At 44.7% G+C, this 49,525-nt stretch carries 47 protein-coding genes, 1 rRNA gene and 4 pseudogenes; 25 read left to right on the top strand and 27 right to left on the bottom strand.

Going from position 1 to position 49,525, the window contains the following annotated elements:
* Positions 1-80: ribosomal RNA gene (locus AACT42_RS00555) — 16S ribosomal RNA — on the bottom strand; the annotation flags it as partial.
* 550 nt (positions 81-630) lie between these two features.
* Between AACT42_RS00555 and AACT42_RS00550 the strand changes: the two genes are divergently transcribed.
* Positions 631-1,179 carry a gamma carbonic anhydrase family protein gene (locus AACT42_RS00550; RefSeq protein ID WP_013855523.1) on the top strand — a complete coding sequence of 183 codons (549 nt, stop codon included), beginning with the start codon at positions 631-633 and terminating at the stop codon, positions 1,177-1,179.
* Here the strand turns inward: AACT42_RS00550 and AACT42_RS00545 are convergent, their stop codons facing one another.
* The 4 genes from AACT42_RS00545 to AACT42_RS00530 form a co-directional block, all read right to left on the bottom strand.
* Positions 1,180-1,446, bottom strand: coding sequence for a DUF1488 family protein (locus tag AACT42_RS00545; protein WP_010319906.1), 267 nt, complete (start codon positions 1,444-1,446; stop codon positions 1,180-1,182).
* A 2-nt stretch (positions 1,447-1,448) separates the two neighbouring features.
* Positions 1,449-2,279 carry a shikimate dehydrogenase gene (gene aroE / locus AACT42_RS00540; protein WP_017046340.1) on the bottom strand — a complete coding sequence of 277 codons (831 nt, stop codon included), beginning with the start codon at positions 2,277-2,279 and terminating at the stop codon, positions 1,449-1,451.
* A gap of 64 nt (positions 2,280-2,343) precedes the next feature.
* The gene (hemF, locus tag AACT42_RS00535; protein ID WP_010319908.1) at positions 2,344-3,258 is read right to left on the bottom strand and encodes an oxygen-dependent coproporphyrinogen oxidase; all 915 of its coding nucleotides are present in this window, start codon (positions 3,256-3,258) and stop codon (positions 2,344-2,346) included.
* A gap of 20 nt (positions 3,259-3,278) precedes the next feature.
* Positions 3,279-3,836: an L-threonylcarbamoyladenylate synthase gene (locus AACT42_RS00530; RefSeq protein ID WP_010319909.1), complete on the bottom strand. Its 558-nt coding sequence runs from the start codon at positions 3,834-3,836 to the stop codon at positions 3,279-3,281.
* Positions 3,837-4,036: 200 nt separating this feature from the next.
* Here AACT42_RS00530 and purE point away from each other — a divergent pair, with 200 nt between their 5' ends.
* Both purE and AACT42_RS00520 read left to right on the top strand, forming a co-directional pair.
* On the top strand, positions 4,037-4,522 hold the full coding sequence (gene purE / locus AACT42_RS00525) for a 5-(carboxyamino)imidazole ribonucleotide mutase (RefSeq protein ID WP_010319910.1): 486 nt from the start codon (positions 4,037-4,039) through the stop codon (positions 4,520-4,522).
* Positions 4,523-4,526: 4 nt separating this feature from the next.
* The gene (locus tag AACT42_RS00520) at positions 4,527-5,666 is read left to right on the top strand and encodes a 5-(carboxyamino)imidazole ribonucleotide synthase (protein WP_094131698.1); all 1,140 of its coding nucleotides are present in this window, start codon (positions 4,527-4,529) and stop codon (positions 5,664-5,666) included.
* 72 nt (positions 5,667-5,738) lie between these two features.
* On the opposite strand, the gene AACT42_RS00515 is transcribed toward AACT42_RS00520, so the two are convergent.
* The 4 genes from AACT42_RS00515 to AACT42_RS00500 are packed head-to-tail and all read right to left on the bottom strand — an operon-like array spanning position 5,739 to position 9,057.
* Positions 5,739-6,311 carry a DNA topoisomerase family protein gene (locus AACT42_RS00515; RefSeq protein ID WP_029189869.1) on the bottom strand — a complete coding sequence of 191 codons (573 nt, stop codon included), beginning with the start codon at positions 6,309-6,311 and terminating at the stop codon, positions 5,739-5,741.
* Between the two features lie 27 nt (positions 6,312-6,338).
* The gene (locus AACT42_RS00510) at positions 6,339-6,815 is read right to left on the bottom strand and encodes a DUF494 family protein (protein ID WP_064624061.1); all 477 of its coding nucleotides are present in this window, start codon (positions 6,813-6,815) and stop codon (positions 6,339-6,341) included.
* Between the two features lie 2 nt (positions 6,816-6,817).
* Positions 6,818-7,927 (bottom strand): DNA-processing protein DprA, encoded by a 1,110-nt coding sequence (gene dprA / locus AACT42_RS00505; RefSeq protein ID WP_088720693.1) that lies wholly within the window; start codon positions 7,925-7,927, stop codon positions 6,818-6,820.
* Complete coding sequence (locus AACT42_RS00500; protein WP_088720692.1) at positions 7,927-9,057, bottom strand: LysM peptidoglycan-binding domain-containing protein; 1,131 nt, start codon at positions 9,055-9,057, stop codon at positions 7,927-7,929. The genes dprA and AACT42_RS00500 overlap by 1 nt, the downstream gene beginning before the upstream one ends.
* 140 nt (positions 9,058-9,197) lie before the next feature.
* Here AACT42_RS00500 and def point away from each other — a divergent pair, with 140 nt between their 5' ends.
* The 6 genes from def (at position 9,198) to AACT42_RS00470 (ending at position 15,467) form a co-directional block, all read left to right on the top strand.
* Positions 9,198-9,707, top strand: coding sequence for a peptide deformylase (def, locus tag AACT42_RS00495; RefSeq protein ID WP_038148727.1), 510 nt, complete (start codon positions 9,198-9,200; stop codon positions 9,705-9,707).
* Between the two features lie 16 nt (positions 9,708-9,723).
* Positions 9,724-10,671 (top strand): methionyl-tRNA formyltransferase, encoded by a 948-nt coding sequence (fmt, locus tag AACT42_RS00490; protein WP_047688085.1) that lies wholly within the window; start codon positions 9,724-9,726, stop codon positions 10,669-10,671.
* A 59-nt stretch (positions 10,672-10,730) separates the two neighbouring features.
* Entirely contained in the window at positions 10,731-12,011 is a 1,281-nt protein-coding gene (gene rsmB / locus AACT42_RS00485; RefSeq protein ID WP_019283078.1) for a 16S rRNA (cytosine(967)-C(5))-methyltransferase RsmB, read from the top strand.
* Between the two features lie 74 nt (positions 12,012-12,085).
* Positions 12,086-13,462, top strand: coding sequence for a Trk system potassium transporter TrkA (gene trkA / locus AACT42_RS00480; protein ID WP_064624051.1), 1,377 nt, complete (start codon positions 12,086-12,088; stop codon positions 13,460-13,462).
* A gap of 12 nt (positions 13,463-13,474) precedes the next feature.
* A complete protein-coding gene (locus tag AACT42_RS00475) occupies positions 13,475-14,920 on the top strand; it encodes a TrkH family potassium uptake protein (RefSeq protein ID WP_017043680.1) in 1,446 nt (481 codons plus the stop codon).
* A gap of 1 nt (position 14,921) precedes the next feature.
* Positions 14,922-15,467 carry a DUF3157 family protein gene (locus AACT42_RS00470; protein WP_094131697.1) on the top strand — a complete coding sequence of 182 codons (546 nt, stop codon included), beginning with the start codon at positions 14,922-14,924 and terminating at the stop codon, positions 15,465-15,467.
* Here the strand turns inward: AACT42_RS00470 and trhA are convergent.
* Positions 15,464-16,123, bottom strand: a complete 660-nt coding sequence (trhA, locus tag AACT42_RS00465; RefSeq protein ID WP_088720688.1) for a PAQR family membrane homeostasis protein TrhA — start codon at positions 16,121-16,123, stop codon at positions 15,464-15,466. The two genes, AACT42_RS00470 and trhA, sit on opposite strands and share 4 nt — an antisense overlap.
* A gap of 433 nt (positions 16,124-16,556) precedes the next feature.
* Here trhA and AACT42_RS00460 point away from each other — a divergent pair, with 433 nt between their 5' ends.
* The 6 genes from AACT42_RS00460 (at position 16,557) to AACT42_RS00435 (ending at position 21,641) form a co-directional block, all read left to right on the top strand.
* Positions 16,557-16,724 carry a hypothetical protein gene (locus AACT42_RS00460; RefSeq protein WP_017043677.1) on the top strand — a complete coding sequence of 56 codons (168 nt, stop codon included), beginning with the start codon at positions 16,557-16,559 and terminating at the stop codon, positions 16,722-16,724.
* A 107-nt stretch (positions 16,725-16,831) separates the two neighbouring features.
* A complete protein-coding gene (locus tag AACT42_RS00455; protein WP_094131696.1) occupies positions 16,832-17,098 on the top strand; it encodes a YihD family protein in 267 nt (88 codons plus the stop codon).
* A 269-nt stretch (positions 17,099-17,367) separates the two neighbouring features.
* Positions 17,368-18,786: a cytochrome c oxidase accessory protein CcoG gene (gene ccoG / locus AACT42_RS00450; RefSeq protein ID WP_094131695.1), complete on the top strand. Its 1,419-nt coding sequence runs from the start codon at positions 17,368-17,370 to the stop codon at positions 18,784-18,786.
* Between the two features lie 46 nt (positions 18,787-18,832).
* A complete protein-coding gene (locus tag AACT42_RS00445; RefSeq protein WP_026028515.1) occupies positions 18,833-19,819 on the top strand; it encodes a serine/threonine protein kinase in 987 nt (328 codons plus the stop codon).
* A 30-nt stretch (positions 19,820-19,849) separates the two neighbouring features.
* Complete coding sequence (locus tag AACT42_RS00440) at positions 19,850-20,449, top strand: thiol:disulfide interchange protein DsbA/DsbL (RefSeq protein WP_026028316.1); 600 nt, start codon at positions 19,850-19,852, stop codon at positions 20,447-20,449.
* Positions 20,450-20,681: 232 nt separating this feature from the next.
* Positions 20,682-21,641, top strand: a complete 960-nt coding sequence (locus AACT42_RS00435; protein ID WP_094131694.1) for a DUF2860 domain-containing protein — start codon at positions 20,682-20,684, stop codon at positions 21,639-21,641.
* 5 nt (positions 21,642-21,646) lie between these two features.
* Here the strand turns inward: AACT42_RS00435 and AACT42_RS00430 are convergent.
* Together AACT42_RS00430 and AACT42_RS00425 are read right to left on the bottom strand one after the other, a co-directional pair.
* A pseudogene (locus tag AACT42_RS00430) lies at positions 21,647-22,285 on the bottom strand (ATP-binding protein); the annotation flags it as partial.
* Positions 22,286-22,582 (bottom strand): annotated as a pseudogene (locus AACT42_RS00425) (ATP-binding protein); the annotation flags it as partial.
* 477 nt (positions 22,583-23,059) lie between these two features.
* On the opposite strand from AACT42_RS00425, the gene AACT42_RS00420 reads away from it, so the two are divergent.
* A complete protein-coding gene (locus tag AACT42_RS00420) occupies positions 23,060-24,193 on the top strand; it encodes an XRE family transcriptional regulator (RefSeq protein ID WP_094132145.1) in 1,134 nt (377 codons plus the stop codon).
* Positions 24,190-24,693, top strand: a complete 504-nt coding sequence (locus tag AACT42_RS00415) for a DUF4411 family protein (protein WP_071919536.1) — start codon at positions 24,190-24,192, stop codon at positions 24,691-24,693. Before AACT42_RS00420 ends, AACT42_RS00415 begins: the two co-directional genes overlap by 4 nt.
* Positions 24,694-24,868: 175 nt before the next feature.
* Here AACT42_RS00415 and AACT42_RS00410 read toward each other — a convergent pair whose 3' ends face one another.
* The 5 genes and pseudogenes from AACT42_RS00410 to AACT42_RS00390 all read right to left on the bottom strand — a co-directional run bounded on the left by AACT42_RS00410 (position 24,869) and on the right by AACT42_RS00390 (position 29,914).
* Complete coding sequence (locus AACT42_RS00410) at positions 24,869-25,096, bottom strand: hypothetical protein (protein WP_094132146.1); 228 nt, start codon at positions 25,094-25,096, stop codon at positions 24,869-24,871.
* 57 nt (positions 25,097-25,153) lie between these two features.
* Positions 25,154-25,306 (bottom strand): hypothetical protein, encoded by a 153-nt coding sequence (locus AACT42_RS00405; protein WP_157726750.1) that lies wholly within the window; start codon positions 25,304-25,306, stop codon positions 25,154-25,156.
* A 94-nt stretch (positions 25,307-25,400) separates the two neighbouring features.
* A complete protein-coding gene (locus AACT42_RS00400) occupies positions 25,401-26,354 on the bottom strand; it encodes a type IV toxin-antitoxin system AbiEi family antitoxin (protein ID WP_094167909.1) in 954 nt (317 codons plus the stop codon).
* Between the two features lie 462 nt (positions 26,355-26,816).
* Positions 26,817-28,145 carry an IS4 family transposase gene (locus AACT42_RS00395; RefSeq protein WP_094132147.1) on the bottom strand — a complete coding sequence of 443 codons (1,329 nt, stop codon included), beginning with the start codon at positions 28,143-28,145 and terminating at the stop codon, positions 26,817-26,819.
* 570 nt (positions 28,146-28,715) lie between these two features.
* A pseudogene (locus AACT42_RS00390) lies at positions 28,716-29,914 on the bottom strand (IS4 family transposase).
* Positions 29,915-30,197: 283 nt separating this feature from the next.
* On the opposite strand from AACT42_RS00390, the gene AACT42_RS00385 reads away from it, so the two are divergent.
* The 3 genes and pseudogenes from AACT42_RS00385 to arsB all read left to right on the top strand — a co-directional run bounded on the left by AACT42_RS00385 (position 30,198) and on the right by arsB (position 32,225).
* Positions 30,198-30,530 carry a YnfA family protein gene (locus AACT42_RS00385; RefSeq protein WP_094132656.1) on the top strand — a complete coding sequence of 111 codons (333 nt, stop codon included), beginning with the start codon at positions 30,198-30,200 and terminating at the stop codon, positions 30,528-30,530.
* Positions 30,531-30,748: 218 nt separating this feature from the next.
* A pseudogene (locus tag AACT42_RS00380) lies at positions 30,749-31,085 on the top strand (metalloregulator ArsR/SmtB family transcription factor).
* Positions 31,086-31,130: 45 nt separating this feature from the next.
* Positions 31,131-32,225, top strand: a complete 1,095-nt coding sequence (arsB, locus tag AACT42_RS00375) for an ACR3 family arsenite efflux transporter (protein ID WP_094132658.1) — start codon at positions 31,131-31,133, stop codon at positions 32,223-32,225.
* A 205-nt stretch (positions 32,226-32,430) separates the two neighbouring features.
* Here the strand turns inward: arsB and phoU are convergent, their stop codons facing one another.
* From phoU to AACT42_RS00350, 5 genes are all read right to left on the bottom strand, one after another.
* A complete protein-coding gene (phoU, locus tag AACT42_RS00370) occupies positions 32,431-33,186 on the bottom strand; it encodes a phosphate signaling complex protein PhoU (RefSeq protein WP_094132660.1) in 756 nt (251 codons plus the stop codon).
* Positions 33,187-33,207: 21 nt separating this feature from the next.
* Complete coding sequence (gene pstB, locus AACT42_RS00365; protein WP_237666846.1) at positions 33,208-33,954, bottom strand: phosphate ABC transporter ATP-binding protein PstB; 747 nt, start codon at positions 33,952-33,954, stop codon at positions 33,208-33,210.
* 98 nt (positions 33,955-34,052) lie between these two features.
* Positions 34,053-35,435, bottom strand: coding sequence for a phosphate ABC transporter permease PstA (gene pstA / locus AACT42_RS00360; protein ID WP_237666845.1), 1,383 nt, complete (start codon positions 35,433-35,435; stop codon positions 34,053-34,055).
* Between the two features lie 4 nt (positions 35,436-35,439).
* The gene (pstC, locus tag AACT42_RS00355; protein ID WP_094132663.1) at positions 35,440-36,822 is read right to left on the bottom strand and encodes a phosphate ABC transporter permease subunit PstC; all 1,383 of its coding nucleotides are present in this window, start codon (positions 36,820-36,822) and stop codon (positions 35,440-35,442) included.
* A 67-nt stretch (positions 36,823-36,889) separates the two neighbouring features.
* Positions 36,890-37,912, bottom strand: a complete 1,023-nt coding sequence (locus tag AACT42_RS00350; RefSeq protein WP_094132665.1) for a substrate-binding domain-containing protein — start codon at positions 37,910-37,912, stop codon at positions 36,890-36,892.
* A 330-nt stretch (positions 37,913-38,242) separates the two neighbouring features.
* Between AACT42_RS00350 and AACT42_RS00345 the strand changes: the two genes are divergently transcribed.
* From AACT42_RS00345 to arsJ, 5 genes are all read left to right on the top strand, one after another.
* Positions 38,243-38,620, top strand: a complete 378-nt coding sequence (locus tag AACT42_RS00345) for a hypothetical protein (protein ID WP_094132666.1) — start codon at positions 38,243-38,245, stop codon at positions 38,618-38,620.
* 82 nt (positions 38,621-38,702) lie between these two features.
* Positions 38,703-39,044 (top strand): metalloregulator ArsR/SmtB family transcription factor, encoded by a 342-nt coding sequence (locus tag AACT42_RS00340; protein ID WP_094129327.1) that lies wholly within the window; start codon positions 38,703-38,705, stop codon positions 39,042-39,044.
* A gap of 21 nt (positions 39,045-39,065) precedes the next feature.
* Positions 39,066-40,067, top strand: a complete 1,002-nt coding sequence (locus AACT42_RS00335; RefSeq protein ID WP_094132668.1) for an ArsJ-associated glyceraldehyde-3-phosphate dehydrogenase — start codon at positions 39,066-39,068, stop codon at positions 40,065-40,067.
* Positions 40,068-40,079: 12 nt separating this feature from the next.
* The gene (locus AACT42_RS00330; protein ID WP_094132670.1) at positions 40,080-40,577 is read left to right on the top strand and encodes a cyclin-dependent kinase inhibitor 3 family protein; all 498 of its coding nucleotides are present in this window, start codon (positions 40,080-40,082) and stop codon (positions 40,575-40,577) included.
* Between the two features lie 49 nt (positions 40,578-40,626).
* Positions 40,627-41,853, top strand: coding sequence for an organoarsenical effux MFS transporter ArsJ (gene arsJ / locus AACT42_RS00325; protein WP_176429049.1), 1,227 nt, complete (start codon positions 40,627-40,629; stop codon positions 41,851-41,853).
* A gap of 134 nt (positions 41,854-41,987) precedes the next feature.
* On the opposite strand, the gene AACT42_RS00320 is transcribed toward arsJ, so the two are convergent.
* The 5 genes from AACT42_RS00320 to AACT42_RS00300 all read right to left on the bottom strand — a co-directional run bounded on the left by AACT42_RS00320 (position 41,988) and on the right by AACT42_RS00300 (position 49,346).
* A complete protein-coding gene (locus AACT42_RS00320) occupies positions 41,988-42,458 on the bottom strand; it encodes an arsenate-mycothiol transferase ArsC (protein WP_094129690.1) in 471 nt (156 codons plus the stop codon).
* Between the two features lie 246 nt (positions 42,459-42,704).
* Entirely contained in the window at positions 42,705-44,066 is a 1,362-nt protein-coding gene (locus AACT42_RS00315; protein ID WP_094132673.1) for a site-specific integrase, read from the bottom strand.
* Positions 44,066-44,596 (bottom strand): hypothetical protein, encoded by a 531-nt coding sequence (locus tag AACT42_RS00310; protein WP_094132675.1) that lies wholly within the window; start codon positions 44,594-44,596, stop codon positions 44,066-44,068. The genes AACT42_RS00315 and AACT42_RS00310 overlap by 1 nt, the downstream gene beginning before the upstream one ends.
* An 11-nt stretch (positions 44,597-44,607) precedes the next feature.
* Positions 44,608-47,013 carry an integrase gene (locus AACT42_RS00305; RefSeq protein WP_094132676.1) on the bottom strand — a complete coding sequence of 802 codons (2,406 nt, stop codon included), beginning with the start codon at positions 47,011-47,013 and terminating at the stop codon, positions 44,608-44,610.
* The gene (locus AACT42_RS00300; RefSeq protein ID WP_094132678.1) at positions 47,007-49,346 is read right to left on the bottom strand and encodes a hypothetical protein; all 2,340 of its coding nucleotides are present in this window, start codon (positions 49,344-49,346) and stop codon (positions 47,007-47,009) included. The genes AACT42_RS00305 and AACT42_RS00300 overlap by 7 nt, the downstream gene beginning before the upstream one ends.
* Positions 49,347-49,525 lie beyond the last annotated feature (179 nt).

Raw genomic sequence — 49,525 nt, 5'->3', positions numbered from 1 at the left:
CCTCTGTGCTGCCGCTCGACTTGCATGTGTTAGGCCTGCCGCCAGCGTTCAATCTGAGCCATGATCAAACTCTTCAATTAAAGTTTTGTTGGTCCTAAGACCGGCTCAATGAATACTGACTTCAAAACTGTTTTTACTCGAAAGTAAAAAGTAATTTTAAAGCTATTGTTGTTCCAACAGAACAACAATGAATTGACTGTGCCAAAATCAAGTAAACTTGATTCTGATTGGTCACTCAGTTCATTGATAAATCTTTTTTGATTATCATCAACGAGTGCCCACACAGATTGATAGGTTTATATTGTTAAAGAGCGTTCTTCTCTGGCTTGCCGAGGCTTCCTTTGAAGAGGCGGCCATTCTAGCGAGATAATGGAAAGTGTCAAACACTTTATTAAATTATTTCGTCTTACCGATTTGACCTACTGATTGGCTGCTCGTTGGGCTTAAACCCTTACTGGCTGTGCCGTGTCAGTGAGGCGGCATTATAGAGATCGCCGTCACGTTGGCAACCCCTTTTTGCTGTTTTTTTTGATTTTCTGTTCGTTGGGATAATTTTTATTCAAAAAGAGTTGTTTTGACGCTATTTCTGTTTAATTTATCTTATGGCGTCAGTTATTAAAGGAGACGAGCATGTCATCAATTCGTAGTTATAAAGGAATATCCCCACAAATCGGACAGCGCGTCTATATAGATAGTAGCTCGGTGTTGGTTGGCGATATTGTTTTAGGCGATGATTCCAGCATATGGCCATTGGTTGCAGCCAGAGGCGATGTAAACCATATTCACATTGGCCAACGTAGCAACATTCAAGATGGCAGCGTACTGCACGTGACTCATAAAAACACCGAAAACCCGGATGGTTTTCCACTTATTATTGGCGATGACGTCACAATTGGCCATAAAGTGATGCTGCATGGTTGCGTAATCCATGATCGAGTCTTAATTGGCATGGGAGCAATTGTGCTCGATGGCGTAGTCGTTGAGTCGGAGGTGATGGTTGGAGCTGGCAGTTTAGTGCCACCAAACAAGGTATTGGTTAGCGGCTATCTTTATGTAGGATCCCCAGTGAAACAGATCCGCCCGCTAACAGATAAAGAGCGAGCTTTTTTGCTTAAATCTTCCGACAACTATGTGCAGAACAAAAATGACTATCTTACGAGTGTCAAAGAAAGCCATTAACTAAGCTTTAATCTCTATTTGTCCATCTAAATTGAACGCTTCATCTTCAATCAAGCTTTCAGCAAGCTCTTCAAGGTCAAATCGCCATTGTTCAAAAACTTGAATAGCTTGCTCACCGTTAGTAATCATTTCACCAGACAGATGGCTCAGTACTGACTTGTGTACCGTACACTCGAGCAAAGCTCCCGCGTGTTGAGCAGGAAAAAGTACGCTTTGGCTTGCCGAGTGCCACGTTTGTCGGTCAGGAAATAAAATCGCTTGATTCATGATTAGCCTTCTAGATTTTTTCTCAGTTCTCTCAATATTTGTCGAGAACCCGGCCTGAGTCCGCGCCATAGCATAAAGCTCTCCGCAGCTTGCCCAACCAACATCCCCAAACCATCATAAGCATGAGCGCAATGATGACTTAATGCCCACTGATTGAATGTTGTTAATCCTTTGCCATACATCATGTCATAGGCAACACTGCTCTTACTGAAGATCGTCGGAGCGATATTTGGCAATTCACCATCTAAACTAGCCGAGGTCGAGTTAATGATGAGGTCAAAATGCTGATTAATCTCTTCCAGCGCGATTGCTTTTACCGCGCCAAAGGGACTAAAAAGCGTGGCGAGCTGCTCGGCTTTTGCAAAGGTGCGGTTGGTAATCACGATACTTGTAGGGTGCTGATCGAGTAAGGGCTTAATCACGCCGCGCGCCGCGCCGCCAGCACCAATCACTAAAATGGAAGCGTCTCGTAGTGGCACTTGGTACTGAAGCAGATCTTGAACCAGCCCTTCACCATCAGTGTTATCACCGATGATTTCGCCATCATCTAATTTTTTCAGTGTATTGACCGCGCCTGCAAGTTGAGCTCGCTCGGTTAATCGATCCGCAAACTGATACGCTTCTTCTTTAAAAGGCACGGTAATATTGCACCCTCGACCACCGGAGGCAAAAAAGGTTTCAGCCGCTTGTTTAAAGCCATCTAGAGCCGCGAGTTGAGCGGTATAGTGCATTTCCTGACTGGTTTGCCGTGCAAAAAGTGTGTGGATCATCGGCGATTTACTGTGTCCGATTGGATTACCAAATACTGCATATTGATCAATGTGATGAGCCATATCCTTGCCTCTCGATAATTAACAGGGCCACCTCGGCACCCCTATCATTGAAAATGTACCGCGGTCACCACTCCCTCGGCAGCAAGAAGGTGTTTAATTTCGCTTCTGCGCTGCCCTCTTCCGCTTGATAACGATATTGCCAACGAGCTAATGGCGGCATCGACATTAAAATCGATTCCGTTCGACCGCCACTTTGCAAACCAAACAATGTGCCGCGATCATACACTAAGTTGAACTCTACATAGCGACCACGGCGATAAAGTTGAAACTGGCGCTCTCTGTCACCGTACTCCATCGCTTGACGACGTTCAACAATCGGCAAATACGCAGCGGTGTATCCTTTACCGACAGCTTGCATATAAGCAAAACAGCGCTCAAATCCCCAAGCGTTTAAATCATCGAAAAATAGGCCACCAATACCGCGCGTTTCATTGCGATGAGGGAGGAAGAAATACTCATCGCACCACGATTTATGTTCGGCATACACTTTTTCACCAAAAGGAACACACAGGGCTTTCGCTGTGGCATGCCATGATTGAGCATCTTCTTCAAACGGATAGAAAGGCGTTAAGTCAAATCCTCCGCCAAACCACCAGATAGGATCTTCGCCTTCTTTTTCAGCGATGAAGAAACGAACATTGGCATGAGAAGTCGGAACATAGGGATTGTTTGGATGCATCACCAAAGAAACCCCCATCGCCTCAAAATGACGCCCAGCTAATTCAGGGCGATGCGCGGTCGCTGAAGCGGGCATTTGCTGCCCTTGCACATGTGAGAAATTCACGCCGCCTTGTTCAAAAACACGGCCTTCTTTCATCACTCGAGTTCGCCCACCGCCTCCCAAACGCTCACTCGGTTCGCGATGCCATGCATCTTCTTCAAACAGTGCTTGGCCATCCGCTTGTTCAAGTTGCTGGCAAATGGAGTCTTGCAGCTCAAGCAAAAATTGTTTGACGGCTTGCTTATCAATGGTTGGCATCGCTTACTTCCTTAGCAGGGTTAACCCTGTCTTAATACTTGTGAGGTTTTCGCGTCACGAATTTCACTGGGCTTATTTCGACCACCGGTTTGACCATCTAAAATCGCAACCAGTTGCTCACCCAGTTGCGATTCAACTTCTTCCGTTGTCAGGCAAGGTGCAAGACCACTTAAATTCGCACTGGTCGAGGTTAATGGTTTTCCAAACGCATTGCATAGCTTTTGCACTAAAGGATGATCTGTCACACGTACGGCTATTGAATCAAATTGCCCACTCACCCAAGTAGAGACTTTATCACTGGTCGGCATTATCCATGTCACAGGGCCAGGCCAGGTGGCATGTACTCGTGCGATCTGCTCTGATGTCAACTGGCTCTCATCAATATAAGGAAGCAATTGTTCGTAAGAGGCCGCAATTAAAATCAACCCCTTTTCCACAGGACGCTGCTTGAGCGCTAAGAGCTTCTGAATGGCTTGCGGGTTATCTGGGTCACACCCAACCCCAAACACGCCTTCCGTTGGGTAGGCAATTACTTCACCGTCACGTAGAGCCTGCAAAGTGTGTTCAAAGTTATTCACAAAAACTGTCCATCGGTTTCTTTAATACAGTGCGGCTAAGTGTACAAACTTCGTTGAAAACTGGCTAAAGCTATTTGTTTATAAAATGTATCAATTGCACAATTAAGCTGACGCAAACGTTTTCCTAAGGAAAAAATACTCGTATAATGCGCGCAAATTATCCCGATCACCCCATTTGTAGAAGTATTAAGGAGTTTGAGATGAAAGTCGGAATTATCATGGGTTCAAAATCCGATTGGCCCACAATGAAGCTAGCTGCTGACATGTTGGATCAATTTGGTGTGGCATACGAAACCAAAGTTGTCTCTGCTCACCGCACACCTCAACTTCTTGCCGATTACGCCACCAGCGCAAGAGAACGCGGCCTTAAAGTCATCATAGCTGGCGCAGGCGGAGCCGCACACCTGCCGGGCATGACGGCAGCGTTTACTAGCTTGCCGGTACTTGGCGTTCCCGTTCAGTCAAAGGCACTCAAAGGGATGGACTCTTTACTCTCGATTGTGCAAATGCCAAAAGGGATTGCGGTGGGCACCTTAGCTATTGGAGAGGCAGGCGCGGCCAATGCTGGGCTGCTTGCCGCGCAAATCATCGGCACCAGTGATGAGGCCGTCATGGCAAAAGTGGAAGCATTTCGTTTAGCACAAACTGAAGCGGTGTTGAGCCACCCTAACCCTGCAGAGGATTGATACTATGCACGTTTTAGTCTTGGGCGCTGGGCAACTGGCACGCATGATGGCGCTGGCTGGCGCTCCTCTGAACATTCAAATCTCCGCTTTTGATGTGGGCAGCGGTAACATCGTCCATCCTTTGACATTACACATCACTGGTCATGGTTTAGACAATGCGATCAAACAAGCGGATGTCATTACCGCTGAATTTGAGCATATTCCCCATGAAATTCTCACTGCTTGTGAGCAAAGTGGTAAGTTTCTTCCTAGCGTCGAAGCCATTAAAGCCGGAGGCGATCGCCGTCTTGAAAAAGCGCTACTCGATGAAGCCAACGCAAAAAATGCCCAATACTTTGTGATTAATACTCGTGAAGATTTAGATACCGCGATAACCAGCGTCGGCCTGCCCATGGTTCTAAAAAGTGCACTGGGTGGCTATGACGGAAAGGGTCAATGGCGTTTAAAAGAAGCTTCACAAGCAGAGCTCATTTGGCCAGAAATGGAAGCCTGTATCCAAGTCACTCCGACTCAAGCGATAGTGGCAGAGCAGTTTGTCCCCTTTGATCGTGAAGTCTCGTTAGTCGGCGCGCGTGCCAAAGATGGCAGCATCGCGGTTTACCCGCTGGCAGAAAATGTGCACATTAACGGTGTACTGAGTTTATCAACAGCGATAGATGACCCAGCCTTGCAAGAGCAAGCACTGTCGATGTTTACCTCGGTTGCCGCTCGTCTCAATTATGTCGGTGTGCTAGCGCTCGAGTTTTTTGATGTGCAGGGAACATTGTTGGTGAATGAAATTGCACCACGAGTCCATAACTCTGGTCACTGGACACAGCAAGGCGCAGAAACCTGTCAATTTGAGAATCACCTTCGCGCAGTATGTGGCTTACCTTTAGGCAGCACGAAGTTACTTCGCCCAACCGCGATGATTAATATTTTGGGTGAGGACAATTTACCAGAAGCCGTGATGGCGATTGAAGGCTGCCACATTCATTGGTATGGCAAAGAGAAACGTGCTGGGCGCAAAATGGGCCATATTAATGTCAGTGCAGATTACAACGCGCAGTTGCAACGAACGCTCTGTCGCTTGGCTGAAGTGCTTGATGCGACAACGTATCCAGCCTTGCACCATTTTGTTCAAGCGATCAAGCCGACGCTCTAAAACAAACCTAATTGACGATAAATACGGATAAAAAATGGCACGTTCAATGTGCCATTTTCATATGCCGTCACTTTACTCTGTGGCGGATTGAATATGACCACATTTTCGATCAGCACATTGCAGCTTGATACCACTGGCGAGTTTTTTCTCTATCAATAATCCAAACCCACATTTTTCGCATTTACCGGCAACAGGTTGTTGATTAACGGCAAACTTGCATTTAGGGTAATTATCGCAAGCATGAAAAGTTTTACCATGGCGCGTTTTTCGCTCCACTAAATGGCCTTTCAAACATTCAGGACAAAGCTGTTTTGACTGAGGAACATTGTCTGCAGGGGAATCTGTATCTTGGATATGGTGGCAATGCGGATAATGGCTACACCCGATAAACATGCCATAACGACCTTGGCGTAACACTAATTCATGGCCACACTCTGGGCATGGCACACCCAACTCCTTAACGATATGACCATCATTTTGCTGCAGCGGTTTAATATAGTCACAATTGGGATAATGGTTACAGCCTAAAAACAGCCCATGCTTACCCTGACGAAGCTGTAATTGGCCACCACATTGCGGACAAGGCTCATGCTGCAGCGCTTGTCCATGCGCAGAAAAAAGGGGGGACTCGGTTTTACGACTCATAATGCTCAACTAAACGAACGGCTGCAATCAATGCAAAATACCTTGATCTTTGGTGTATAGCAGCTCTTCCATAAGCGTGTAAGCATTTTCATTTCCCGGTACATTAAATAGCACCATCAAAATGATCCACTTTAAGTCATCCAATTCAAATTCATTGGTTTCTAAACCCATCACTCGATCAATCACCATTTCACGAATTTCAGGAGTTAATACTTTCACTTGTTCGAGGAACAATAAAAAACCTCGGCTTTCAAGATCCAGCCTGTCCATCTCTGGTGCTGTGTACATCCGCATCGAAGTCGCAGCACTGGTTGCCATCGCTGAATGAGCATCGGTTTGTTGCAATGCCGCAAGCTCTTCTAACCAATTCAGGGCCTTATAGATATCTTTCTGGTGAAAACCGGCTCGAAGCAATTCATCTTCAAGCTCATCTTGATCGACTTGCAAATCTACATCGCTATGGACGTAGGTTTCAAATAGATACATCAATATATCCATCATCATAGCTAACCCTTCCCCTTACGAATATAGCCGCCAGAAACGGCAACAACATGACCTGAAAGCTCAAGTTCTAAAAGCTGCATCATGACTTCATGGACAGGTATATGGGTCCTGCTCGCAAGAATATCAACAGGCGTAGCCTCTACTCCTACGTTAGCTAACAGTTCAGCAAATGGCAATTGCTGATCGCTCTGAGCTGAAAATAAATCCGGTTGAGGCTGCTTTTGGCGCAATGACCAGTCTACTAAGGTGCCGATTTCAGATAATACTTGTTCACTGTTTTGCACCAAGCACGCCCCACAACGAATAAGTTGATTACTACCGTGGCAATTTGGGTTAGCAATGGAGCCCGGAATAACAAACACATCTCGCCCTTGCTCAGCCGCATAGCGAGCCGTGATCAACGAGCCACTTTTCTCCGCCGCTTCCACCACTAAAACACCAACCGCTAACCCGCTGATAATACGATTTCGCCGCGGAAAGTTATCTGGCCTTGGTTTGGCTTTGGGACGAAATTCCGAGACTAATGCTCCGCTTTCCATCACCCGTTGCGCTAATTTTTTATGTCGCGCTGGGTAAATAGATTCAAGGCCCGAACCGAGCACGGCTATCGTCTCACCACCCGCTTGCAACGCACCGTCATGAGCATGTCCATCAATACCTAATGCCAAACCACTGGTGACAAGCAAGCCCTGTTGCACAAATTCTCGCGCAAACTGATGAGCAACTCGTTGGCCATCAGGGCTCGCATTACGACTGCCGACGATCGCCATTTGCGGATCAGAGAGTGCTGTTATTCGTCCTTTGACAAATAAAACCGGAGGTGCGGTAGCAATTTCTTTTAGTAAAGAAGGATAACCATCGCAAAATGGAGTAAGGATATGATGAGACTCATTAGCTTGCTGCCAACTTAGGCATTCTTCAACTTCTTGAGGGGCCGTCTCGCGCAGATAACGGATTTGCTCTTGAACTAGACCCAACGCGGCTAACTCCCGCTCGGAATAGTCAATTAAATGAGCAAGAGAAGCGACGCTAGCAAGACGAGAAAGTCTCTTGCCACCCAATTTTGGCACAAAGCTGAATGCTAGCCACGCCGCTAATTCGTTCTGCTCCATCAGCTTGCAGTATCATCCTTAACCATCGAATCCGTATCGGCTTGTTCATTTAGCTCGATTGTTAGCTCTGGTTTGAGCGGCGAAACCGCGATGACACTTTTACCAATCGGCACGCGGCTATCGGTAATCAAAGCCAAACTAAAATGTTCATAAGGTCGAATGACCATCAAACTGCCCACCAAGCTGCTTGGTAATTGCAGGGTTTCATCAAGGTTCTGTTGGTGCTGTCCTTTCTTTCCAGATACTTTAGAACCGGCTTGAATCAAATCAAACATCGTCCCTTGACGCAGTTGATCTGCAAGGCCTTTATCGATCACAACTACCTGATTCTGCGCCGAATACTCACTACCCTCCAACGATCCGAGGATATGCGTTTCAGCTTGTAGTCGCGATGGCGATGGGAAAAAAGTGGTTGAAAGCGTTAAGGTTTCGACGCCCACTTCAGGCAGGGCAATATCATTGACTCTTATCTCTTGTTGCTGTGCGGTGATGGTTAGCCCGCTAAAAGCCTCATCGGCGGAGACCAATTCACCAGAAGCAATCAAACGCAAAGCAACCATGGTTTTATTTTTCGCGGCAGCATCATGACGAGAAAACTCAGCGATTTCACGATAAATACCCCATTTGGGGTGAGTCTGTTGCCCGCTTATGTAGAGCGTATCTTGCGCCGTCAGGTATTGTTTACCGTCGCTGGCACCGAGCACACGCTGGCTTTCTTGTAATGTTTGCTTATCCAGTAAGCGATCCGTATGCAGATACGGCAACACTAATCCCTCTTGCACCGTCGGAACCGCTTTTTTCTCAAGCACACGCACTTTCGGACTCAACTTGACCATAGGTTTTAAACTCAACACCGGCTGTCCGTTACGCCAGACTAAGGTCAGCTTATCGCCGGGATAAATCAAATGCGGGTTATCGATCTCTGGGTTAATTTGCCATAAACGTGGCCACAACCACGGGTTATCAAGATAGAGCGCAGAAATATCCCACAAGGTATCTCCTTTGACGACCGTGTATGTCTGCGGGGCATTTGCTTTGACGGTGAGCGCCATATCCTCCGCCGCCAACGCATTAACGACCAATGACAACGGTAAAAAAACACACACTAAATAACGAATAAATCGTGACATGACCTCTGTTCCTTGGCCGAAATAAGTAAGGATGAATCAGATTATTAACATTTGGATGCTGTCATTTGGGTCATAAAATGTCTAGAATTGAGCCAACAAGCTTTAAGCTGTTTCGGCACAGTTCAATATTTCGAGTGTATATGTCTGTATTACAAGTATTAACATTCCCAGATGATCGTCTTCGTACCGTTGCAAAACCGGTAGAGAAAGTGACACCTGAGATCCAAAAAATCGTCGATGACATGATTGAGACTATGTACGACGAGGACGGTATCGGCCTTGCCGCAACGCAAGTCGATATTCACCAACGCATCGTTGTGATCGATATTTCAGAGAGTCGCGACCAGCCAATGGTTCTGATTAACCCTGAAATCTTAGAGAAACGCGGTGAAGATGGCATTGAAGAAGGCTGTCTGTCGGTCCCGGGCTCACGCGCCCTTGTTCCTCGCGCAGCAGAAGTCACAGTCAAAGCATTAGATCGTGATGGCAACGAATTCTCATTTGAAGCGGATGACCTTTTAGCCATTTGTGTTCAACACGAGCTTGATCACTTACAAGGCAAACTGTTTGTGGATTACCTTTCGCCATTAAAGCGTAAGCGTATTAGAGATAAGCTAGAGAAAATCAAACGCTATAACGAAAAAAACTAACTTAAGTGAGGTTACCTTGAGCCAATCATTACGCATTGTGTTTGCAGGTACTCCGGACTTCGCCGCCCGTCATTTGGCGGCGTTGTTGTCTTCGGAGCATGAGGTTATCGCGGTGTACACTAAGCCCGACAGCCCGGCAGGGCGCGGTAAAAAACTGACCGCCAGCCCAGTGAAACAGATGGCCGTTGAGCACAATATTGCTGTGTATCAACCAGAGAACTTTAAGAGCGACGAAGCCAAGCAAGCGCTCGCCAATCTCAACGCAGATTTAATGGTAGTGGTCGCCTACGGATTACTGCTACCGAAGGCCGTACTTGATATGCCAAGGCTTGGCTGTATTAACGTACACGGTTCCATTCTGCCACGATGGCGTGGTGCCGCACCGATCCAACGCTCGATCTGGGCGGGAGACAGCGAAACAGGTGTAACCATCATGCAAATGGATGTCGGCCTAGATACGGGCGATATGCTCAAAATTGCTAAGCTGCCGATTGAGGCAACAGACACCAGCGCTTCTATGTATAACAAACTGGCCGAGTTAGGCCCACAAGCGTTGGTAGAATGCATCGCCGATATCGCCAGTGGCAAAGCGATTGCCACTCAACAAGATGATACATTGGCTAACTACGCACAAAAACTTAGCAAAGAAGAAGCCAAAATCGATTGGTCAGCGGATGCCGCTTTTATTGAACGCTGCGTGCGCGCTTTCAATCCATGGCCAATGAGCCATTTTGATGTGGCTGAGAACAGCATTAAAGTATGGCAAAGTCGCGTTGAAGCACAAACCAGCGACCACCCTGCAGGCACGATTGTTCAAGCCGATAAATCGGGTATTTATGTGGCAACCGGCAACGGCTTACTGGTGCTTGAGCAGTTGCAGGTTCCGGGCAAAAAAGCGATGTCAGTGCAAGACATTCTCAATTCGCGCGCAAGCTGGTTTGAAGTCGGCACACAACTTAGCTAAACCTTAACGAGGGCAGAGATGCCCTCATTGATTTTCATTTATTTAAAGTCGGTACTTCTATGAATGTTCGCGCAGCTGCGGCTAACGTGTTGTTTCAAGTGGTTGATAAAGGCCACTCACTTTCTCACGCACTTCCTGCGGCGCAAAAAACCATCCGCCCAAGAGACCACGCTCTGTTGCAAGAGATCTGCTATGGGGCTTTGCGTTATTTGCCTCGTTTGGAATCAATTGCCAATGAGCTAATGGACAACCCACTGAAAGGGAAAAAGCGGGTTTTTCACCATCTTATTTTAGTTGGTATCTACCAATTGAGCTTTATGCGCATTCCCGCTCACGCCGCAGTAGCCGAGACGGTTGAAGGCACCAAAACATTGCGCGGTGAAAATTTAGGTGGGCTAATCAACGCCGTATTGCGCAGCTACTTGCGCGATCAAGAAGCACTGGACGCTATCGCCGTTAGCCACAACGCAGGCAAATATGGCCACCCAAGTTGGCTACTTAAACTGTTACAACAAGCGTACCCAGAACAGTGGGAAACGGTTGTGCAAGCGAACAATCAAAAAGCGCCAATGTGGTTGCGCGTCAACCGTCAGCACCACACTCGTGATGAATATCTTGCACTACTAGCTAGCGAAAATATCGAGTGCAGCGTGCACTCTCACGCCGCCGACGCAATAAAACTCGCTGCACCTTGCGATGTAACGCTTTTACCCGGTTTTGATCGTGGTTGGGTATCGGTGCAAGATGCCGCTGCGCAGCTAGCGATTGACTACCTTCAACCTAAAGCAGACGAGCTTATTTTAGATTGCTGCGCCGCCCCAGGGGGTAAAACCGCGCACATCCTGGAGCACACACACGATACTGAAGTGGTTGCGATTGACAGCGATGCAACCCGCCTTGAACGCGTCTATGACAACTTAGAACGCCTGCAACTTCGCGCTGATGTGATCTGCGGTGATGCTCGTTACCCTGAAGAGTGGTGGCATGGCGAACAGTTTGACCGAATTTTATTAGATGCACCTTGCTCTGCCACTGGGGTTATTCGCCGTCATCCAGACATCAAATGGCTACGTCGTGGTAGCGATATTGAGGCATTGGCTCAATTACAAAGCGAAATACTGGACGCAATGTGGAAGCAATTAAAAGTCGGTGGCACTATGGTTTACGCAACCTGTTCGATCACTCCACAAGAAAACAGCTTGCAGGTCAAAGCCTTCTTAGAACGAACTCATAACGCTCAATTAGTGGGTTCCGATCGTGAGCAGCCGGGGCGTCAGATACTCCCCGGAGAAGAAGATATGGACGGTTTTTACTACGCAGTATTAACCAAACAAGCGTAAATTCGACGCACATTGGCAGCATTACTGCTGCCTTTTCAGTGGCCGATATTCGGCAGGTAGAAAGAGAACAGAGTATGAAAATCATTATTCTTGGTGCAGGTCAGGTCGGTGGCACACTGGCCGAAAACTTGGTCGGCGAGAACAATGACATCACCATTGTCGACAAAAATAGTGACCGCTTGCGCGAGCTGCAAGACAAGTACGATTTGCGGGTGATTCATGGCCACGCCAGCCACCCTGATGTACTGCGTGAAGCGGGCGCACAGGACGCGGACATGCTGGTTGCGGTCACCAATACCGACGAAACCAACATGGCGGCATGCCAGGTGGCGTTCTCTTTGTTTAATACGCCCAACAGAATTGCGCGTATTCGTTCTCCTGAATATCTGCTTGAAAAAGAGACTTTGTTTCAGTCAGGCGCGATCCCGGTGGATCACCTTATCGCCCCTGAAGAGCTAGTGACGAGCTATATTGAACGGTTGATCCAATACCCCGGCGCACTGCAAGTGGTGAGTTTTGCCGAAGAGAAAGTGAGCCTAGTGGCTGTGAAAGCTTACTACGGCGGGCCATTGGTGGGTAATGCTCTTTCAGCGCTACGTGAACACATGCCGCACATTGATACCCGCGTCGCGGCCATTTTCCGCCAAGGTCGGCCGATTCGCCCGCAAGGCACCACCATTATTGAAGCTGACGATGAAGTGTTCTTCGTGGCAGCCAGTAATCATATTCGCTCGGTCATGAGTGAGCTACAGCGGCTGGAAAAAACCTATCGCCGTATCATGATTGTTGGCGGGGGTAACATTGGGGCAAGCTTAGCCAAACGTTTAGAGCACAGCTACAGCGTTAAACTGATTGAGCGTAATTACCCACGTGCAGAGCAGTTATCGGAAGAGTTAGAAAACACCATAGTATTTTGTGGTGATGCGGCGGACCAAGAGCTGCTAACCGAAGAGAACATCGACCAAGTCGATGTATTTATTGCGCTCACCAACGAAGATGAAACCAACATCATGTCCGCCATGCTCGCCAAGCGTATGGGCGCGAAAAAAGTGATGGTACTTATCCAGCGTGGCGCGTATGTCGACCTCGTACAAGGCGGCGTGATTGATGTCGCGATTTCACCCCAACAAGCCACCATTTCCGCACTGCTGACTCACGTACGTCGTGCCGATATCGTTAACGTCTCTTCGCTACGCCGTGGCGCGGCAGAAGCGATTGAGGCAATTGCACATGGCGACCAAAACACCTCTAAAGTGGTGGGACGCGCAGTGGGTGATATTAAACTGCCACCGGGCACAACCATTGGCGCGATTGTGCGTGGTGAAGAAGTGTTAATCGCCCATGACCGCACTATTATCGAGCAAGATGATCACGTGGTGATGTTCTTAGTGGATAAAAAGTACGTGCCCGATGTGGAAGCCTTGTTCCAACCTAGCCCATTTTTCCTATAGGTCATTGGCGTCATGCTGAATTTACGCCCCATTTCATTCGTTATAGGACTCGTGCTGTCTAAGCTCGCCCTATTTATGTATGTGCCAACACTGGTCGCTTTTTTTACCGGTACGGGTGGCTTCCTTGATTTTGCTCAAGCGGTCATCATCACTCATATTGTCGCCTTTATCTGCTTAAGCTTGGGGCGTACCGCGCACTTTAAGCTCAGCGTGCGCGATATGTTTCTCATCACCAGCTTAGTTTGGACGGTTGCTAGCGCTTTCGCGGCGCTCCCTTTCGTCTTTATCAACCACATCAGCTTTACCGACGCCTACTTTGAAACCATGTCAGGGCTAACCACCACAGGTTCAACTGTACTCAGTGGCCTTGATAATATGCCGCCCAGCATCTTGTTGTGGCGTTCTATTCTGCAATGGCTTGGTGGGGTTGGGTTTATCGTAATGGCGGTAGCGGTATTACCAATGCTCAATGTGGGTGGGATGAAACTGTTCCAAACCGAATCGTCTGATTGGTCCGATAAAAGTAGCCCACGCGCCAAAACTGTCGCGAAAAATATTGTGCTGGTCTATTTGGTACTGACCTTACTGTGCTTGATTGGCTACATCCTCACTGGCATGACGCTTTTTGAAGCGATCAACCACTCATTCACCACCTTGTCGACTGGTGGATATTCCACCTCCGACGGTTCGATGAACCACTTCTCAAACGGTGCACACTGGGTAGCAACGCTGTTTATGTTTTTGGGGGGCTTGCCCTTTCTACTGTTTGTTGCTGCGGCACGAAAACAAAATATCAAAGTGATCATAAAAGACGCACAAGTTCGCGGATTTGCTTATCTTTTCCTAATTGCCAGTCTCATCATTGCGTTGTGGCTGAATCTCAAACTAGGCTACTACTGGTTGGACGCCCTGCGAGTGGCGATGTTTAATATCGTTTCAGTGGTCACGACTACTGGTTTTGGTTTGGAAGATTTCACCGCCTGGGGCGCACTGCCAAGCACGCTGTTCATCTTCTTAATGGCAGCAGGAGCTTGTTCCGGCTCAACCTCTGGTGGGATTAAAGTGTTCCGCTTCCAAATTGCGATGACGCTGCTCAATAAACAAATTATGAAGTTGGTCCATCCATCAGGCATCTTCGTACAGCGCTATAATCATCGTCCAGTTAATGATGATATTGTCCGCTCAGTCGTCGCTTTTGGTTTAACCTTTTTCATCACTGTCATTGCTATCGCAGGCGCGCTCAGTGCAATGGGCCTTGACCCTGTCACCAGCATTTCAGGTTCCATCACAGCAGTGGCCAACGTTGGTCCCGGAATGGGCTCGGTGATTGGCCCGACGGGCAACTTCGCACCACTGCCTGACGCAGCAAAGTGGGTTCTGAGCTTAGGGATGTTGATGGGCCGTTTAGAAATTTTGACGATTATCGTTCTGTTTTTCCCTGCATTTTGGCGACGTTAAGATGAAGACAATACCTGTGATAATGATGCTGTTAAGCATGACAGCAAGCGCCGTATCTTGCGCGCAATTTCTGACCTTAGAAGATGGCCGCCAAGTGAAACTCAATGATGATTTCACATGGCAATATGTTGAACCGCTATCAATGTCGCCGGAAACCGTCATTCACGCGGCCCCTATTGCTCAAAAAGCCCGAGCAACCACCTTTGAGATGGGGAGTGAAAAACCGATTTTACAACTGTCAGATTCTGGAGTGGAAGTGGTACTCGGCGCGGCTTACTACCAAGGAGATACACTCGTTATCCCAACAGCCATTACCAATCAAAGCTCGCAATCTGTCATTGCGGTAGTGCTCAGCATCACTCTTTATGACGAGCAAGGTCAACCACTGCTCACTCAGCAGTTACCCATTTGGCAATCCATTAAACGGATGGCTGATAGCTATTTACGCCCACAAACTCAAGCGCAAGGAAAGCCGATTACCCTTCAGGTTGATCGCCAGCAAGGCTATCAAATTTCGGCCAACATTGAGCGGGTCGAAATGCGTTAAGCACTTACTGGGTGAACAAAAAGGTAAACCGCAAAGAAGTGACAAGCACTGCCACCTAGCACGAATAAATGCCAAATCGCATGGTTATAGGGAATGCGTTTCGCTACATAAAAAATCACCCCGAGCGAATAGACCAAACCACCAACAGCAAGTAGCACCAAACCACCGACCTCGATATTGAGCGCCAGTTGGTAGATCACAACCAAGGATAACCACCCCATCGCCAAATAAGTCACTAGTGAGAACTTTTTAAAACGGTAGACAAAGGCAATTTTCATGATGATACCGAGCAGCGCCAGCAGCCAGATCACCACCATAAGACCTATCGCCAAAGGAGTGCGAAGGCTAACCAACAAAAAGGGGGTGTAACTTCCGGCAATCAGTAGATAAATGGCACAGTGGTCGAACGTTTTTAGCCAGCGTTTGGCTTTCGGTGTCGCAACGGAGTGATACAGCGTTGAAGCAAGGAATAACGCTATCATGCTGCCTCCATAGAGACTCATACTGATATAAGTCAATGCATCGGCCTGCGCACTTGTTGCCTTGATCAGCAGCAAGACTAAACCAACAAAACTAAGCAATAGCCCCAAACCATGACTCAGTGCATTCGCCCGTTCTTCACCAGCACCATAGCCGTCATTGTCAACAGCAGACATAAACACCATACCAAAAGCAACAAAATGTGGGCTTAGTATTGCACACCTCAGCTTACAGTTGTAAGCCTAAATACAAATTTCGTAACGAACGGGTATCAAGGAGAGCGATAAATCGCGAGTTTTTTGTAAACGACATAGGTACCTCCTATTTAACAAAACGCGATGTAATGCCGATCAGATGACAAACTCAACCAAGCATCTCACACAATTTTAAGCTTTATTTGCAAGAATATTCATCTCAACAATCGTTCAACTATCGATCAATTCAAAACTTGGTGCTAATCTAACTACGATATGAAAGCATATCGTTATTCCTGAATCATTATTTGGATTGGCGAGAGCCAGAAGAGCCACCCTTCAATTATGAAGCTCAACTCATGGTGATTCAGGCCATTAGATTGGCAATGGATGTGCCTGACCGTTAGGTTAATGAATGCGCCCAACAGCTGTCAGGTTTTCGCACACAAACCGTAGTGCAATGCGTCGTCGTAGTGGTTTTGCTGCTGCTCCGACTACAAAAAAAGTCGCTCCAGCAATGACTTTAGTTGAAAAAAATGCCCTTACTGCATCGAGCACAACTAATGTTGTTCAGGCAGCATAATTAAAAAGCGCAGCTAAACCCTGCGCTTTTTCTTTGCGCTCAATTGGACTTCAATCCGCAATTTGATACCTTTACTCAAAATACTTATAAAAATTGGGGAAAAGAAAATGCAATGTCATCGAATTGAAGAGCTAATTGAACTACTTGCGCCTGAATGGCAAAAAGATCAGCAGCTCAACTTAATGCAATTCATCACCAAACTGGCTCAAGAAGCGGGTTATAAAGGACCTTTAGAAGCACTCACGGATGATGTATTGATCTACCATCTAAAAATGCGCAACAGCGCCAAAGACGAAATGATTCCTGGCCTGAAGAAAGATCAGGAAGATGATTTTAAATCAGCCATTTTACGCGCGCGTGGCATCATAAAATGATGTAACCCCTGTGATAGTGATCAAGATAGCGGCCTTATTAGGTCGCTTTTTTATTATTAGCGATAAGCCTCACGAGTTGAGGCTTTATTGTTAAAGGTTGATAGTGTTAAAGAAATAAAATTGTTATTGGCGTTATACTTGCCGCTTAATAAATAAAGATTGAACAATGATAATTTCTCATCTTGGTATTGTACCCAAAGAGAAAACAGCAATGTCGCAGAGTGTGAACTAAAAGAAATCACACCTTACAGCCCAACAAGGATCATTTCATGAGTCAGGACAAAATCGATATAAAGGATGTGACTCCTAAAATATTCAACCCCAAAACTCACAAAGGCAACGGTGACCGTTTTAACCCTAGCAACCGTATTTATGTGCGCGAAAGTAAAGGTACTTATCAACAACTCCGCCGCTATGGTGGCTGGTTTTTACTGCTGCTTTTTACTTTAGTACCGTGGATCTCTTATGGTGATCGCCAAGCGATTTTGCTCGACATCGGCCACCAGCAATTTAACTTTTTCGGCACCACACTTTACCCACAAGACCTAACTCTACTGGCCCTGTTGTTTATGATTGCGGCATTCGGCCTGTTTTTTATTACCACTTTTCTTGGCCGTGTCTGGTGTGGCTATCTGTGCCCGCAAACTGTGTGGACATTTATCTACATTTGGTTTGAAGAAAAACTCGAAGGCGCCGCCAATAAACGCCGCAAGCAAGACTCAGGAAAACTCACAGCTAATCTTGCTATAAGAAAAGCCATCAAACACATTGCTTGGCTGGCGATTGCACTCGGTACTGGTTTTACTTTTGTCGGCTATTTCGTCCCGGTACGCGAACTCGTGGTGAACTTTTTCACACTCGATGAAAGTTTCTGGCCCGTCTTCTGGGTACTCTTTTTCACCCTTTGTACTTACGGAAATGCAGGCTGGATGCGTTCGATCGTCTGCATCCATATGTGTCCTTATGCTCGCTTTCAGTCTGCGATGTTTGACAAAGATACCTTTATTGTTGGCTATGACAGCAAACGCGGTGAAACTCGCGGGCCACGCGCTCGTAAAGCCGATCACAAAGCACTCGGTTTAGGTGACTGCATTGATTGTGATTTGTGCGTACAAGTGTGTCCGACTGGCATCGATATTCGTGATGGCTTGCAGTACGAATGCATTAACTGCGGCGCTTGTATTGATGCGTGCGATACCACGATGGAACGTATGGGCTATGAAAAAGGGCTCATTAGCTATACCACAGAACATCGCCTCTCCGGCCACCACACCAAAATACTCAGGCCTAAATTGCTCGGTTATGGCACGGTACTGCTGGTGATGTTTGGCTTATTCATCGCTCAAGTAGCCAGTGTTGATCCGGCCGGCTTAAGTGTATTGCGTGATAGAAACCAGCTATTTAAAACCAACAGCAATGGTGAAATTGAGAACACTTACACCTTAAAAGTCATCAACAAAACTCAGCAAACGCAAGAGTATAAGCTTGACGTGAAAGGGCTATCGGACGTCTCTTGGTATGGTAAACAAACTATCCAAGTCAAACCAGGAGAGGTATTGAACCTACCAACCAGCCTTGGCGTCGCTCCTGACAAACTCAGCTCTCCTATAGCGACGATTCAGTTTATACTCACGGACAGTAACCAATTCACGATAGAAGTTGAGAGCCGGTTTATTAATAAACTCTAACTTCGTAACGAATGGAAAAGGGCTCAGTAATGGGCCCTTTTTAATCATGACCAAAGCTTCTTTCCATTTTGATGCACTCACCCCTGATACCATGTGGTATGCCTTAGAAAGCATCGGCATTCGTGCTGAATCAGGATTTCTAGCACTCAACAGTTACGAAAACCGCGTTTATCAATTCATCGATGAAGAACGCCAACGCTATGTGGTGAAATTCTATCGACCTCAGCGCTGGAGTGTTGAGCAAATTCAAGAGGAGCACGATTTCACACGCGAGCTGTACGCGGCGGAAATTCCGATTGCTGAGCCATTGCTCATCAACGGTGCAACCTTACATCACTATCAGGGCTATCATTTCGCGCTGTTTAACAGTGTGGGTGGGCGGCAGTTTGAAGTGGACAATATGGACCAATTAGAAGGCGTGGGCCGGTTTCTTGGACGCATTCATCACATCAGTGCCACTCGTACTTTTGTTCATCGCCCGACCATCAGCTTAGATGAGTATCTTTATCAACCCAAACAGCTATTGGAAAATGCGTCCTTCATACCTCAGCACTTGCAAAATACCTTTTTCAGTGACTTATCGTTATTGATCAACAAAATTGAACAGCAATGGCCAGCAAAATCCGCGGCCATCCGCTTGCATGGTGATTGCCATCCAGGCAATATTTTGTGGCGAGATGGGCCCATGTTTGTCGATTTAGACGATGCTCGCAATGGACCAGCAGTACAGGATTTGTGGATGCTACTCAATGGCGAATTGCAAGATAAGCGAATGCAGTTGGACATTATCTTGGAGTCGTATCAAGAGTTTCACGATTTTAATCCAGCCGAATTGAAACTAATTGAACCGTTACGCGGTCTACGAATGGTGCATTACATGGCATGGTTGGCCAAACGATGGCAGGACCCTGCTTTTCCACTCGCCTTCCCTTGGTTTAATGACCCTAAATATTGGGAAAGCCAAGTGCTTGCGTTTAAAGAACAAATAGCAGCATTAGACGAGCCTACGCTCTCACTAATGCCACAATGGTAAGTCACCTTGAAGCAATAAATGGAGTACACAATGAAGAAGCTTTTTGCACTGGTTGCAACCTTACTGCTGAGCTTATCGGCTCATGCGGCCCAATTTAAAGAAGGTGAGCATTATAAAGTGCTTGATCTTGAACCCTCTAAAAATCCAACCGTGACGGAGTTTTTCTCCTTTTACTGCCCACACTGCAATACCTTTGAGCCGATCATCGCCCAACTGAAAAAGCAGCTCCCACAAGGGGTGACTCTGCAGAAAAACCATGTTTCTTTTATGGGTGGCTCTATGGGTAAATCAATGAGTAAAGCTTACGCCACCATGCTTGCCCTCAAAGTTGAAGACAAAATGGTGCCCGTGATGTTTAACCGCATCCACACGATGCGTAAACCACCAAGAGATGATGCGGATCTACGTCAAATCTTCCTAGACGAAGGTATTGATGCAGCAAAATTTGATGCCGCCTTTAATGGTTTTGCCGTCGATTCAATGGTGCGCCGCTTTGACAAACAGTTCCAAGAAAGCGGCCTTTCAGGTGTGCCTGCTGTCGTGGTTAACAATCATTATTTGGTGCAGGGACAAGGTGTTAAATCGACCAATGAATACTTCGAACTGGTCAATTACCTACTGACCAAGTAATCATTCAAAAATGAGGAGCAACGGCTCCTCATTTTTACTTAATCAAGTTCAACCTTGCAGCGCTTTCTCATACAACCAATATTGAAACACAAGCCATCGCAGCACAAAACTGTGTATGCCTAAGACAAGGCTCACCCTTCATTCATAAAACGGTCAGATTAGTTTTATCGTGTCGTCATCCAAGTTTATTCATATACTTAACCACTATTGAATCAAAGTATGGAAACTCCTAATGAATAAATACCTGTCCATGACGCTTGTTAGCGCTCTGGCTTTTCATGTATCTGCCGAACTGGCTCCAGAAACAGGTTTAAGTGGTGAGATTGCCATTAATACTATTTTTGCATCTTCCCAATCATCATTTGATACGGGTGGAGATGAGCGTATTACATCACTCGAAACAAAGATTAGCCGGCAGTCAAACTTTGCCGTTGGGCCTTTGGGTAACCTTGCTTACACCTTCGGGGACAAACGTCAACAACAGGTTTATCTAGGCACCTCACGTGATGATATTGCCGTCGGCACTTTAGCGCTTCAGCTGGGGTATCAATATGAGATGGAGACAGGTACCGTGGTTGATGTGGCTTTTTTGCCGACCGTGATGTCTGGAAAAACCTGGGCTAACCCTTACCAACTAAACAGTCAGCGCCAAGAAACCGATGAGTCAGGAAATGCCTACCGATTAACATTCAATAGTATTCAAGGCAGCCCATGGACTATCGATGTCGCTTACGCGACCAAAGAGATCGACAACGATCAGTTTCCAAGCCCTGAACTGGCTCGTGATGGTAAAAGTTACTACCTAAAAGGGCAGTACCGTTACTCTCTGAGCCCAACCAGTTTGTTACAGCCCTCCATCACTTATATCAACCACCAAGCGGATGGCGACGCCAATACTTATCACTCTTACGCCGCCGATCTCTCCTACTTCACCTTCATCAATCGCCACAAACTGGCACTGACCGCTGGTTATACCAAGCGCGACTATCAAGGTGGAAACTCACTGTTTAATCACACTGTGCGTAATGACGATGAGCTGAGCCTATTCTTCGCGTACGAATACAGCCAATTTATGGATTGGGATGATTGGTCATTAATCGCTTTAGCCGGTTATAACCAATCGAGCTCAAACCTCTCGTTTTACGACGAATCGTCTCTCTTTACAGCGCTAGGGTTAAATTACCAATTTTAAGTTCATTACACCGCTTGTGCGGTCAGTTGTTTCAACAAGCGGTCCATCGCTCGATAGCCGAGCGCTTCCGCTAGATGGGGCTTAGCAATCTGCTCGGCCCCTTCTAAATCAGCAATCGTACGCGCCACTTTGATAATGCGATGATACGCGCGGATGGAGAGCCCTAGGCGGTGCAGTGCATTTTCCAAAAATTCGGCGTCAGCCTTAGTTAAAGGGCAATACTGTTCAATTTCTCGGCTCCCCAACAAAGCATTGACCTTGCCATTACGAATCACCATCCGTTCACGAGCAATCAACACTCTTTCTTTAACCACAGCCGTTGCTTCACCTCTTTCGCCGCCATTCGCCAACATCCCTTTGGGAAGCGAGGGGATTTCTATCGACATGTCAAAACGATCAAGCAGTGGCCCCGATAAGCGTCCCAAATAGCGCAAAATACTCTGCGGGTTGGCTCTGGCTTGCGTGCCTTCGTAATAACCGGTTGGGCTGGGGTTCAACGCCCCCACTAATTGAAAGCGAGCTGGGAAACGCGTTTTGCCTTGCGCTCTTGAAATAATAATTTCACCCGACTCTAAAGGTTCACGCAGTGAGTCGAGCACTTTTCGTTCAAATTCCGGCATTTTCCTAATATCGAGTTTGAGTAATAAATANCCTTTGGGAAGCGAGGGGATTTCTATCGACATGTCAAAACGATCAAGCAGTGGCCCCGATAAGCGTCCCAAATAGCGCAAAATACTCTGCGGGTTGGCTCTGGCTTGCGTGCCTTCGTAATAACCGGTTGGGCTGGGGTTCAACGCCCCCACTAATTGAAAGCGAGCTGGGAAACGCGTTTTGCCTTGCGCTCTTGAAATAATAATTTCACCCGACTCTAAAGGTTCACGCAGTGAGTCGAGCACTTTTCGTTCAAATTCCGGCATTTTCCTAATATCGAGTTTGAGTAATAAATATTGTCAATTTGAGGTTTGAAATGTTGTGAGTGTTGTCAGAGTTAGTGGAGCGCATCGCTTCAGATGCTAACGGAACGTTAGTGTCATTAATTTTTGTATTTAGTCGAGCAAGTAGCTATGTTATCCATTCAATCTAACGTCTTCATCTAGCCCCTCCTCATGAATAAATATTCACTTAATCGTTAGGTGCAACAACTAATTCAGTCACAGAATTCAGATAAAGAGCGAAACTGCCAGCTAAAACAGTTATGCCCCTTTCTGTGTCTCGATTTATTGGTAATTCATTTCACTTAACCATCATTCACCATACACTTTCTAATTATGCGTGTAATTAAGTAGGGGAAGCTTACATTAAGGAACCTAGCTTTTCGCACAGTTCAAGGCAGTGCTGCTAGCGACTAATAAAACAAGTTATGTATAATGTCACCTATGATATGTATTGTAGTTACAATAAAATAACCAGTAGAGACCATGGCAACGCAAGCATTAATTAATCCCCAGATTGTAACTTGGGCACGGCAACGAGCCGGCTTAAGTGAGGAGGCTTTTGCTCAAAAATTAGGGATTAAAAAGGTTGATCGGGTAGTTGAATGGGAGGCTGGAACGTCTAAGCCAACATTCGTTCAAGCCCAGAAAATTGCAAGCGCTACTAATATTCCTTTTGGCTACCTATTCTTAGTTAATCCACCTAAAGAAGAACTACCTATTCCCGATCTTAGAACTATAGGTAATAAGCATCGTGATGAAGTATCTGTTGAGATGAGAGATATCATTAAACAGGTAATGTATAAGCAAGAGTGGTATAAAGAGTATTTGCGACAAATTGGCGAAGATGAATTGCCGTTTGTTGGTCGCTTTTCTACAAAAAATACTGTTTATGAAGTTGCACAAAACATAAGGGGGGAATTAGAAGTTCCTCTACCTCAAAAAGGCTCTTGGGAAGACTATCAGCGTCAACTTATCAGCGCAGCTGAAAACTCTCGCATTCTTGTTATGAGAAGCGGCATCGTAGGAAATAACACCAGAAGAAAACTCGAAGTCAACGAGTTTCGAGGCTTTGCCATCTCCGACAAACTAGCGCCTGTAATATTCATTAATAGCTCTGATGCGCCAGCAGCAAGGCTTTTTACACTTGTTCATGAGTTAGCTCATCTTTGGATAGGCAGTAGTGGTGTTTCTGATCTTGGCAACGAACATGCCGAAGAAGAAAAGTTCTGCAATGCTGTAGCCGGCGAATTCCTTGTCCCTGAAAAAGAATTCCAGGAAATGTGGAATCCCCTAGTTAGCCTACTAAACAATGCAGTAGAAATTAGTTCTAGATTTCACGTTAGTAAACTCGTCGTGGCTAAACGAGCTCTCGACTGTGGTGCTATAGACTCTGATACTTATTGGGAGTTTTACCAACGTGAAATGAAAGCATTCAAACGCAAAAAAAGCAGCGGAGGAGACTTTAACATTACCGCAGGTGCCCGTAACAGTGCTTTATTCTCTAGTGCAGTTGTTGCAGAAGCAATGAGTGGTCGGATGCTGCTTCGCGATGCTGGGAGCTTATTGGGAATCCAACCAAGTAAAATTAAAACGTACGCGAGCAAACTTGCCTTATGAATTACCTGTTAGATGCAAATACATTTATTGAAGCGAAAAACCGATACTATTCGATGACAATTTGCCCGGGTTACTGGCAGTGGTTATTGCAATCAAACAAGCAATACGGCGTTGCAAGTATCGAATTCATAAAGAAAGAACTGACCAACGGTAATGATGAACTCGCAACATGGGCTAAAGAACATTCACATTTGTTTGAAGCTAATGATGACGAAGCAACCCAACTTGCCTTTGTAGATGTCGTGAATTATGTAATGTCTCTAACTGAAATGAAAGACGGAACACATGAAGAATTTCTGAGAGGGGCAGACCCTTGGCTAATTGCTAAAGCTATAACAACTGGAGCAGTTATCGTTACCCACGAAAAACTCGACAAAAAAATCAAGAAAAAAATCTTAATCCCAAATATTTGTGACCACTTCAAAGTGTCTTATATCAACACTTTTGAGCTACTAAACAATTTAGAAGCTCAATTTGTAATGCATGCACCGACCGCCTAGGCTTTAGAATCCCTCTTACTTTCAAGAAGTGATGAAACGAACCCACGTTTCAATCCCGTTTAAAAGTAGCAATTTCGCTAAAATAGTTTTGTCCATCTCTGATTCAGCCCAACCGTTCGGCCAAACCATGATAGTTTGCGTAAGCTGCCAGATAACACATGAATTAACACGCTCCCTAAGATAACGTTATATCCCCTCGGCGAACGAGCATGCAGAAACGCGAGTAGTCATGGCTATAAACGAATACCCTATGAGGGACGCTAGATCCGCTCATAAATGAGTCGAATGCTGAAAGAGTGGCTTTCGGTAACGATGATGGATCAACAACTTTCCAGGGAACGTCTGCCAGTTCGAATTCTTCTAATGTCGGCAATAAGTTTAAGTGTAAGTGTGGGGCAGTCATGCATTTTATCCCTGCTTATAGTGTAAGATTAATCAGTAGTGCTTAAATTTATTTGGTTTAGGTTCTAGATGATTTCAATTCAATGGATTCTCGCCACTGCCGTGATTCCTTAACACTACGCTCAAGGTGATCGTCACTTTTAAGATGCAAACCGTTTCGTCGGTTACGAGCGGCACGGTACAAGATAGCTCTGCGTTGTTTCTCGGTCATAAAACCTCCCATCCACCAATTTGCCAGTATGATTCTATTTTTGCTATTCCTATGTTTATGAAAGTCAGTTTTGAACTTCCTAACATAACAAAGTTCACAAAGGTAATTTGTTCAACTCTCCGTATTTATCATTGATAAGATAAGCCACTTCTCTATTGCGCGCATCCTTAGATAGTAGCAACTCAGCAATAGTTAGTAATGCCAACGCAGGTTGACCAATTTTTAAAGACTTGCCCCAAAATGGCTTTATTACTTTAAGAGGTGGTAACTCTTTATGTCCGATAGAGTACTTGACCGGTTGATGTCGGCTAAACAATAGTAGCTCGTGAGGGTGGTTATATTTTGTAAGCTGAGTCGCGGCCACTTCTCCACCCCAAACATCTCCTGGCTGCAATAAGATATCTTTCCAATTGTCAACAGGAGGATAAGTCGTCACCTGATGATAGCGAGCTAAAATGTGACCATAGCTTTTCAACCATTCATAACGCAGCTCTGGCTCATTTAAAAATCTTCTTTGGCGTTTATTCTTTACTATATGGTTGTTTTCAATAAGGTACTTCATTGCCTTTGTAACCATACCAACCGAAATGTCAGCTTTAGATGCAATATTCGCATAGGTCTCATTGATAAGGTCTTTTTCAGCGAAAAGAGCAAATAAGCACTTCATGATACCGATAGTCATAAACTGGTGAGATTTATTTTGTTTTATCGGAGGTCTATTGCCAATGAGTATGCATATGTCACCAGTCATTACTCTTACGTTTCCGGAGTCATCGGCATAGTTGATGTTTGAGTCATGGCATAACTGCCTAAGATAATCGCTGAGGTGATTACAGAAAAGTATGTCGTTTGCTTTTGGTCGTCGTTTCAAATAGCTTTCAATACTTTCTTTACGATGTATATGAGCATGGAAAATATTAAACGTTATCGGCTGACCATTAACTGTCATTTTTAGCTGCGGCCTACCACCCATTTTTCCATCCGTATAGACAGCGTTGAATTCTGACGGTAAGCCAATAAGATTGGGTTCGTTATGAAGTTGTATCATCGTAAATACACGCCTTATGCATTTTTCATGATTCATGAAAAAAATAAAACCATAGAGTTTTTTAGCTTAAAAACTTAAGATTTTCGAGAAAAATGAAAAAAACAGTAAATTTAACCAGGAAAATCTCATTAAAATCAATAAGTAGTATTAAAAACATACATTCACTACGCATTTCTTGAAAGTATGAATACAACAATAGGAGGAATGATATTTTTATTATAATAATCAATACATTAGTTCTATTTTGGGGTCATTTTTTGTCACGCTAAATCCACTTTATTTGAGAACCATCAATATTTACATTTATGATTTAAAATCAATTCCTTATGAAAATTATGAGTACTTGGGAAAAGGGTTAATTCATACTTTCAGTACGTACTTTCAAACTTTCAGTACGCCTATTTTTACGATGTTGAGCAATAAACTACCGCAGAAAAAGAAGGCTAAAATGCTTAATGCCAGTCAGTTAAGCTGACTGGCTTTCTTTTTGTTGGGGTATTTCTTTGCCTTTGGTTTTATTGCTCTCGGATATATCCGCTCTTCTCGTTTAATGGGCAAGACATGGTGTATCGCCTCCTCTTGCAAGTGTGTAATGCGCTTAGGGATTGTTCCCGCTGACTCCAACCAGAACCCCAAAATTACGTGAATGATAGAGTGAGCACACGTTGTGAAGCTCAGTTGGTTGGGGTAGATGCCAGGCACTGCTTTAGCCATGTTAACCATCTGATATCTAATAATGTTATAGCTAAGCAATAAACCCCATAGTTCTTGTTTTACCATCTCTGGCTTCTTACTTCTCAGTGTGAACTCGTTGTTCAGAAGTGAAGACTTCATTTCCCGATATCCCACTTCGATTTCCCATCTATGACTGTAAAGCTCTGCTATTTCCACTGGCGGATAACGACGATGATCAGTCATCGAGGTCAAGATACTCACTTCTTTCCCTTTGATAGTTTTCTTTATCAGGCGGACTTCGATGGCTTCAGGTAGTGACGGAGACTTCTTTCTCGCTTGAGGCGTTGTCTTGAGTTCGACAATCCGATCATTGCGACCCAGCTTTCTGACTTCAGTAAATTGAGTATTCTTGCGCATTGGCATTAGCCAATGCCTTTCAGTCCCTGTATTTGCCCAGCGATGAAGAAGACTAAGAGAGTAAAAACCTCTGTCGAACATGGTGAGGCTGTAGTCTGGTGTTGTTTCAATCAACTGTTCCGCCAATATCATCTCATTGGTTTTGTAACTCGCGAAAGCACTGGCGACCAGCATGTGACTGGTCAACTCCATCTGGCAAACCATACGCACCTGAGGAAAGCTACCTTCACCATTCTGATTTGACGCAGATTGAAATGCATCGCGGTTTTCCTTGGTGTCTGGCGTTCGCCATACCACGCCATCGACAGCGAGGAGTTTTAATCCACACCAAGTCGGATGGTCAGCGGTTTCATTCCATAAGCTCTGGCTTTGATGGAATACTTCTTTCATGGCATCAGCCCCGAGCCGTTGTCTTGCTTGAACGATAGCACTCGGGGCAACCAGACTTCGTTTCCCGGGCAACATTAATTGTGCTTTGGAGACAATTGACCACAAAGGCTCTTGTCGGTAAAGCGACATAGCAACGACCGCCCAAACGGCCATGTCGAGAGGGATACGACGTTTACGAATAGTCGCCACACCGGAAGCTTCTAAGCATTGGTTGATGAAATCATGGCAAAGAATGTCACTGAGTTTTCCAAGCTGTTCAGTATTGGGGGCATAACGATTGGCGAGTGTTAGGGCTGTAGTTAATTGCAAAATAAAAGGCTCAAAGTTTTAGAAACTTAGAGCCTTTATAAGCCATCTGCAGGATCGTTCAACTGATCATTTATCTCTTAACTGATCGGCATTAGGCTAAAATGCTTCATAATCCAAAGAGCTCAGACAGAGACTTTAATGGTTGCCCATGTACTCAATACTATCTATCATTACACCAGACCAAGCATACGCCCCTTGGTCTTTAAATATGAGGCATACTTTGTATGTGGGTCCGCGCAGCACTTGGTCACAGTCAGTTCGTAAGGAACAAAGGTGACATTGAGATGGCAGCGGCATCTCTAACTTACCATCGAAAAATTCTCAATAGAGCCGTTCAGGGCCCCATCTTCTAATTTATCCATTTCTCTGTATCTAAACGATCTTACCGGTTGTTGATAATCTCTCTAATTCATTTCGTCCCCAAAATTTAATGCTCTTTTTCGCAAACGCACTTTTGCCCCATTCCTTCTTTACGGCAAAGAGCACTATTGTCAACTGTACTATGCGTAGCCCTAATAAAACTTATCTCTGATGAACGGTGGAACCGTGTCAGGGCGCTGGCGGATCCCCTCATAATTCACCTAAGCCACAAGTGTGTGTGAGACGTTGATAATCCACCATAGCCCAATGATATTGGGCCCCTTTTATTTGGTATCTTCGATGACAACGTACCTCTTTACCCAATCTAGGGATGGATAGTACTCGGCGATGTTTGATAGTGTTGGCTTGGAAGTCATAATGCCATTGAGCTTGCATGGCGATTAAGCCATTCCACCACATGATGATTTCTGCCATTAGCGCCATGAGCAGTAGGATATCGATACGATTCGTACAGCGAGTTAGATTGTGGCGCAGTGCCAATCCGTAAGCGGGGCTTTTTAGATCTCGAAACGACTCTTCAATCTGCATTCTTTTGGCGTATAAGCGAGTGATTTTAACGCCATTTAATACCTGATTGGGGATGTTTGTTACTAGAAGCCAAGGCTCTTTTGCACCTCTGTGGAATACTTTTCCTGCTGAATGCTTTTGGCAGGTTCTGCTGTGTCGATGGGGGTTTCTGCCTTTAGGTTGGCTCTTGTATAAATAGGCAAAGCATGTGAGCGGCGAACGCCGTGATAATTGGCTTTCCCCTAAAAACTGCGGTTTGTCAGTTGCCTGAGGATAGAAGGTCTTGTTCCATAGCCAAGGGGCATCACCACATTTGATCGAGACTTCGCCACGTACGCGTCCCAACCAGAACCAACCTTTGTTGGCGACTTGCCGAAACCATGTATTTCTAAATCCAGCATCCGAGACAATGATGGGAGTGCAGCCTTCGGGCAGGAGCGTTTGAAGCTTATCGAGAAAGTATTGATGACTCTTTGGAGAGTTGTTGTTTTTGTATTCAAACGCCTGCTCATAAAGCGTGATGGCTCGACCTTTAACGGCAACTGAAGCGCGCAATGTCATATAACGTAGCTGCTCGCGAACATCTGACCAATCAACGAGCACCACAGGAAAAGGGTTGGCACGGGTAATAAAGGACGCATGCCACTTATAAATGGTGTCTTTTTCACGGTGTAGGTTGCGATTACCGAGCAATCGGTCGATGCGTTTAATCGCATGCTTACGGTGGTATCGGTGTCGAGTGCGCGCCCAATTTTGGTCAATGTGAGATCAGAGCCGTCGAGTACAGTTTTGGTTGCAAGTATCAGAGATCTCAGTCGTTTTTTGTGAATGTCAGGGCATTGATTCTCGAGAGTTTGCTGTAGAATTTGAATGTCGCGCATCGTTAGGGCTCCCTATTAAATCCATTTAATCAGGTGTGTTTTTGGCGAAATTCATTAGATCAGAATGAGCGATGCGCGTCTACTCATTGTTTTATATAGAAATTATGAGGGGATTCGTAAGGTCAGGGCGAAATGTTGCTTTTAAGAAATTTATCAGTTGTTCTTTGTTGTGTCTGGGTTCATAAATTGAAGCAATAGCCAAAAGACTGCATCATTGAGAGCTGAACGTTACAATTGTGATATTCAGTGCTAAATCGGTTATAAATAATATGAGGAAATTGAGTTGGTAGAAGCAAAAACTATCGGGTTGTTCTTTATTACAGCAGTAGCAGAGATATTGGGGTGTTATCTACCTTATCTCTGGTTGAAAGACGGGAAATCTGTCTGGCTTTTACTACCAGCAGCTCTATCCCTAGCACTATTTGCTTGGTTGCTTTCTCTTCACCCAACAGCGGCTGGTAGGGTTTATGCTGCCTACGGTGGGGTTTATATTTTCGTAGCAATACTATGGCTGTGGATAGTTGATGGTATTCGACCAACTTTATGGGACATAGTCGGTGTGACGGTAGCGCTGATCGGCATGGTTATCATCATGTTCGCGCCAAGGTACACCTAATAATGAACTATTGAAACATTTCAAATTGAGGGGTATGAGCAAGCTCCACCTTAGGTCTGTCCCTATTTTGGTCTCAACATTAAGACAGCCATTTGACATCGACTTACTTTTCCCAAACTAACTTATCTCTCAGAAGAACATGTTTAATTGAAAAATTGATACATACGGAAGATAAAACATATGATATTTCATATGTTTTATTGCGTTGAATAGTTCCTATGTTTGATCCAATCCTTCTTTACAAAGCATTTGCTGAAGAAACTCGGCTTAAGTCTCTGCTGTTAATGCAGAAACAAGAAGAATTGTGTGTGTGATCTCATGGAGGCGCTTAATCTCAGTCAACCCAAAGTCTCTCGGCATCTTGCCGAACTGCGAAAGCACGAGCTTGTTATGGATGAGCGACGTGGTAAGTGGGTTTACTACCGAATCAATCCCAGGCTAGCTCCTTGGGTTAAGCAAGTGCTGGAGATAACCCTCAAGCATAATTTGGCACTTATCGAGCCAGAGTTGCAGTTCATCAAAGGCAAAACATGCTCGAATGGTATAAGTGAATAATGCTCTATTCAGTTGGTTTATCAATTTCATATTAAAGAGGTCTGTATGAGTAATATCTCAAGCTGTGGCGAAACCAGCGCATCTGAAAAAATGAGTTTCCTAGATCGATATCTAACCGTATGGATTTTTCTTGCAATGGCCGTTGGTGTCGGGGTTGGAGTGTGCTTCCCTCTGTCGGCTCAGTGGAACGAAAGCCTATCTGTAGGTTCAACCAATATCCCGCTTGCTATTGGCCTAATCCTAATGATGTACCCTCCATTAGCGAAAGTAAATTATAGCCTTCTAGGCGAAGTAACTCGTGACAAACGCGCGATAATGCTTTCTTTAGTGATGAACTGGCTCGTGGGACCGATTTTGATGTTCACATTAGCCATCATTTTCTTACGCGATCAACCTAGTTATATGGTAGGACTCATTCTGATCGGCCTTGCTCGATGCATCGCTATGGTGTTGGTTTGGAATGATATCAGCGGCGGAAACAAAGAGTACGGTGCAACTTTGGTTGCATTAAATAGCGCGTTTCAAATTGTCACGTATAGTTTTATGGCGTGGCTGTTTATTACTGTTTTACCCCCTTACTTTGGCCTTGAAAGTTTCGTTGTTGACATCACTATCTGGGATATTGCACAAAGCGTCTTAATTTATTTAGGCATCCCTTTCTTAGCGGGTTTCTTAAGCCGTAAACTATTAGTTTCAGCAAAAGGTGAACAGTGGTACAACGAAGTCTTCATCCCGCGTATTTCGCCAATCACCCTGATTGCGCTTTTGGCAACCATCGTTTTGATGTTTAGTCTGAAAGGTGAAATGATCATCGAGTTACCGATGGATGTGTTCCGTATTGCAGTGCCACTGATCATCTATTTTATGGTGATGTTTTTTGTGAGCTTCTACATCGGGAAACGTATGGGGATCCCTTACGACCAAAATGCTTCTATCGCCTTTACTTCAACGGGCAATAACTTCGAACTGGCTATCGCCGTATCAATCGCTGTATTTGGATTAAACTCTGATCAAGCATTTGCAGGCGTTATTGGACCTTTGGTTGAAGTGCCCGTTTTAATTGCTTTGGTCAACGTCGCATTACGAATGAAGAAGAAGTACTATCCTCCCCATCATGGTATTAAAGCGCACAATCAATAACCATTCACAAACGTCATGATCTTGCCATTAAGCAGTCAATGAGTTCATCCCGATAAGAATGCAACAATGTAATTAGAATTAACCTAGGTAACTAACACCACTGCAATCCAGTAGGGAGGCTTGGTTGATGAGTAAGTAACATTCGACAGTGCTCCAAAAACAAAAAGGCTGCGATGGAGAGCAGCCTTTTTTACTACCCGTCATATCATGACGACTGGTTTTTGGGGCTTGACAAAAGCTCCGCAATCGCTTGATCGTTTTGGTGACGAACATCCAAGCCAGTCACAAAATAAATCGTGTACTCACAAACGTTGCGCGCGTGATCGCCAATCCGTTCGACCGCGCGACCTATCCACGTGATCTCCAAAATGGTTTGATAGTGAGTGCCTTGCACCAGCATATCTTTATCATTTTGACGCAAAATATTGCCGTAGCTGTTGTCGATTTGTTTATCTAACATTGCTGCTTCTAGCGCATCGTGTGCATTGAGATCGTGAAAAGCGTTCATCGATTTTTGCAGCATATTGATCACGTTCGCGTTAATTGTTTCAAACGCATCTTCTTGTAATTCAATACCATCAAAATAGTCTTTGTCACCCGGATGGTGCTCCTTTAAACGCAACACCGCATGGGCGATCCGTTTAGATTGATCGCCAATTCGTTCAAGATCCATGATCGCTTTCATGATCGAAAACACCGCACGTAAATCGCGGGCTGCGGGTTGGCGTTTGACTAAAATATCAATGCAGCGTTGATCAATGGCCAGTTCTAACAAATTGATATTATGATCGTGTTCAATTACTTGCTTGGCCAGTTCGGTATTGCCTGTCATAAACGCATCGAGTGCGTCCCGCACCTGTACGATTACTAAATCACCCATATTCACCACGCTATCCACAATAGAACGCATTTCGCTATTGTAGCTATGAGAGGTGTGCCCATCGACACCATGAGTTGTCATAAAATTCTCCTAAAACAGTCGTTAACCGAAACGGCCAGTAATGTAATCTTCAGTGCGGCTATCACGTGGGTTGGTGAACAACTCACGTGTTTCGCTCAGTTCAACCAAGTTACCTAAGTGGAAGAAGGCGGTTTTATCTGAAACGCGCGCCGCTTGCTGCATGTTGTGTGTCACCATCGCAATGGTGTAGCTGCCTTTGAGCTCATCAATCAGATCTTCAATGATCGAGGTCGCGATAGGGTCAAGCGCCGAACAAGGCTCATCCATCAAAATCACTTCAGGGTTAACCGCAATCGCACGAGCAATACACAAACGCTGTTGCTGGCCACCAGATAGTCCGGTGCCCGGTGCTGATAAGCGATCTTTGACTTCTTTCCACAAGCCAGCGCGGCGTAAGCTGGTTTCGACGACTTCATCCAAATCGGATTTGTTATCTACTAGGCCATGTAATTTAGGGCCATAGGCGATATTTTCATAAATCGATTTTGGAAAAGGATTAGGCTTTTGGAACACCATGCCAACTTGAGCGCGCAGCTGCACCACATCTAAGCTAGGGTGATAAATATCTTGCCCGTCCAAGGTAACTGAACCTTCAACACGAGCCGTGTCGATGGTGTCGTTCATACGATTTAAACAGCGTAAAAAGGTCGATTTACCACAACCAGAAGGGCCGATAAAGGCGACCACTTCATGCTCAATGATATCCATATCGATGCCGTGTAGCGCCTTGGTTTCACCATAGAAAACTTTCACATCACGCGCGGCCATTTTAATTTGTGTGGCTTGGGCTGCTTCTTTAGCGGTGCTCTTTACCTGTGGTATCACAAGGGAGTGTTTGTTCATAATAGCTTCACTTATCATCTTTATTACCACCGAGTTTCAAAGCGTCGACGCAACCAAATCGCCAGCGCGTTTAAGCTAATCATTAATGCTAACAATACGGTGATTGCAGCAGACGTTCTTGCTTCAAAAAAGTTACGCAGTTCGTTACCTTGCCAGAGGAAAATCTGCACTGGTAGCGCGGTTGATTGATCGAGCGGTGTCGCAGGTACGCTGGCGACAAATGAGCTCATACCAATCAAGAGCAGTGGCGCAGTTTCACCTAATGCTTGGGCGATACCCAAAATGGCCCCAGTCAAAATGCCCGGTAGTGCCAAAGGCAATACGTGATGGAAAACGGCTTGAGTTTTGGACGCGCCGATACCCAGAGCTGCTTGGCGAATCGATGGTGGTATCGCTTTCAATGTTGAGCGAGTAGCAATGATCACTGTGGGCAGTGTCATTAGTGTTAATACCAAACCACCGACAAACGGTGCCGAAAGCGGCAGCTTAAACCACAAAATAAACACTGAAGCGCCCAGTAAACCAAATACAATCGAAGGAATCGCCGCCAAGTTGTTGATGTTCACTTCAATCAAATCGGTGAACTTGTTTTTTGGGGCAAATTCTTCTAGGTAAATCGCGGAAGCGACGCCAATCGGTACCGCCAATACCATAACAATGAGCATCATAAATACCGAGCCCATAAACGCCCCAGCAAGGCCAGCCGAAGCTAATGAGCTGCGAGAATCGACGTTCATAAACAGCGCTGTACTGAATTTGTTTTGGATAACGCCACGTTCAGCGAGCTCATCCGCCCACGCGCGGGTACGAGCACTCAACTGCTGACGAGAGTCGGGTAGATCACGGTCGATGTTGCCTTTCAACCACACATCGACGTTGGCTTCCGCCAGTAAATCAAGACGTAAGGTTTGGCCGACCAGTGAAGGATCATTGACTATCATATCGCGCAAAGCAAAACGCTCGCCGCTGGTGATCAATTTGATCGCATCACGCTGGTAGCGAGTCGCTTCAGGGATTTCGTTGGCCAAACTGTTGACAATAATACGGTTGAAATTAACCATGCCGACGCTGCTTTGCCATGTGAGCATGCGTTGATTGAACTGCGCCGGGCTCTCATCACTTTGTTGGATGGGTTTGGGCTCTATTTTCACGACATCGGGGTCAAAGTAGACATCCAAGGTCACTGTCGCTTGCCAAAAGGCTGGAATACCTTTGGAAAGAATCGAAGTGAATAGTATCGCCACAAAACTTAACGCTAAGGCAACCGCGCCAATACCGAAAGCTCTAAAGCGGCGTTCACTGTTGTGACGTTTTTTCAGCGAGCGAGCAATGCGCAGTTTTGTTTCATTACGTTGCGCATAGGCATCGTCATCTTGAAGGTTAGTCATTTGAATGCTGTTGTCCATGGCGTTACTCATACTGTTCACGGTACTTACGTACGATAACGAGCGCGATCACATTAAGGCATAGCGTGATCACAAACAGGGTTAAACCAAGTGCAAAGGCTACTAAGGATTGTGGGCTAGCAAAATCGGTATCGCCGGTCAGTTGGTTGACGATGGTAACCGTCATAGTAGAGACAGCCTCGAATGGGTTGGCGGTTAATACTGGGCTATTTCCGGCAGCGAGAACCACAATCATGGTTTCACCAATCGCCCGGCTGGCGGCGAGCAAAACTGCGCCAGTCACGCCAGGTAGCGCGGCAGGTAGAACCACTTTGCGAATGGTCTCTGATTTGGTTGCGCCAAGGCCAAGCGAGCCATCTCTTAGTGTTTTGGGCACTTGAGTAAGAATGTCGTCGGATAGCGAGGAAATAAAGGGAATCACCATTAAGCCCATCACAATCCCCGCGGTTAGAGCGGAGGTGGCACGAATATCGATATGGAGCCACTGTCCCAATTCGCTCAGAAAGGGACCGACGGTGATTAAAGCAAAAAAGCCGTAGACGATGGTGGGAATACCCGCGAGCACTTCAATAATCGGTTTAGCTATCGAGCGAATGCGACTTGGTGCATATTCAGCTAGATAAATGGCGCACATCAGGCCAATAGGAATAGCGACGATTAAGGCAATCAAGGCGATTAAAAAGGTTCCTGCCAGTAATGGCAACATACCAAAGCCGGTTTGGTTCTCTGTACCTACTGTTGAGAAACGAGGGTTCCATGTGGTGCCGAAGAAAAATTCGCTCGGGCTAACAAAACTAAAGAAACGTAACGCTTCTCCAACCATCGAAAGAACAATGCCTACTGTGGTTAAAATCGCCACACCAGAACACAGAATCAGTAGTATATGCAGTGCACGTTCGACTGTGTTGCGTGCCCGAAGATCAGGGCGAATTTGTCGAGTGCTGAAGACTAATCCGGCCGCGGCAACCGTTGCCATCAAACCAGTGAGTAATAAATAGCTGCGTTGTTCTAACTGCTTTAAGTAGTCTGCGGCGGTAATTTCTTGAGGAGAAAAGCTATCGAGTACAGCGAAACCGCTGGCGATATTATGCAGTTTATTCATCAGTACGTGAGCACCCTCCACGGCCGTTGGCTGCAGATCCGTAGGAAGGCTATCAACTACCATTTGCTGAATCAGTATGGGAGAACATAGGCTCCATACTATCCAAATTAACAAAGCAGGAACCACACACCAAAGCAGGGTTAGCATGCCGTGATAAACAGGGCGAGAGTGTAAACGCTGAGTTCCAGCATTGGTTGATGCTACTTTTTTACTGCACGTCAGCCCTAAGTGGTAAGCCAGTGCCATTACCGCCAGTAGTACCACCATCAGCATCAGATTATTCATTGTTATTCTTACCTTATTAAAGCGTTAGCTTGAGCCGAAAACACTGGCCCAAGCTAATCAGAGAGCCTTAAAGGAGTTTGCGATTTTTAATGTTTTGCGACACCTGGGCGCGCTCTTTATCATCCATTGGGATAAGGCCTGCCGCTTCAAGTTGGCTACCCGTTGCGCCCATTTGTTCGCTCACAAAAAACTGTGCGTATTCGAGAATTCCCGGTACTACACCGACATGAGCATTCTTGATGTAGAAGAACAGTGGGCGAGAAACTGGGTATTGCCCGCTGCCAATGGTATCTAAGCTTGGGGTTACGCCGTTAACGGTCGCCACTTTCAAGCGGTCACGGTTTTGGTCGTAGAAGCTTAGGCCAAATACACCAAGCGCATTTTTCTGAGCATCAAGACGAGCGAGGGTTTCGGTATAATCGCCAGCGACTTCAACTACGCGACCATCGGTGCGAATCGCATTACAGAAGTTACCTTTGGCTTTTTTGTCCATCGCTTTGACTTCGGCAAAAGTCTCACAACCTGGATGAACGACTTTCTCTTCGTACACTTCACGCGTGCCGTGATTAGAACCTGGTATCACAAGCAGAATTTCTTGGTCAGGAAGAGAGGCGTCAATTTGCTTCCAGTTGGTGTAAGGGTTTGACACCATTTTGCCATTCTGCAGAATTTGTGCTGCACCCGCTTTAAACACATGCTCTGGCTTAAGGGCAAAAGTGCCACTGTCGGTACGAGATGCGAACACAATGCCGTCATAGCCGACTTTGACTTCAATGATTTCTGTCACGCCATTCGCGCGGCAGCTTTCCACTTCAGAAGATTTAATGGCGCGTGAGGCGTTAGCAATATCGATGGTATTGACACCGACACCTTGACAGAACTGACGTAAACCGCCACTTGAACCACCGGAACCGACCACTGGCGTGTTAAATTGTGGGAAGGTTTGGCCGAACTCTTCTGCAACGATAGAAGAAAATGGCAAAACGGTTGAAGAGCCAGCGATTTGGATCGTATCACGTGCCATTGCTGGGGCAGAGATCGCGGTTGCGATGGTTGAAGCAAGCAAAAGCGCATTGCGTCCGAACTTCATAATATTTCCCTCATTAAATTTCATAACCGTAGACTGTTTTGAAAAGTCTTCCGTAAGCAGCTTTGTATTGTTTAGCTAGGTAAATTCTGAGAGGACAATGTGACAATAAAATAGACTTTATGTGACAAATTTATGACTACTCTGGCTTTTTTGTTTTATAAGTAGATTGTTTTTATTAAAAATCAGAAGGATATATTTATTTATTCAGTAATTATGGGGTGATTGAATGTTTAACAGTGTGAAATATTTGTGAATGAAATTCGAAATTTCATCTATATTCAGCTAAACACACCCACTTAATTAAGTATGTCAGTAAAGGAGGCTGGCAACATGATAGATAAAAGAACCGTTCATTTGATTAGCTTCCCTAACTCCGACCTTGCTTGTATCGCTGCTCAACTGTTGTATATCAATGCTGGAAGTTTCTATGAGATTACTTTTGAAGCGATTGACGGCATCGACTTACCCGAGCAAAGCCATTTGGAAAAGTTGGGTTACTTTGGCTACACCTTCATCGAACCGACACAGAGGTTAGAGCCCGCTTACGATTATGTGATCGATATTAACTATGCGATGTACCAACACGATAGACGCCGAGAGGCATATCAAAAACAGGTTTATTGGGAAATCGATTGTAATCAAAATGCAACAAAAGCCCTGCAACATTCTGTCAGCTATTTTACTTCTCGCTTTAACATCATCCTTTAAAAGTCAGCGGTAACTTTTATATTGACAGCGATTTCTTTTTATATGATATATATGCACATCCGCATATACAGAGATAAGTAAAATGCTACCTCATCAGTTTTTTAAGTTGCTGTCCGATGAAACGCGAGTGCGCTGTTTGCTCATGATTGCACGCGAGCAGCGAGTGTGTGTCGGCGAGTTGACGCAAGCGTTAAATGAAAGCCAACCGAAAATTTCTCGCCATCTGGCTCTACTTCGTTCCAGTGGCGTGGTGGTTGATACAAGGCAAGGGCAATGGGTGTTTTATCGGCTCTCGGACCAACTGCCCGGATGGATGAGAAAACAAATTCAAGGGCTGGTGGAGTCCAACTGCCTGAAACAAGAATACCAACAGGATATGCAAAGGCTGGCAGAGATGAAATCTCGCCCAGAATGCTGTGTTTAGAATGGATAAAAGGAAATAAAAATGTCTATTAAAGTCGGAATTAACGGGTTTGGTCGTATTGGTCGTTTAGCATTAAGAGCCTCATTTGATTGGCCTGAGATCGAATTTATCCAGATTAACGATGTTGCGGGTGACGCGGCGACCTTGGCTCATTTGCTCGAATTTGATTCAATACAAGGCCGTTGGCATCATGAAGTGACAAGCGACGGTAATGCGATCATTGCCAACGGTCAGGTTATTCGTACCTCACAACAAAAAGCGATCAGTGATGTCGATTGGTCTGGTTGTGATGTGGTCATCGAAGCAACAGGCAAACACCGCAAATCTGAGTTTTTGAATCAGTATTTAGCGCAAGGTGTTAAACGCGTGGTTGTTTCCGCGCCAGTCAAAGAAGATGGGATTGCTAACATTGTGGTTGGTGTGAACGATCACATTTTTGATCCAGAGAAACACCAGATTGTGACCGCTGCGTCTTGTACTACCAACTGCATTGCGCCTATCGTCAAAGTGATTCACGAGCAACTTGGTATTGAACACTCATCGTTTACGACCATTCACGACTTGACCAACACGCAAACCATTTTGGATGCACCGCATAAAGACCTTCGCCGTGCGCGTGCTTGTGGTATGAGTTTGATCCCAACGACCACAGGTTCTGCGAAAGCGATTATCGAAATTTTTCCTGAACTTAAAGGAAAAATTGATGGTCATGCAGTGCGTGTGCCGTTAGCTAACGCCTCATTAACCGATATTATTTTTGATGTTAAGCGTGACACCACGGCTGAAGAGGTGAACGATTTACTTAAAGAAGCGTCGCAGAATGAGCTGAAAGGCATACTTGGTTTCGAAGAGCGCCCTCTTGTTTCTATTGATTACAAAAGCGACCAACGTTCAACGATTGTCGATGCGCTTTCGACTATGGTTGTTGGCAAGCGTATGGTGAAAATCTATGCGTGGTATGACAACGAAATGGGTTACGCAACACGTACCGCAGAACTTGTTCGTAAAGTCGGCCTAGCATAAGGAATCAAACCAATGACACATCCTACGTGGGAACTGCCTGTTGAAGACAATAACGCAGCGTTAATACTGACTCCTTGTCCTGGCACTAAAGAAGCGTCGCTGAGTGACAGTATTGATCAACTAAAGTCTCAAGGTGTAACCATCGTTGTTACGGCACTGAGCACTCATGAGATGCAAGAAAAAGGCGTTGGCGATCTGCCTAATATTGTCGAAAAAGCAGGTTTGCAATGGTTTCACACACCGATAGAAGATGACTGTGCTCCAGGTGAAGATTTTCAGGCTCGCTGGAAACATATATCCCCTTCGCTACACAAAGCTATAGAACATGGCGAAAAGATAGCGATGCATTGCATGGGGGGATCGGGACGGACAGGTTTGCTTGCTGCCCATCTTTTGCTAGAGAAAGGTTGGGAGCTGCAAGAAATCATCACCCATGTCCAGTCGTTAAGACCTGGCGCATTTACCAAAGATGTACAAGTTGAGTACATCCACCAATTTGCTAATCAATAGAAGCCTTGAAGAGCTGCCTTAGGCGGCTCTTTTTTTAAAGAGAGTGAATATGTTGTCTAAACTCAACCAAAATGTCCGCCAGTACATGTTGGTCACATTTAACTATTGGAACTTCACTGTTACCGATGGCGCATTACGCATGTTGGTGGTGCTCTATTTTTATGATTTGGGGTATTCAACCTTAGAGATCGCCTCCCTGTTTCTTTTTTATGAATTCTTTGGCGTCGTCACTAACCTCATCGGTGGCTGGCTAGGTGCTCGTCTTGGGTTGAACCGAACGATGAATATCGGTTTGGGAGTGCAAATCATCGCTCTGTCAATGCTGGCTGTCCCTGCAAGTTGGCTCTCGATTCCATGGGTCATGGCGGCACAAGCCTTGTCAGGTATTGCCAAAGACCTAAACAAAATGAGTGCGAAAAGCTCCATCAAAACCTTAGTGCCAGAGAATGCGCAAGGAGCATTGTATAAGTGGATCGCCATACTTACAGGCTCTAAAAACGCGCTAAAAGGTGCAGGATTTTTCTTAGGTGGTGCGTTGTTATCGATGATTGGCTTCCAATATGCGGTAGCTGCGATGGCTGGTGTTCTTTTACTGGTCTTTATCGGCAGTGTGATTAGCCTTAAATCCGACCTGGGCAAAGCGAAAAATAAACCTAAGTTCTCTGAAATTTTTTCCAAATCTAGCAGCGTAAACATTCTATCCGCTGCTCGTATGTTCCTGTTTGGTGCGCGTGATGTTTGGTTTGTGATTGCACTGCCTATCTATCTGGGATCTGTGTTTGGATGGGATCATAGCGCCGTAGGTGGATTCCTGGCTATTTGGGTGATCGGTTACGGAATCATTCAAGGAATTGCACCAAAGATAACAGGCAGTAAATCGGGGTATACTCCAGATGGTAAAGCCGCGATAGTGTGGGCGTTGGTATTGTCTATAGTGACTGGCGTAATTGCTTACAGTGTTCAGCAGCAATGGCACCCAGAAGTGGTTATTGTCGTTGGATTGATGATTTTTGGTGCTGTGTTTGCTGTGAACTCATCACTGCACTCATACTTAATTGTCAGCTATGCCAAGGGCGATGGTGTGTCTCTGGACGTCGGTTTCTACTACATGGCAAACGCAATGGGGCGCTTGATAGGGACGATTCTATCTGGATGGGTGTTCCAAATGTGGGGGTTCTCAGCCTGTCTATGGGTATCCTTTGCCTTCTTAGCATTAACGACCATTATTTCGTTTTGGCTGCCTATAGGTACAAATCAAAAACTGGCTCAGCAATAAATAAAACTAAGCAGATTTGTTCACCAATGCCAGCTACGATTGCTGGCATTATTTTTTAACCTCAAGTCATCGAATAAGCGAGAGCTGTAAAAAACGTTAATGAAGTAGTATCAGTTCGTTACGTATACACTTATCTACATTGATTTCAGATCGAGCACATGCTGTTTTATTTCTTCAGAATCGAGATTTTGAAAATCGATGTTTGCAAGAGCTCCAATTCTTCGTTTTAGAGAGGAGTATACTTTATCGCACTGCTTGTTAAATTCGGAGACTGAAGCTTCATCATTAGGCAATGGCTCAAGATCCCAAGCAACACGAATACCAGCAGATAACCAGTTTGGGCAAGTTTCATTGTGCATTGTGTCACACACAGTAATTATTAGATCTGGATGGAAGCTAAGCCTTTCTTCCCATGACGTACTGTGAAACTCAGAGGCATCAAAGCCATGCATTTCAAGGTATTGTGCAATACGAGGATTGATCTGACCCTTAGGATGGCTACCACCACTTGCGATTTGGAAATTTTCAGGCAGGTATTTTTTTGCAATTGCTTCAGCCAAAATGCTTCTGCTTGCATTATGTTTGCACACAAATAATATTTTCATCAATTGCCCTGTAGATGTTTAGGATTACTAAATTCGACATTTATCATGCTTTCATTACAGTTTGTTGACTATTGAAAATAGGCATGAGCTAACTCATGGAAATACGCTGAGAAAGCGAGTCGTCTGCACTATCAATCAATATTGATTGCGCAATAAATTTTGCCATACTTTAGATAATTGATGGTTCAGTAAATTAGCAGGAAGTATAAAACAGTTCTGTCCAAAAGTAAGTTAGCAACTTTATTATCACGATGAGACGATGCTTTTATCGATATCAGACTGAAAAGCTTCTAACAATATCTTGATCTCCACGAGCGCTGCGGTAGATGTTAACTCCTTCCTTGCTATCTGTTCTTCTAACAACTCGATCTGACGTTTAGCAAGCTCAACACTTGTCTTCAGAGAAACAGCGTTGTAAACCTCTGTGTAGCCGTGAATATCTGCAAAAGCCAGGTCAATGTAGATATCTAAAGAACTAAGATTTGTGTGACCTGTCCATTGCTGAAGCTGCATTTTAAATGTTTGCGTATGAAGCAGATGTTTTCGGAAGTCGTCTTTATTATTCACCTCTTTAGTGGTCAGAATAAGCTCTTTAAGCTTGTCAGTAATGAATGCGTGTCTCCACAGGTGAGGATGCAACTCACCCTCGATACCAAGCTCTTTTTTCCATAGGTTCATGTATGTTGTCCATGAATCGGCGGATAAGCGATGACCTGTCTTTAAGCTAATAAAGAGATAGTCATGCTGAACTTTCTTCTTCCTCATTACCTTCTTTCGAACTTTGATGTAATCCGCAATCACTGATAATAAAAGATGTGGGACAGGAACCTTTCGAGTGGTGTTATCGTCCTTACGCTTTAGAGTGGTAAGAGTGAGCATACCTGTGCGTCTAGCTTCCTCATAATCGGTCATTTTAATCAAATGAAGCTCCGATACACGACCACCTAGTTGCTCCATTGCTGTATATAGCGCCATGTCCCTTCTGCGCTTATCTTTGTTTTTCTGAGTCTTTATGAACTCCCACACATGCAAGGCATCATCTTCCGAAACAGGGTGGCGTTTCTTGATTTCATCTTTTGTTGGTACAGCAGGGTGCGTAATTTTGGTGCCTTCAATGAACCCTTTATAGCCTTCCTGTTTGCGCTTGTAAGGTTTTTCAAGTATTTGAATTGAGTTAGCTTTATCCTTACCAATAAAAGAACTCAAATCATGAAAGTCTTGGATAAACTGCAAAAAATCAAGACAGGTATGAGCAATCTTTATAACCGAATTATTACTGCGTTTTAGCTCACCGAGTGGTGTTCTCTCTGCTTGTAACGATTGAATAAAAAGGGTGAATGTTGCGTCTGTAAGCTGGCTAAATCGGCTCAATAGTGGCTGTTTTTCAATAAAGTGAACCAAGTGAATAATATCGTGTGCATATCCACGAATCGTGTCACTTTTTAAGTTTCTCACCATCAAACTATGGATGTAGGCATTGGCTTCATAGCAAGGCACATGGTTACTGTAGGTTACGAAAGGAATATCCAGTGGCTTACGAAAGACAAGCTTGCCATCAAACCCAAGATGACTCCATTGCTCAAAGTCTTTAAGCTTACGAACCGCCATCATACCTCTCCATTCAGAGTGTAATTCATCTGTGCTTCAATCTTCCGATTGTGTTCTCGATAAACCTCCTGTCGCTCTTCTACTGTTCCTTCATGGTTCGCTAGCTGCTTTAGCTTAGAGCGCAGCTCTGAGACCATAACGGTCAGCAAAGAATTGCTGCGCTGCGCTGCATCTAATTCAGACTCTAGCTCTGCGACTCTATGCTTTAAACCCACGACGGTTTGCTTGTTACCTTTAGAAGCTTTCTCATCGTGATGTGCAGCCTCTATCGCCAGTTTTGCATTAATACGAAGCTCATCTATGGATAAGAAGCCTCTCTCTAGAAGTGCTTCTGAGATACTTTTGACCGTGTTTAATGAGCATGATGTGATATTACGCTCTTGGTTCTGATACTTAGCGATGCCAGATTGGGATTTGAGAGCCTTCATCAGCTCTACATCATCTTTAAACTCAGCGGGAGATGTGATTATCTCTCTCAACAGCTTTTCTGTTTCAAGTACCTTGGTTTGGTTTTTCTCTAAAACTTTCATTAGCCGAATCCTTAATCAAGGTCTTTGATTTTTAAAATAAGATTAAAGGTTTGAGTGGCATTGCCATCACTATCATCTATGATAAAAAACTCTGGTTCCAGTGTGATTTGCCCCTCTTCCAGAAGGTGAATAACCTCTGTTTCAATGTCCTGCTCTTTTTGAATTTGGCTAATATGAGGAACGGTTAGGTAAGACTCATCATCGTAATCTCCTGCTGCCTCGCTCACTGACTCTATAGTAATAGGTGTTGAGCTATCACCAGTCAGCCGCTCAGCAATCATTTTGCGAACCTCTTCTATCCCTTCGAGCTTCGCAAGTTCAGAGGTGGAATCAACCACACCACGAACAATCACACTGGCTTTAGCCCCATTTAGTACCGCCCCAGTTTCCGATTCAGAGATATAGTGATACAGATGTTCCATGTCTGAATGTCCGAGCATCCAGCGCAGAGCATCCATGCCATCAAATCCTTTAGACCAGAAGAATGCCATTGCAAAGAAGCGGCGCAATTGATGCTGACGAACATAATTACGGCGATACTCACCGTTGTCGTACTCCACCAAGTCCGTTTCGACGTAATCACACAAAGCATCGAGGTGTGTATTGTAGGTAATGTGTACTACCTGACTTAACTGGCAATCTTTTGAGTTTAAATTATTAAATAGAGACAGCTTTCCTTTGGCTAAATTTAACTCATTAGCTTTGATGTTAAATTGCTCAAGTTGCCAAATGAACCTTGCGATAGATAAGGGAATTGGCCTTTCTATTGTTGCGTTGACCCCTTTTGAGCCAGTTTTTTTTACCTTAAATATCAGGTTGTACTCTGCTTTTGCGCCATCTTCTGAAAAGGGATTTACATTAGGTGATAGATTACCATGTGACTTCAACTTGATTAATTCATCTTGTCTTCGAGCCATGATGGCACCCACCAAGACCTGTATTGCACCTTGCAGTACAGAGAACAAATCAAACAAGCTCTCATTAGCTCGAATCCGCTCAAAGCGATTTTTAACGCTATCAGCAAAGCCTTGAGCCTGTTTTATTCCTTTTTTCAGGTATTCACTACTCAGGCAATTGATCGCCTCCGTTTGAAACCAGTAACCTCGCTCCGAAAGAGACATATCTCGATGCAATTCTTCATTCCAAGCAAGGGAGTCTTGGTGTGGACGGAGTGTGTTAGAATTTTTTACAGTAGATTTGCTTCTTGCTGTAGACAGCAGCGTTAACGTTTCGTCTAGCAAAGTAACAGCGCCTTCCTCTGTCGGTAGATGCTCTTTGGCAAACTCATAGCACTGACGAATTAAATTAAACACAAACTTAGGCGGCAAGGTGCGAGTACGCCCTACTTTTTTTAAGCTAACTAACTGACTAATGTGACCTGCACTGACACGCTCGGACAAGATTGAAGGACTTGCCGCATCTTTACGCTCAAGGTTGGTATGAATCAATCGAATGGCTTCAATGTATTTCGAGATAGTCCGTTGACTCGTGCCTGTTGAGGTATCTCTATTCTCAACTGCACGATACTCTGAGTATTGGTTTGGCGCTTTGAGGTGTAGTTCTGCGTAGTTGGGGAGATTAGTGTCGTGATAAAGCATCTTACCTTTAAACAACAACTCACCCAGCACAGTACTGTTGCCAGTGTATTTTATGGCTTCTCCAGTGTGATAATAACCTTGCTCAAAAAGCCAAGCACACGCCTTCTCTCTCTCTGCTAGAAATAAGAAACTTTCATCTTGCGCAATGTCTTGGGTAACGTAGGGAAACTTCTCTTTAAACGTTTGTGCATCTGAAACACTCTGGGAAGCGTTATCAAGTAATACCTTGGTGCGCTTATCAACCTCATACACACCTTGAAAATTTCCGTGCTCAGCGTATTTCGTCAAGATGTTCAACCAGAAGTCATCATTCACATTCAGAAGGTGATATTTTGCTATCTTCAATTCTTTCGAGTGCAGCAAGACGGCATTGATGAGAGCGATAACTTTGAGAACTTTTTGATAAGCCGTTGTTGGACTGATAATCTTCCCACCGTTTTCCAGCGGATTATCTGCCGCTGTGATCCAGTATTTAAAGCTGTTTAACAACTTTTGGTGTTTTTTATCCGTGAGTTTCTTACCATCATCTAAGCACACTGTATCCCAATGTATCGTTTTTGGGTGTTTGCCAAATGTTAGTACCCACTTGTTTTCAGTAAAGCGGGATTCTAACCATTCGGGCTGTCTATCATCGTAACCGTAGATGCCAGTATGGATATTCGTGATGATATCTAATGCTCGATAGTCATCATTTGCTACTGAGAAATTGATAATATCTTCAAGAGTTTCGGCACTTAGACCATTCAAAAGCGAATGGTCTAGCACGATGCTTTCAATGAGGTTAGCAATTGAGGTATTGTCGATAGCAACACTTAACATAGCAGCGCTCCTTTAATAGTGTCAGCATTCAGTTTGTTATTGGTTGCAATATCAAGCATTCCCATCAAATCATCATCAGCACTATGCTTGCCTGAACTCAGGGTATCTAAAACAAACACTGCTGATTGATACCAGTGAGCCACAATATCTAAAAAAGATTCCTCATCATCACTACTCTCAACGACAAGGCGTATCGCCATCAAAAGCTGCAAAAGAGAGGTGGAAATAGTGTAGGTCAACTGGTCGAACGCTAAGGATTCAGAGGTTTCATTATCAGTTGTGGTCTTTTGAACAAAACCGTGGTCGAAACGCTCTGGAATATTACTGATACCGTGATTGTTTAAGAATTCCTCAATGTCCTCTGTACTCATATTCACAGCATCAAGTCGATGCACTGAATCTTTCATGGCTTCAAGTAAAATAGCGTTCTGATACTGACGTACCCAACGTGCATTAAAGAAGTCCATGAGTGGTTTAGGAAGGTAAGAGGTCAGTAGGTTTGCATCCTTCTTTTCATGACCAAGCGCCTCGGCAACGGCATCCATTGAACGTGTTTCCAAGTAAATTTGAAAGCCTCTGTGTCGTCTGATTGAGCGTAATGAATGGATGTCAGAAATAGCTTGGGCATCTTTCAGGGTGATATCGCTGCTCTTATCAAAGAGCGTTTTATCCTGAAGCCAATCATAAAAATCATTTGCCGATAAAAGAGTGGTATTGAGGGTGCTTGGGCGCGTCGCACTGGTAGTGGTTGCAGTCAAAATCATCTTTCGCCAACTCACATTCCCTTTTTGCCTCAGGTGTTCACGGCTCATGCGTGTATGCTGTATCAAGAACTCAACTATAGATTTAGAAAACTCATTGAGCACTACTTCTTGTTGCGCATTGGTAGACCCTTTGCGTGATTTGTAACTGACCGCAATGTGTTGATTACCAACTTTCTTATAGCCTACCATATTGCCATTTACATCAAATAAGTCCCACTTTGCTAACCAAGACGGTGTTATCAGAGGATGCTCCATCACAAGAAGCGTCAAAAGAACGTTCAGTATTGAAGGGTTTGGTAAGTTTAACTCTGCGGAGAGTTGGCTAGCATTACCGAGAAACCCCAAAAATGATAGATAGTTGTCTTTCGCAGCGATGCCATGTGCATAAAAGGTTGCGACTGTATTGTCTAACTTATCTGCACCAACACAGTTTTTATATTGAACATTGCCTAACGTGCCGTTCAGTGGTTTAACTAAGCCCGTGCTCTGAAAAACTTTATTTCTATCCTCTCGCTCTAAAAGCTCATCGAATTTCAAGAGACACACATGCTTGATATGCGCCATATCTCTATCTATACGTTGCTTAATAATTAAAACAGCCTCTTCATCTTTAATTTTAAGTGGGATGTTAGCAAACCATCTAAGGTTTTCTGGCTGCGTAGCATTGCCGCCAATTGAAAAGGTAGGCGCTGCATCTTTTGGGTCTTTCCAGTCTGGCACGATGAATGGCTTGTGAGGCTCAGCAAAAACACCCGTGTTGATGAAGCACTCGGTATAATAGTTACTGATATTTCGCCACTTAACATGAAAATCTTTTGGGCAGTTCTGGGCAGCTTGGGAGCGCACAAATAGCACTTTAAACAGCTTGTGGAAAAATAGCTGCACATGATTACGACTGAGAAGGATTTCTATTGATAGTCCGTCTCGGTCGTTATAAACAGTGGAGAAACCCACAAAAAGTTTTCTGAAGCCTGTTAATGCATAACTCAGAGATGATGATTTTTGAGTAAAAGCATAGTTTTTTAGAGCAAGATGAACCTTGTTTGTAAACGCTTCGCCAAAATTCACATAAAGCGTATCAAGGTGAGCCTCATGTTCTTTGCCTTCTTTTGATGTTACTTGCCAACCATCAAGGTAGTCAGCTTTTGATTTATCTATATTGTGCTTTCGAAACTGAGCTAGACAGCTCGAAACGTCTGTTGAGAATTTAGTGGACGAAAGCTTTACGTCATTGAGGTCAAGTTGCTTATCTTGCGCAATGTAGCAGAAAAGGACTTTGAGTAGATTACCGTAGTTATATCGGTACCTGATAGTGATATCATCATTGCTATAAACAAATCCAATGAGCGACTGGAAGTGCGCATTAAGTGAACTTGAGTCATTCAGTATATCCAATGCACTGTAGTTACCTTGCCCAACCAAGTAGCAGTAAGCTGCATAAACATTCAATACAGGCTGTATTCTATTTTTGTGAACTGAGGATTCAGCAGCAAGTGTTAGGTAGTTAGAGTATTCGACTGACAGTGCAGTTTTTAATAAAGAAAGCTCATTTAGTGTTTTTACATTCACAACCACATTCCATAGATTGACAACTCATAACTACACTAGTTGTCATAGTGATTAGTGTCAATGTAAATTTAAGATATTAATTAGCGTTTTAATTATTAATATTCAACAATTTATTTAGTTTTTGATAACTTTTAATTATTGGGATTACGGACGTTTCGTCAAGAAACAATAACCCATTG

The sequence above is a fragment of the Vibrio sp. V15_P4S5T153 genome (assembly GCF_963874485.1).
Taxonomy (GTDB): domain Bacteria; phylum Pseudomonadota; class Gammaproteobacteria; order Enterobacterales; family Vibrionaceae; genus Vibrio; species Vibrio anguillarum.
Note: the sequence above shows the minus strand (reverse complement) of the source record. Positions and strands in the feature narration are given on the sequence as shown.

What these genes read in the sequence shown, in the direction of transcription:
- def (WP_038148727.1), top strand. Translation starts at nt 9,198, where the DNA reads ATGTCTGTATTACAAGTATTAACATTCCCAGATGATCGTCTTCGTACC.
- phoU (WP_094132660.1), bottom strand. Translation starts at nt 33,186, where the DNA reads ATGACAACTCATGGTGTCGATGGGCACACCTCTCATAGCTACAATAGC.
- ccoG (WP_094131695.1), top strand. Translation starts at nt 17,368, where the DNA reads ATGAGTCAGGACAAAATCGATATAAAGGATGTGACTCCTAAAATATTC.
- trkA (WP_064624051.1), top strand. Translation starts at nt 12,086, where the DNA reads ATGAAAATCATTATTCTTGGTGCAGGTCAGGTCGGTGGCACACTGGCC.
- AACT42_RS00440 (WP_026028316.1), top strand. Translation starts at nt 19,850, where the DNA reads ATGAAGAAGCTTTTTGCACTGGTTGCAACCTTACTGCTGAGCTTATCG.
- AACT42_RS00350 (WP_094132665.1), bottom strand. Translation starts at nt 37,912, where the DNA reads ATGAAGTTCGGACGCAATGCGCTTTTGCTTGCTTCAACCATCGCAACC.
- AACT42_RS00400 (WP_094167909.1), bottom strand. Translation starts at nt 26,354, where the DNA reads ATGATACAACTTCATAACGAACCCAATCTTATTGGCTTACCGTCAGAA.
- AACT42_RS00455 (WP_094131696.1), top strand. Translation starts at nt 16,832, where the DNA reads ATGCAATGTCATCGAATTGAAGAGCTAATTGAACTACTTGCGCCTGAA.
- rsmB (WP_019283078.1), top strand. Translation starts at nt 10,731, where the DNA reads ATGAATGTTCGCGCAGCTGCGGCTAACGTGTTGTTTCAAGTGGTTGAT.
- AACT42_RS00550 (WP_013855523.1), top strand. Translation starts at nt 631, where the DNA reads ATGTCATCAATTCGTAGTTATAAAGGAATATCCCCACAAATCGGACAG.
- trhA (WP_088720688.1), bottom strand. Translation starts at nt 16,123, where the DNA reads ATGTCTGCTGTTGACAATGACGGCTATGGTGCTGGTGAAGAACGGGCG.
- AACT42_RS00515 (WP_029189869.1), bottom strand. Translation starts at nt 6,311, where the DNA reads ATGAGTCGTAAAACCGAGTCCCCCCTTTTTTCTGCGCATGGACAAGCG.
- AACT42_RS00445 (WP_026028515.1), top strand. Translation starts at nt 18,833, where the DNA reads ATGACCAAAGCTTCTTTCCATTTTGATGCACTCACCCCTGATACCATG.
- AACT42_RS00330 (WP_094132670.1), top strand. Translation starts at nt 40,080, where the DNA reads ATGACACATCCTACGTGGGAACTGCCTGTTGAAGACAATAACGCAGCG.
- aroE (WP_017046340.1), bottom strand. Translation starts at nt 2,279, where the DNA reads ATGGCTCATCACATTGATCAATATGCAGTATTTGGTAATCCAATCGGA.
- AACT42_RS00520 (WP_094131698.1), top strand. Translation starts at nt 4,527, where the DNA reads ATGCACGTTTTAGTCTTGGGCGCTGGGCAACTGGCACGCATGATGGCG.
- AACT42_RS00545 (WP_010319906.1), bottom strand. Translation starts at nt 1,446, where the DNA reads ATGAATCAAGCGATTTTATTTCCTGACCGACAAACGTGGCACTCGGCA.
- AACT42_RS00340 (WP_094129327.1), top strand. Translation starts at nt 38,703, where the DNA reads ATGCTACCTCATCAGTTTTTTAAGTTGCTGTCCGATGAAACGCGAGTG.
- AACT42_RS00410 (WP_094132146.1), bottom strand. Translation starts at nt 25,096, where the DNA reads ATGACTGCCCCACACTTACACTTAAACTTATTGCCGACATTAGAAGAA.
- pstC (WP_094132663.1), bottom strand. Translation starts at nt 36,822, where the DNA reads ATGAATAATCTGATGCTGATGGTGGTACTACTGGCGGTAATGGCACTG.
- AACT42_RS00435 (WP_094131694.1), top strand. Translation starts at nt 20,682, where the DNA reads ATGAATAAATACCTGTCCATGACGCTTGTTAGCGCTCTGGCTTTTCAT.
- arsJ (WP_176429049.1), top strand. Translation starts at nt 40,627, where the DNA reads ATGTTGTCTAAACTCAACCAAAATGTCCGCCAGTACATGTTGGTCACA.
- AACT42_RS00405 (WP_157726750.1), bottom strand. Translation starts at nt 25,306, where the DNA reads ATGACCGAGAAACAACGCAGAGCTATCTTGTACCGTGCCGCTCGTAAC.
- AACT42_RS00470 (WP_094131697.1), top strand. Translation starts at nt 14,922, where the DNA reads ATGAAGACAATACCTGTGATAATGATGCTGTTAAGCATGACAGCAAGC.
- AACT42_RS00305 (WP_094132676.1), bottom strand. Translation starts at nt 47,013, where the DNA reads ATGTTAAGTGTTGCTATCGACAATACCTCAATTGCTAACCTCATTGAA.
- AACT42_RS00420 (WP_094132145.1), top strand. Translation starts at nt 23,060, where the DNA reads ATGGCAACGCAAGCATTAATTAATCCCCAGATTGTAACTTGGGCACGG.
- purE (WP_010319910.1), top strand. Translation starts at nt 4,037, where the DNA reads ATGAAAGTCGGAATTATCATGGGTTCAAAATCCGATTGGCCCACAATG.
- arsB (WP_094132658.1), top strand. Translation starts at nt 31,131, where the DNA reads ATGAGTAATATCTCAAGCTGTGGCGAAACCAGCGCATCTGAAAAAATG.
- pstB (WP_237666846.1), bottom strand. Translation starts at nt 33,954, where the DNA reads ATGGCCGCGCGTGATGTGAAAGTTTTCTATGGTGAAACCAAGGCGCTA.
- dprA (WP_088720693.1), bottom strand. Translation starts at nt 7,927, where the DNA reads ATGGAGCAGAACGAATTAGCGGCGTGGCTAGCATTCAGCTTTGTGCCA.
- AACT42_RS00310 (WP_094132675.1), bottom strand. Translation starts at nt 44,596, where the DNA reads ATGAAAGTTTTAGAGAAAAACCAAACCAAGGTACTTGAAACAGAAAAG.
- AACT42_RS00315 (WP_094132673.1), bottom strand. Translation starts at nt 44,066, where the DNA reads ATGGCGGTTCGTAAGCTTAAAGACTTTGAGCAATGGAGTCATCTTGGG.
- AACT42_RS00460 (WP_017043677.1), top strand. Translation starts at nt 16,557, where the DNA reads ATGCGCCCAACAGCTGTCAGGTTTTCGCACACAAACCGTAGTGCAATG.
- AACT42_RS00500 (WP_088720692.1), bottom strand. Translation starts at nt 9,057, where the DNA reads ATGTCACGATTTATTCGTTATTTAGTGTGTGTTTTTTTACCGTTGTCA.
- hemF (WP_010319908.1), bottom strand. Translation starts at nt 3,258, where the DNA reads ATGCCAACCATTGATAAGCAAGCCGTCAAACAATTTTTGCTTGAGCTG.
- pstA (WP_237666845.1), bottom strand. Translation starts at nt 35,435, where the DNA reads ATGGACAACAGCATTCAAATGACTAACCTTCAAGATGACGATGCCTAT.
- AACT42_RS00415 (WP_071919536.1), top strand. Translation starts at nt 24,190, where the DNA reads ATGAATTACCTGTTAGATGCAAATACATTTATTGAAGCGAAAAACCGA.
- AACT42_RS00335 (WP_094132668.1), top strand. Translation starts at nt 39,066, where the DNA reads ATGTCTATTAAAGTCGGAATTAACGGGTTTGGTCGTATTGGTCGTTTA.
- AACT42_RS00320 (WP_094129690.1), bottom strand. Translation starts at nt 42,458, where the DNA reads ATGAAAATATTATTTGTGTGCAAACATAATGCAAGCAGAAGCATTTTG.
- AACT42_RS00345 (WP_094132666.1), top strand. Translation starts at nt 38,243, where the DNA reads ATGATAGATAAAAGAACCGTTCATTTGATTAGCTTCCCTAACTCCGAC.
- AACT42_RS00510 (WP_064624061.1), bottom strand. Translation starts at nt 6,815, where the DNA reads ATGATGATGGATATATTGATGTATCTATTTGAAACCTACGTCCATAGC.
- AACT42_RS00475 (WP_017043680.1), top strand. Translation starts at nt 13,475, where the DNA reads ATGCTGAATTTACGCCCCATTTCATTCGTTATAGGACTCGTGCTGTCT.